Origin of the sequence: Pacificoceanicola algae, assembly GCF_049341065.1 — a bacterium.
In the GTDB taxonomy this organism is placed as follows: Bacteria; Pseudomonadota; Alphaproteobacteria; order Rhodobacterales; family Rhodobacteraceae; genus Pacificoceanicola.
Genome location: NZ_JBMPIX010000010.1, coordinates 112,066 through 168,852, shown reverse-complemented (window position 1 = coordinate 168,852; position 56,787 = coordinate 112,066). Strand labels below are relative to the sequence as shown.

Below are 56,787 nucleotides of genomic sequence, written 5' to 3'. Positions count from 1 at the left end.
CTCTGACTGGCATTCTTCGTTGCATATGCCACATTCATCCAACTGGTATGATCGACCGCCTGCGGGATTTAGCGCGTCTGAACCAACTGCTCGACAAGACCGCGAAGTTCCGCGATCTGCGCATCCTGCGCAGCAATCCTGTCCTGCTGTTCCAGCGTGTACAGCGTCAGTTCTTCGACCTTCTTGAGCAAGGTCATCTGCATGTCCGTCAGATCCAGACCGTCCTTCGCGATATCGGCGGCCGAGGGCACATCGGGCAGATGGCGGTTTGCGCTCACGAACTCAGCGACTTCGGACAGCGGGCGCAGAGGATATGCGTCGGCAAAGACATAGTCAGGCACGTTCAGCGTGGTGGCGCCAGAAATGAAATTTCCGGGAATGGTGATGTCGCCATCGGCGGTCAGGGTCATCTCGGGGCCATCCGCGACACCATCGGTGATAATGAACCGGTTGGGCGACGCATTCTCGTGCACGAAGTACCAAGTTGTCCCGCTATCGGTGTTGTCCAAGGTAAAGTAGGAGCCGCCGTTGTTCGTCATGTTGAACATTTCACGAACAGCCGTTGTGCCGCTTTGTTCGATCAGGATGCGCGGATCACTTCCGACAATGTGCATACTGGCCGTGGGCAGTGACGTGCCAAGCCCGAGGCCCGAACTGGCGAGCCAGAAGGCGTTGTCCGGCACGCCCGCAGCGATGGTAAACGGTGTTGTCCCTGACGTGTCATCCTCGATCGAAAACCGATCAATCCCCCCGGAGGCCCGAGAGTTGGGATCATTGACACGCAAAGTCCAGTCGTTGTTGGGCGAGGTGGAGCTGGAGGTGTCGTTGAACTGGATCGAAAGCTGAGTGTACTGGAACCGCATTGTTTCATCGTTGGCGAAGACTTCTCCACCGGGCGCATTGGAACAGCTGTTCCCAATGCAGATACTGCCATCGATGGTAGCATCATCGGCGACCCATAGGTCCCCGTTAGGTTCGACCCCGACAGCAAGGGTGCCTGCGATGTTGACATCGGCGGGGTGGTTGGTGGTCTGAGCCAAGGCCGGAGTGGCGCAGGCCGCGGCAATCAGCACGGCAGTGGTGCGAAAAACTGACAACATAACTGGTCTCCCACGCGTCAGCCTTTCAGGGGCCTGACGCCAAAAAATGTTTTCTAAAATTACGCCCTGCCGTCCCAGCAGGCCGCTGGAAAAGGTTAATGGCGTCTCGGGCCCTGTCAATGCAATGTTTCTAGCGACCTGCTGCCAGCGTTGCCAACTGCGCCTCGAGCCGGGCAATACGGGCCTCCTGCGCGGCGTTTTCCGCGTACAACTGGGCGATATAAAGATGCGCTTTTTCCAATTCGTTCAGCATACCGGTTGTCATGGTGGAGACGTTGAAGGGGCCGTCCTCGGGGGTGGGGCCGACGTTGGGCAGATGCTTGTTGGCCCGCATCATCGCGGCCTGTTCCGGGATCGTTGGCAAGGGGTAGTCTTCGTCGAAAACCCGGTCGCAGCCCGTCACGCAAGACCCAGCGGTGAACAGCTGGCCCTGAATTTCCAGATCGCCATCGGCGCTGACCGTCAACTCTGGTCCATCATTGACCCCGTCAGCGATGATGAAACGGTTGGGCGCGGCGTTTTCGTGCACAAAATACCAGGTCGTGCCGGACTGGGTGTTGTCGAGCGTGAAGTAGGACCCGCCATTGTTCGCCATCTTGAACATCTCGCGCGCCGCCGATGGGCTACCGCTGGCGTTCTCGACCAGAACCGACGCGGTGCCGTCGACGCGGCGCACATGCAGCGCAGCCGTTGGTGCCGAAAAACCCAGACCGACATTGCCGTTCTGGCGGACCCGCAGCGCGCTCGGGGGCGCGCCGTTTTCCAGAACCATCACTGCGGTGCCTTGGGCCAGATCGGTGAAGAACAGCCCTGTGCCGCCGACATCAAGCCTCCAGTCGGCATCGGGGAAGCCGCGCATTGGGTTGCGGTGTAGCCGCATGGCGGCCAACGACCCGTCTTCAATATGCAGTGTGGTTGTCGGCGTGCTTGTTCCCAGCCCCAGCCTTCCGGTGTCGCTGACGAACAGCGAATTGGTTGGCGCGCCAGCGTCGATCCGGAACGGGATTCGGCCGGTCTCGTCATCTGATACGGCGAAATAACTTTGGCCGAACTGGTCGGGATCATTGGTGAAGATCGACCAGTCGTTGGTCGGAAAGTCGCCGTTCGGGTTCGAACCGTCGACCATTTCGATCCGGACGCGGTTGTTAGAGATCCGCACGATCGATTCCTGCACCGGCTCGGCATAGGTCTCGGTCGAGGCGCATGCCGACCCCACGCAAAGATTGCTGAGTATCGTTGTGTTTTGATTGATGAGGTTCTGCGCCGCGACGGGCGCGGCGGCGCCAAGCGCGACTGCGCCCGTCGCGGCGCAGATACGCATTAGAATGCAAGACATTGAAATTTCCTCCCCCCTGAAGTTGAAAATGAAGAATTTCCAAGAACAAAAGCATTGTACAAATCACCGTGCCGCGCGCAGGCGGGTTTGGTCCTGGTGAATGACTGGCCCGCCTTGCAAATCGCGGGGTACCAAACGCGGCTAACAGACCGCCCTATACGCATGGGGGTTGACGCGACAATAATAGATCTCAATTTCCGCCTCCCCCGAAGGCGGGTGGGAAAAGTTAACAGGACAAAGTTCCGCTCTGTCAAATATTTGCGGGCTCAGCGCCCTGCCAGCGTTTCGACCAGCGCCTCGAGCCTTGCGATGCGCGCATCCTGCTGAGCGATATAAAGATAGGCCTTTTCAAGTTCGTTCAGCATACCGCCCGTCATGGCCGTCACATTGAACGGGCCGTCCTCCGGTGTCGGACCAACGTTGGGCAGATGGCCCAGCGCGCGGATCGCCCGCATCTGCTCGGTCAGGCTTGGCAGCGGGTAGTCCTCATCGAACACCCGGTCACAGCCTGCCGCACAAGACCCGGCGGTGTAAAGCTGGCCTTGGATAACCAGATCCCCCTCGGCGCTGACCGTCATCTCGGGACCATCGTTGACCCCGTCGGTGATGATGAAGCGGTTGGGGGCGGCGTTTTCATGGACGAAATACCAAGTCGTGTTCGCATCCGAGTTGTCGAGCGTGAAATAGGATCCGCCGTTGTTGGTCATGTTGAACATCTCGCGCGACACCCCGGCATCGCTGAGGTACGAGTTTTCGACCAGTACACGAGCGGTGCCATCGTCACGCTGCACATGCAGCGGCGCGGCGGCGGAGGAGGGGCCAATCCCGATATTGCCATCGTCGAAGACCGACAGGGCATAGCTCGGCGCCCCGGCGTTGATCCGGAACGGAAAGGTGTTGGCCAACTCGTCATGCACGACAAAGCCCCCTGCGGCGAGATAAAAATCAAAGATCCGCGGCGTGACCGCCGAAGCATCCAGCTCAAGCCGGATCGTAGGGATGTTGGTGCGAACGATATGCAGATCCGCCTGCGGCAGGCTGGTGCCAAACCCGATCTTGCCGTTGTAACCCACCCAAAGGGCACTCTCCGGTGCCCCTCCTTGCACCGTGAAGGGGATATTGCCGCTCTCTCCGTCCTTGATCGAAAACCGCTCAAGCCCGCCGCTCTCGGGATCATTGACGAGCAGTTTCCAGTCGCGGTCCGGAAAGGGCGGGCTGGAGGTGTCTACAAAGGTGACCGACGGGGTCGCATCGCTCAGCTTCAGGGTGACATCACTGCCAAAGGCCTCGGCGCTGGTGCAGCCATTGCCAATGCAGGTGTTCCCGTCCAGCACGCTGACGTCCGTAACAAAGAGATCCGCCTCGGCGCTGTTGCTGTCGGAGATCGTCACCCCGCTGGTGAAGGTGTCCTGTGCGGCGGCGGGCAGGGCAAGACCAAGCGCGCAGAGGCCGCAGGCGGCGAGTCGTGTCAAATCCATCAAATCAAATCTCCCGCCACCCGCGCGGGGTCGGGCGGCTAAAATCCCTTAACAAAAACGGCCAGCCCCCCGCTGCGCCGTGAGGACAAGGTTAGGGTCAGGGCCGGACCCTGTCAAAACGCATGGGATCAGCGGGCCTCAAGCGCCTCCAGCCGCGCCTCAAGCGCGCGCAGGCGGGTCAGCTCGACCTCCTGCGCCAGGGTGTAAAGCGTCAGCTCCTCGACCTTCTTCAAGAGCGCCATCTGCATCCGGGCCATATCCAGACCCTGATCCTCGACCTCCGCCGCCGAGGGCACGTCGGGCAGGTGCCCCTGTTCGGCGATGAAGGCCGACACTTCGGAGAGCGGTTTGAGATCGTACTCCGGCTCGAACACGTAATCGGGCACATTGAGCGCGGTGGACCCCACCACGAACCCGCCCGGCACGGTCAGCACACCGTCTGCGGTCAGGCTCATCTCCGGCCCGTCGGCCACCGCGTCGGCGATGATGAAACGGTTGGGGGCGCTGTTTTCATGGGTGAAGAACCAGGTCGTGCCGGACTGGGTGTTGTCGAGGGTGAAGTACGATCCGCCGTGGTTCCTCATCGCAAACATCTCCTGCACGCCGGGGCTGCTATCTTCCAGCAGGATGCGCGCGTTGCCGTTGCTGCGGATGATATGCAGAGGCGCAGACGGGGCGCTTGTGCCAAGTCCGATGTCGCCACCGCCGGCGATACGCAGCGCATTCCCGGGCGCTCCGGGATCGACAGCAAAAGGCAAGCCTGCGGTTTCGGAATTGCGAACGAAGAAACCGGCTTCGTTGCCAATCAGCTCCCAACCTTGGTTTCCAAACCCGCCGAGTTGCTGCAGCATGATCGCAGGGCTGTCGCCACTGACCACATGAAAATCAGCCTGCGGCAAGGTCGTGCCCAAACCGATCCTGCCGTCAGCGGCGATCCAGAGTGAATTTTCCGGAGCGCCGCTTTCGATCGTAAAGGGGGCCGTCGGAAAACTTCCAGACCCCTCGCGGATCGCAAAGGAATCGATTGACCCGGCGTTGATGGAGATGTCCCAGTCCGGACCGTTCCCGGAGAACTCGATTCCGGGGGTTGTATCTTTGACCAGCAAGGGCGCATCGGGCAAAGGCCCGAGGCTGTTGCAACCACTGCCGATACAGGCCCCGCCTTTCATGGCCGCGGCAAAGCTGCTGGTGGCTTCGAGCGTTCCGTTGATCTGGACTGGCCCGTCGAGCGTGGTCGTCGCATTCGCGGCAACGCTGAGCGGGCCTCGGACGTCGAGGCCACCTGAGGCCTGAACTGTTATTTGGCCCAATGCCGTCATGCCGCCAATAAATGTGCTTGACCCGGTTACGGTGAGTTCGAAACTGTTCAATTGGTTCTGGACCGACGAATTCAAGAGCGTGGCGTTACCAGTCACCGTTGCGTCGCCCGTGATTAACAGCCCTGTCCCTTGCAGCGTCTGCGCCGATACTACGGAAGGGGGCAGCAGCGGTGCGGCCAAAAGCAAGAACAGGCCTGTGGCGGTGTTTGCGCGTATCGAAATTGGCGACTGTATCATCGGGTCTTTCCTTATGTCTTGAAGTCCAGTGTCCAGAGCGGCGGCTCTGGTTTATGCCCAACAGCGCGCGGGGCTGCGCTTTGGTCGGGATCGAGTGGAATCGTCCATGGTTCAGGGGCGAGCAGGAGCTTGCTCAAGCAGCGCCTCAAGCGCAGCAAGGCGCGTTTCCATCGCTACGGTCCTGCCAAGTTGCGCAGCCAGTTGCCTGGTCTGGGCTTTCTGCTCGGCAAGTTCTTGGTGCAACCGGGCGATATATAGATGGGCCTTTTCCAGCTCGTTCAGCATCCCGCCTGTCATCGCGGTGATGTTGAACGGGCCGTTTTCAGGGGTGGGGCCCACGTTGGGCAGGTGTTTGAGGTCGCGCATCATGGCCGCCTGCTCGGCAATCGTCGGCAGCGGATAGTCGGCATCGAAGACCCGGTCGCAGCCCGCCGCGCAGGACCCAGCGGTGTAAAGCTGGCCTTGGATTTCCAGATCACCCTCGGCGCTGATCGTCATTTCGGGGCCGTCCGCGACACCGTCGGTGATAATGAAGCGATTCGGCGAGGCGTTTTCGTGCACGAAGAACCAGGTCGTGCCTGCACCGGTGTTGTCGAAGGTGAAGTAGGACCCGCCGTTGCTGGAGAGCTTGAACATCTCGCGCGCCACGCCCGGATCGCCACCGGTGTTTTCCACCAGAACGCTCGCACTGCCGTCGGCGCGGGTCACGTGCAGCGGGACGGCCGGTGTGGGGGTGCCGACCCCGACACTCCCCGCGTCGTCGATGTTGAGAGTGTTCGAAGGCGCACCACGTTCGATCCGGAACGGCGTGGTCCCGGCGGTCACGTCGGCCAAGCTGAACCCGGTCTGGCCGATCACCCGCCAGATCTGCGGCGGCACCAGTCCGTTGCCGGTCTGCTCGAACCGCAGGCTGGGACCGAAGGGGCCGACCATGTGCAGCCGGTCCTGCGGCAGCATGGTACCAAGGCCGATGCCGCCACCATTGTCGATCCACAAGGCGTTCTCGGGTGCGCCGCCCTCAACGCTGAAGGGGACGGTGTCGGCATCCAAGTCCTCGATGGAAAACCGCTCGAACCCGCCGTTGAAATTGTCATTGACCCGCAGCCGCCAGTCGCGCCCGGGTACAAAGCCGGTACCGGGCGGCTGATTGTTGCGAAATTCGGCCCAGGCCTCGGGGACACCATATACCAACAGTGGCACGGTCGTATTCAACGGCACATTCTTCCCGCATTGCAGACCAAGGCAGGCATTGCCGAAACTCGCGCTGTCCCGGACATAAAGGTCCGCAACACTGATGTTGCCATCTCGAATTTCGACGCCGTTGGAAAAGACATCCTGCGCCGAAGCGGGCGCGGCGGCAAGAAGAGCGGTCAGAATTGGAGCGCAAAACGCGGTCAGGCTTCGGTGCATGGGCAGGCTCCTGCAAACAGGGCGCCTGCAGGGAACCGGGGGGCTGGCGCGAAAATAAACTATCTCAAATCCCGCCTCCCCCGAAGGCGGCTGGCAAAAGTTAACAAGACAAAGTCCTGCTCTGTCAAATGATTGAGGCCTCAGCGCGCCGCTAGCGCTTCGACCAGCGCCTCGAGCCGCGCAATACGGGCGTTAAAGCGCGCCTCTTGGCGGGCGTTTTCTGCGTGCAGCTGCGCGATATAAAGATGTGCCTTTTCCAACTCGTTCAGCATACCGCCCGTCATGGCGGTAATGTTGAAAGGGCCGTCTTCGGGGGTCGGGCCAACATTCGGCAGATGGTGCAATGTGCGCATCATCGCCGCCTGCTCGGCAATCGTCGGCAGTGGATAGTCGGCATCAAACACCCGGTCACAGCCTGCCGAACAGGAGCCGGCCGAGAAAAGCTGGCCCTGAATGACCAGATCACCATCGGCGCTCACGGTCATCTCGGGGCCGTCGGCGACACCATCGGTGATGATAAAGCGGTTGGGCGCGCTGTTTTCATGCACGAAGAACCACGTTGTGCCGGACTGGGTGTTGTCCAAGGTAAAATATGCCCCCCCGTTGTTCTTCATCGCGAACATTTCACGCACCGCCGAGGGAGAGCCTGCGGTATTCTCGACCAGAACACTGGCGCTGCCATCGCCGCGCTGCACATGCAGGGCTGTTTGCGGCAGATCGGTGCCTAGACCGATGTTGTTGGTGCCTGCATCCACCGCGAAATTTACCCCGGCATCATCCCCCTTGATGACAAAATCCACGTCTTGATCGCCCCCGTTCACCACAACCCCTGCAGAGGTCAGCGCAAACCCCATAGCCAAAGCACCAGCCTGAATTTCAAACGGCACAAGGCCCGAGCCGATGTTCGACACATAAAGCCCAGTGTCATCCACCCCAAGGTCAAAGGTCTGCGCGGCATTCCCCCCAGATGTGTCCTGTTGCAGCCGGATCGTCGCCGCGCTGCCGTCCTGCACGTGGATATCCCCCTGCGGCAGCGATGTACCAAGCCCCATTTGCCCGGTTCCATCCACATAAAGCGCATTGGCGGGGGCATTTGCATCGACACGGAACACCTGCGTGTCGGTATCCACATTGCGAATGGCAAAGTAGTTTTCGCCGTTTTGAAAAATGTCGTTGATGGTCAGTTCCCAATCGGTCGTCGGAAACCCGGCATTGGTCGAGATATCCTCGAACAGCAGGCGAGTGTCGAACTGCTTGACCTTGAGACCGGTGGAATCGGGAAAGGCCTCACTGTTTGTGCAGCCGCTCCCAACGCAAAGACTGCCATCAACGCTGTAATCGCCGGTCAGAACGGTCTGCGCCGGGCACAAGGTCGCGCTCAGCAGGACCGGAACAAGCGCAAATACGAATGCGCGTGCAGGACACAAGGAAAGATATGACATAGTGACTGTCCTTGGTTAATGTTGGGTTGATGCGGCACACGATGCGCAGAAATGCCTCTAAGGTACAGCAGATTACCGGACAGGTTCGTGTGACGTTTCATGTGTTGATCACTCAACGCCCGGAGAAGCGGCAGCCGCAACTGGTTGTAGGGGCTTCGTTTGCCGGGAAAAACAATTGAAACTGCATCTGTCATGGCTTGCGTTTTGCTCCGGGACTGATACATATGCAATTAATAGAATATTAAATTCCTTACGGCTCAGCGAGGTCACCATGCGCCCATTCGGCCTTACCCTTGTTTTTTTGATTTCCGGGACCGCGCTGTTCAGCCCGCCCGCTTTTGCCGAAACCCTTACCGTGACCGCGCAAAGCATCACGGAATGGAAACCAGTCTACGCCGAGGTCGAGACCCGCGATCGTGTGCCGGCCCGGGCGCGGATCGGCGGAACCATTTCCGAACTGCTGGTCAGCGAAGGCGATACCGTCGAGGCCGGACAGCGCGTGGCGCTTGTCGAGGACAGCAAGCTGTTCCTCAGCATCGAAGGCATCGACGCGAACCTGAAGTCCCTCGGAACACAGATGGAACAGGCGCAAGCCGATCTGGAACGCGGCCAATCGCTTTCGGAACGCGGGGTGATTTCCAACCAGCGGCTGGAAACCCTGCAAACCGCCGTCAGCGTTCTGCAAGGTCAAATTTCAGGGCTTGAGGCCGAACGCCACATCGTCTCGCGCCAGATCGAAGAAGGCGGCGTGCTGGCGCCCGAGGCGGGCGTGGTGCTTTTGGTGCCCGTGGCCAAGGGGGCTGTGGTCATGCCCGGCGAACAGGTTGCCCTGATCGGCGCCGGGGGCGTTTTCCTGCGGCTCGCTGTCCCGGAACGCTATGCTGACGCGCTGCACGAAGGCGATCCTATCGAGATTGCCCAAGGCGGCACCAAGGCGATGGGCCGGTTGGCCAAGATCTACCCCCTGATCCAGGGCGGCCGCGTGCAGGCCGATGTCGAAGTCGAAGGCCTGGGACAAACCTTTGTCGGTCGCCGTGTTCAATTGCGCCTACCGGTTGGCGCGCGACAAGCGCTGCTTGTTCCGCCGGACGCGCTGCTACATCGCGGCGGGCTGGATTTTGTCTCAGTGGAAACCGAAGGCACAAGCATGGAGCGCGTCGTGGTTCCCGGCGACGAAGTAACCTTTGAAGGCGCGCCTTACATTGAAATACTCAGCGGCCTGTCCGCCGGTGACAAGGTGACGCTGAACCATGAGTGACGCACAAGAACCCTCGGGCGCACTGGGGATCGCCGGACGGCTGACCCGCGCCTTCATCCTTTCGCCTCTCAGCCCGCTTTTCCTGATGGCCGCGATTGCCATGGGGCTGATCGCGCTCATGTCCCTGCCGCGCGAGGAAGAACCGCAGATTTCCGTGCCTTTGGTGGATATCCACGTCGAGACAGCGGGCCTCAAGGCGCAGGATGGGCTCAAGCTGGTGACCGAACCGCTTGAGACCATCGTCAAGGGCATCGACAACGTCGAGCACGTCTATTCCGACAGCCGCGACGACCATGTGATGGTGACGGCGCGCTTTCAGGTGGGGATCCCCGCCGATACCGCTATCCTGCGCGTGCGCGACAAGATCATGGCCAATCTTGACCGCATTCCGGTTGGCATTCCCGAACCGCTGGTCGTCGGGCGCGGCATCAACGATGTGGCAATTGTCGCCCTGACCTTTGCCCCGGCGGAAGGCAATGACCAGATGACCGCCGCCGATCTGACCCGCATCGTGCGCGAGGTCGAGGCCCGATTAACCCGCATCGACGACGTTGGCCTGACCTATGTCATCGGCGCCACCGACGAGGCGCTTCGCATCGCGCCAGACCCCGACAAGCTGGCGCTTTACGGCATCACCTTGCAGCAGGTTGCGGGCAAGGTGCAGGGCGCGAACTCTGCCGCACCTGCGGGCCTGTTGCGTGACGGAGGCGAGCAGATCGGCCTTGTCATCGGCAAGACCCTGACCACCCCCGAAGAGATCGGCAACCTTGAACTGACCGCTCGTGACGGGCGCACCGTCTATCTGCGCGACGTGGCCAAAGTGGGCTTTGTCACTGATCTCGACGAAGAGCACGTCGCCACCCTGACCCGCGCCGGGGCCGGCGAAGAGGCAGCCATCGACCCCGAGGCCGAGGTCATCCGCCGCCCGGCCGTGACCCTTGCCATCGCCAAGCGCGCCGGCGCCAATGCGGTGATCGTGGCCGAGGAAATCCTGCACCGGACCGAAGCGCTGCGCGGCACGATCATCCCGGAAAGCGTCGATATCGAGGTCACCCGCGACTACGGTGAGACCGCCGATGAAAAGGCCAACGAACTGCTGTTCCACCTTGGCCTAGCCACGGTGTCGATCGTCGCGCTGGTGCTGTTCGCCATCGGCTGGCGCGAAGCCATCGTGGTTGCCATCGTCATCCCGGTGACCATCCTTCTGACGCTCTTTGCCTCGTATATCATGGGGTACACGCTGAACCGGGTATCGCTGTTCGCGCTGATCTTTTCCATTGGGATCCTTGTCGATGACGCCATCGTGGTGATCGAGAACATCGCCCGCCATTGGGGCATGAAACGCCCGGGCCGCGACCGCGTGCAGGGTGCCATCGAAGCCGTGGCCGAGGTCGGCAACCCCACCATCGTCGCCACGCTGACCGTCGTGGTCGCCCTTTTGCCGATGCTCTTTGTCTCGGGGCTGATGGGGCCGTATATGTCGCCGATCCCGGCGAATGCCTCGGCGGCGATGATCTTTTCCTTTTTCGTCGCGGTGATGATCACCCCTTGGCTGATGATCAAGATCGCTGGCCGCGCGGACCTGCATCACGAGGAAGAAGGCCACGGCGTGCCCGGTGGTCGTCTGGGCAGGATGTATGCGGCGCTCGCCCGTCCGCTCTTGAAAAGCAAGGCCGTTGCGTCGCTGTTCCTGATCGCCGTGGTCGTTTTGTCCTTTGGCTCGCTTGGCGCGCTTTATACCAAGGACGTGACGGTAAAACTTCTGCCCTTCGACAACAAATCGGAACTGGCGGTGATGCTGGACCTGCCCGAAGGCGCTTCGGTCGAGGCGACGGATGCCTTGGCCCAAGAGGCCGCGCGCTTGGCGATGCGGCTGCCCGAAGTCGTCTCGGCCCAGACCCACGCGGGCACGGCCGCCGCCTTCAATTTTAACGGACTGGTGCGGCACTACTATCTGCGCCAAAACCCGGAGATGGGCGAAGTGCAGTTGAAACTGTTGCCCAAGACGGATCGCGAACGCACCTCGCACCAGATCGCGCTGGAACTGCGCGCGATGCTGCGCGACCAGATCACCGTTCCGCCGGGCACCTCGATGAAAGTGGTCGAGCCGCCCCCCGGCCCACCGGTCATCGCCACGCTGCTAGCCGAGATTTACGGCCCTGATGCCCAGACCCGCCGCATGGTCGCCGGAAAGGTGCGCGAGGCTTACGAGAACGTCGATTTCATTGTCGACACCGACGACAACTTTGGCACGCAAGCGCGGCGCCTGAGGGCCGAGATGAAGACCTCGGACCTGAACTTTTACCGGGTAAACGAAGCAGATGCGGCGCAAACCCTGCAACTTTTGAACGGCTATACCACGGTCGGTTATTCGCATCGCGGCGAGGGCCGCCGCCCGATCCCGATCGTCATGGGGCGCGACCGTTCCGACCGGGTGATGGATGCCACTGCGTTGTCGACACCGGTTCCGGCCAACGCCCTGCCCGGTGGACGCGGCGTCGTCGAATTGGGTGACGTTGTGTCGATCAGTCAGGAGCTGACCTCCTACCCGATCTTCCGCCACAATGGTGCCGAGGCCGCGATGGTCATGGGCGAAATGGCTGGCGCTTATGAAGCCCCCCTGTATGGCATGCTCGCCGTGGCCGACGAGCTGGATCAGATGGATTGGCCCGAAGGCACCAAGCCCGAGATATCGCTACACGGCCAACCCGCCGAAACCGACCACCCCGTCCTGCTCTGGGATGGCGAGTGGGAGGTGACATGGGTCACATTCCGCGACATGGGCGCTGCCTTTGGCGTGGCCCTGATCGGGATATATATCCTTGTGGTGGCGCAGTTCGGATCGTTCCGCTTGCCGCTGGTAATCCTGACGCCGGTGCCGCTGACCTTCCTTGGGATCATGGCGGGGCATTGGCTGTTTCAAGCGCCCTTCTCGGCGACCTCGATGATCGGCTTTATCGCGCTGGCTGGGATCATTGTGCGAAACTCGATCCTGCTTGTGGATTTCATCCGCCACGCAGACCCGGACGGCAAGGTGACGCTCGACATCCTGATCGAGGCTGGCGCGACCCGCTTCAAACCGATCCTGCTGACAGCGGTGGCGGCGATGATCGGCGCGGTGGTGATCCTTGCCGACCCGATCTTTCAGGGGTTGGCGATCTCGCTGCTGTTCGGGCTGCTGTCGTCAACCGCGCTGACGGTTCTGGTGATCCCGGCGATCTACCGCATCTTCAAGATGTAACCTGCTCAGGGCGGTTCTGCGCAATCGCCCTGAGTTATACCCGAAACGCTTTAGGCGCTACCCGCGCGTCTTTCGCAATGCTATCCAAGGCTGGTCCGACTTTTCCTTCAAAGGACTGACCATGCCCAAACCGCTGAACACCATTCGAGTTCTGGACCTGACAAATGTGCTGGCTGGTCCCTTTTGCTGCCATCAACTGGCGCATATGGGCGCCGAGGTCATCAAGGTCGAAGCGACAGGACGCGGCGATCTGGCGAGGCAATTGGGCGCTGACCCGGAATTGAACGCCAAAGGCATGGGCGTTTCCTTCCTGGCGCAGAACGCCGGGAAAAAATCGGTCACGGTGAACCTGAAACACCCGGACGGCAAGGCGCTGTTCTTGCGTTTGGTGCAAACCGCAGATGTGCTTGTCGAAAATTTTCGCCCCGGTGTCATGACACGGCTGGGCTTGGCTTATGAGGTTCTGAAAGAGGTGAACCCGACGTTGGTGTACTGCGCCATTTCCGGATTTGGCCAAGACGGCCCGTGGGTCCATCACCCCGCCTATGACCAGATCGTGCAAGGCGCCTCGGGCGTGATGTCGATCACCGGGGATGAGGACAGCGCGCCTTTGCGCGTTGGTTATCCCATTGCGGATACGGTCGGGGGAATGACAGCCGCCTTTGCGATTGCCTCGGCGCTGAACGCCAATCCGCGCGGTACTTTCCTTGATGTTTCGATGTTGGAGTCGGTGCTGACGACCATGGGCTGGGTCGTCTCAAACCACTTGATCGCCAATGTCGCGCCTGCGGCCAACGGCAACGAAAACCCGACTTCGGCCCCGTCCGGGACTTTCAAGGCCCTGGGCGGCCCGATCAACATCGCCGCCAACAAGGACGAACAATGGGTGCTGCTGACCGATCATCTGGGGCTGGCCGCGCTGCGAGATCGCCCGGAATACGCCACCCGCGAGGATCGCAAGGCCAATCGCATTGCCCTGAGATCAGAGCTGGAGAAAGTTCTGCAAACCCGCAGCGCCCGTGAATGGGAGGCTGAGCTGAGCCGCATCGGCGTGCCTGCGGGCGCAGTCCTGAGCGTACCCGAAGTGCTCCGGGAGCCGCAGGTCGCGGAGCGCGGTTTTCTGCATACCTACGAAGATGTGCCGGGCGTGGGCCGCAATATTCAGGTCGCCACCACAGGCATCAAGCTGGACCACACAGCGCCCACCGTGGACACCCCGCCGCCCCTTCTGGGGCAGCACAACACCGAGATCTGGGGCGAATTGGGCCTGAGCGCAGACGATATAGCAACCCTGAAAGAAGGCGGCGCGATATGAGCAATGATGTTTCGGACTGGTGGAGCACCTCGATCATCGACATGGCGCCCGGCCAGATCCGGATGCGCGGGCGTCCGATCGAAGATCTGATCGGCAACGTCAGCTTTTCGCAGATGATCTGGCTGATGACGCGGGGCGATCTGCCGACCGAAGCGCAATCACGCCTGCTTGAGGCTGCCTTGGTTGCCGCTGTGGATCACGGCCCGCAAGCGCCTTCGATTGCCGCTGCGCGCATGGCGGTGACCTGCGGGCTTGGGTTGAACGGGGCCATGGCAAATGCGGTCAACATGCTGGACGATGTGCACGGCGGCGCGGGCGAACAGGCGGTCGAACTGTATGGCTGGATCGACGAGGCGGTGCAGAGGGGTCAGGATTTGGATGCCGCCACAGGCGAAAAGATCGACCGTTGGCAGTCCGAGCGCAGCAAGTTCATCCCGGGTTTTGGCCATAGATTTCACAAGCCTGAAGACCCCCGCGCACCGCGCCTGTTGGGGCTGGTGGATGAGGCTGCCGCCGAGGGCACGGTTTCGGGCCGGTTTGCGCATATCGGGCGGGCGATGCAGCGCACCCTGAACAGCCGAAAGGGCAAATCGGTGCCGATGAACATCGACGGCGCGACGGCGGTGATCTATGCGGAACTGGGCTTTCCCGGGCCATTGGCGCGCGGTTTGTTCTGCCTGTCACGATCAGTTGGCGCGATGGCGCACGCATGGGAACAGATGCAACAGGGCGGCCGCAACAAAGGCCCGACCCCGCCCGCCTATCGCTGGACCTATACCGGTGATAATCCGATCGACGGGTAACGGGGAGTTTCGGATCGCTTGTGCGATCCGATCCGCCGGGGGCTTTGCCCCCGGACCCCCAAGGTATTTTGGGCCCAAAGAAACCATGGGGGGATCGTATTTGGGGTCAACCTTTGCGTTGAAATGCGATCATTACAAGGGCCAGCAGGGACGATCCCAGCATGAGCAGCAGCGACACTGCGTTCAGCAGAGGCGTCGACCCTTCCTTGAGGCGGTCAAACATGGCGATGGTCAAGGGAGCGTCGGATCCGACCAACATCAGTGTTGTGTTGAAGTTTTCAAAGCTCATTAGGAAGGCCACGACAAAAGCGCCGATCAGAGCTGGAGCCAGGTAAGGCAGAGTCACCGTGCGCACCGCCGTCAGCCGCCCGGCGCCAAGGTTCATGGCAGCCTCTTCCAGTGTCCTGTCGAATTTCTGCAAGCGGGCGGCGATGACCAATGTGGCGATGGTTGCGATGAACGAGAATTGTCCGAGGATTACCAGCGTCAAACCGGGGCGCAGCGCCTCGACATCCCATTCGGCCATATCCCAAAGGCCGTTGGCCACCCGGGACGAAAAGACCAATATCGAGATGCCCAGTACGATCCCCGGTACCACCAGCGGCAGCAACATGAAGATGTACAGAATGCCTTGCCCACGGAAGGTGTAGCGGTTGAACAGAAAAGCGTTCGAGAGCCCTACGGCCACGGCGAGAACCGAAACCCCGACCGCAACCACACCCGAAGTGCCGATGGCTCTGAGAATACCGCGTTCGTGGAAGGCGCCGATCATCGGGCGTTCGGACCCAAAGAACCAACCCCATGTAAACCCCTCCCACGGCAGGGACGGAAACTGGCTGTCGTTGAAGGCAAAGGCGGCAACCACGACCAAGGGCAGCGCGAGAAAGACAAAGAAGACCGTGACATAGGCCGTATAGGCGGCCTGCAGGGCTTTGGGCTGGGGAATGGATGGGATCATGGTGCTTACCCCATTGTCCGTTCAAGTGTCTGCCTGGTCAGCCGCAGCATCCCCCAGACGATCAGCGACGACAGGGCCAGCAGCATAAAGCCAAAGGCCGCGCCCAGCTCCCAGTTAAAGCGGACGATGAACTGCGAATAGATCAGTTCGGTGAACCACAGGCTGTCCTTTCCGCCCAGCATCGTGGGGGTCAGGTAATTTCCAAGGCTCAGCATGAAGACGACGATGCTTCCGGACACGATGCCCGGCGCGGCGTGTGGGATCACGATTTCGCGCATAACCGACAAGTTGCTTCCGCCAAGGTCATAGCCTGCCTCGATCACCTCATCCGGCAGGCTTTCAAGCGTTGTCACCAGCGGCACCACCATAAACAGCATCGAGGTATAGACGAGCCCGACCATGATTGCCGCGTCGTTGTAGAGCATCTCCACCGGACCGCTGACCAAACCGGCCCATTGCAGCAAGTTCGAGATGATCCCGGTTTCGCGCAGCAGGATCATCCAGCCAAAGGTGCGCACCAGTTCGGAGACCCAGAACGGCACAAGGCACAGCAGGAACAGGGCGGAGCGTGTCCGCCCACGCGCGATCTTGGCGATGTAATAGCTGACCGGGAAAGCGATCAGCAAAGTGATCACCGTGGCGACAATGGACATCACCGCGGTGCGCAGAAAGGTCCAGAGGTACAGCGGTTCCTGAAAGAAGGTCCGGTAGTTGGCGAGCGAGATCTGGTATTTCCCGACGCCCACGCGTTCGCGCAGCGAGACAAGGAACATATCAATATGCGGGATCAGGATCAGCAGGCTCAGCCACAAAAGGATCGGCATAAGCAGCAGGATCAATCCAAGGCGGGCGCTGCTTTGCATCACAGCCCCCCAGCGGCGAAGCAGTTGCCTTGATCGCCTGCCCAGCCGATGTGCACGGCATCGCCGCGGGCGATATCGGCAAATTCGCCCGATTGCGGCAGGTTGACCTCGATCTCTTCGCTGCCGGCGGCGACAATGATCCGGCTGGCAGCGCCGTTGAACAAAAGGCTGGTGACTTGCCCTGACAGGCGGTTGTCGAAATGCGCCAGATCATCGGCTTTGCGGCTGATGCGGATTGCCTCGGGGCGGACAAAGACCTGCGCCTTGCTCCCTGCCACCAAAGGCCGGTCATGGGCGGCGGCGCGCATCGCCAGACCACTGTCAGTCTGCACCTGCATGACGTTGCCTTCGGCGCGTTCAACCACGCCGGACCAGCGGTTGGTTTCGCCCACGAACCCGGCAACAAAGGCTGTGGAGGGGCGGTAATAGAGATCGCGGGCGCTGCCCATCTGTTCGAACCGGCCTTCGTTCATCACGGCGATCTTGTCGGACATGACCAAGGCTTCGGACTGGTCGTGGGTGATGTAAACAAAGGTGGTGTCAAAGGCCGCCTGAAGCGCCTTGAGTTCCACTTTCATCCTCTCGCGCAGCTTCAGATCCAGCGCACCAAGCGGTTCGTCCAGCAACAGGACCTCTGGCTCGAGCACCATGCAGCGGGCAATAGCGACGCGCTGCTTTTGCCCGCCAGACAGTTCATCGACCTTGCGGGTGCCGATGCCCGGCAGGCCGATCTTGTCCAGCGCCTCATCGACCTTGCGGGCAATCTGCGCCTTGTCCATGCCGCGGCGGCGCAGGCCGTAGCCGATATTCTCGGCAATATTCATCATCGGGAACAGCGCCAGATGCTGGAACACCATGTTCACCGGGCGCTTGTTCGGCGGTACGTCCAGAACACTGCGGTCGCGGATCAGGATATCGCCCGAGGTCGGCTCGAGAAAACCGGCAATCATGCGCATGATTGTCGTCTTGCCACAGCCGGACGGGCCAAGGATGGAAAAGAACGACCCCTGCGGCACTTCGAAGGACACGTTGTCCACGGCGGTGGTCGCACCAAAGCGTTTCGTCAGATCGCGGCATTCAAGGTCGTTTGTCATGGTCTTCCCGTTCCGTAAGGCGGCCCCCGACCTGCGCCGGGGGCCGCCAAAATCACATCAGTTGGCGACTTTGACGCGGTCCAGCACGCCGCCCTCGATCACTTCGAGACCGGCGGGTACCGGCGGATACCACTTGATGTTGTCGATGGCTTCGGGCGGGAAGCTGGCCTGATACCGCGCCTTCAGATCAGCCGAGGCGAATTCATCCGCCCCCTTCGAGGCGGTAAAGTTGCCTGCCGCTTCGGTGATCTTGGCGGCGATTTCCGGTTGCATGACAAAGTTGATCCACTCATAGGCGACATCATCCGCCTTGCCCTTGGCAGGCAGCGCAAAGGTATCCACCCAGCCCAGCGCACCCGAGGCAGGCGCCACAAAGGTCACATCCGGGTTGTCGGCGTTCAGCTTCCAGCCGCCCGTGTCCCAAGCCATCGAGGCGACAACCTCGCCCGAGCGCACGAGGCCCATCAACTCATCGCCGCCGCCCCAATAGGTTTTGACGTTGGCCTTGCAGGCGATCAGCGCGTCTTCGACCTTGCCCATGATCTCTTCGTATTTGGCCTGATCGTTGTAGGCGGCAAAGGGATCTTCACCCAATGCAAAGGCGAAACCGATCAGCGTCGGACGCTTCAGGCGGTAAGAGACCTTGCCCGCCACGGCATCGCTGCACAGATCGGTATAGTCCTTGACCGCGCCAGCCTCGGCGGTGTTCAGCACCAGACCCGAAGTGCCCCAGACATGAGGCACGCCATAGACTTCGCCATCGACGGTGGTGTTGGCCTTGGTCGCCCCAAACATCGACGGGATGAAGAGATCGGCATTGATCTTGGACAGGTCCATCGGCTTGTAAATGCCAAACTCGGCCTGCGGTCCGGCGATGCGGTCCTGGCTGGGCTGGGCAAGGTCAAAACCGCCGCCGCCGGTTGCGCGCAGCTTGGCAATCATTTCCTCGTTGTTGGACTTGGTGACCTCGACGGTGTGGCCGGTCTGTTCTTCGAACATGGCGACAACGTCGTCGGGGGCGTAGCCGCCCCAGGTCAGTAGACGCAGGGTATCCGCCTGAGCGCTCGCGGCCAGCGCGACACTCATGGCCAAGGCCGATGCGGCCAATGTCAGATGCGTTTTCATGGTAACTCCCATAGCTTGTTTGTTTGTGTTCTGCGCAGTTGCCCTGCGTCTTTAGGTTTTCCGGATCACGGTTTGATGACAGTCAGATGACCGCTTCAAACAGCGCCCGGACGTTCTGCGATGTAAGTTCAACCGGGTTGCCGCCGCAGGACGGATCGGCCAGTGCCATGGGCACAAGATCGTCGATCCTGTCCGCCGTGGCGCCCAGTTCGGACAGCTTACGCGGAATCGCGAAGCTGTCGTTGAAATCCTGCACGAAGGCCCGGAACCCGTCAAAGCCCCCCTCCACCCCGATATAGCTGGCCGCCCGGTCGAAACGGTCGGCGATCATCGGCGCATTCAATTCAAGAACGGCGGGCATACAGACCGCATTCGTGGTGCCGTGGTGGGTGTTGAAGACGGCCCCGATGGGGTGCGACAGCGCGTGGATCGCCCCCAGCCCTTTTTGAAAGGCCGTGGCCCCCATGGCCGCCGCGCTCATCATCTGGGCGCGCGCCTCAAGGTCTGTCCCATCGGCATAGGCGCGCGGCAGGTAGTCAACCACCAGCCGCATCCCCTCCAGCGCGATCCCTTGGGACATCGGATGGTAGAACGGGCTGCTGAACGCCTCGACGCAATGGGCAAAGGCGTCAAGGCCGGTGCCTGCCGTGATGAACTTGGGCATGCCAACCGTCAGTTCAGGGTCGCAGATCACCACCGAGGGCAGCACTTTGGGGTGAAAGATGATCTTTTTCACATGGGTTTCGGAATTGGTGATGACACTCGCGCGCCCCACCTCGGACCCGGTCCCGGCCGTGGTCGGCACGGCAACGATGGGTGCAATTGCATCGGCATCCGCGCGGGTCCACCAATCGCCAATATCCTCGAAGTCCCAGATCGGGCGCGTCTGGCCCGCCATGAAGGCCACCATCTTGCCCAGATCAAGACCCGAGCCGCCGCCAAAGGCGATCACACCGTCATGACCGCCGTCCCGATAGGCGGTGACCCCGGCCTCAAGGTTCTTTTCGTCAGGGTTGGCATCAACCTCCGAGAACAGCGCGCGGCCAAGGCCCGCCGTGTCAAGGATGTCCAGCGCCTGCGCGGTGATCGGCAGATCCGCCAGCCCTTTGTCGGTGACCAGCAACGGCCGTTTGATGCCCGCCTGCGCACAGGCGCCGGGCAATTCCGCGATGCGGCCTGCACCAAATTTGACCGCGGTGGGGTAAGACCAGTTTCCGGTAAGGCTCATTTCGTGACCTTCTTGAGATGGTAGGATTTCGGACGGGTGAGGTTTTGGTAGCCAATCACCGAAAGGCCTCCGCCGCGCCCGGTGTTTTTGCAGCCGGTCCAGCACAGACCAGGATCAAGGTAATCAGCGCGGTTCATGAAGACCGTCCCGGTTTCGATCTGATCGCCGACGCTCTGCGCGCGCTCGACGTCCTGGGTCCACAGGCTGGCGGTCAAACCAAATTCGCTGTCGTTCATCAGGGCGATCGCTTCGGCGTCATCTCTCACGGGCATGATCCCGACCACCGGCCCAAAGCTTTCGTCGCGCATGACCCGCATGGTGTGATCGACCCCCGTCAGGATTTGCGGGGTCAGATAGGCGCCGCCGTCATCCTCCGGAAAGGTCTCGATATGGGCAGTGGCCCCGGCCTCGACGGCCTCGGCGATCTGGGCGCGTACCTCGGCGGCAAAGCGCACGTTGGCCATGGGGCCCAGCGTTGTCGCCTCATCCAAAGGATTGCCCAGCTTGTAGCCGCGCACCACCGCCAGTGCCTTTTCAAGGAAGGACTCGAACAGGCTCTCATGCACATATATCCGTTCGATCCCGCAGCAGCATTGCCCGGAGTTGAACATCGCCCCATCAATCAGCGTATCCACGGCGGCGTCCAGATCCGCGTCCTCCATGACATAGCCCGGATCTTTACCACCGAGCTCGGTCGCCACGCCGGTAAAGGTGCCCGCGGCAGCGCGCTCCATCTGTCGCCCGCCTTCAACTGACCCGGTGAAGTTCACAAAGTCAAAAGCCTGGTCCGCTATCAAGGCTGAGGTGGTGTCGTGATCCAGAAAGACGTTGTCAAAGACTTCAGCGGGCACTCCGACAGCGTGAAAGGCCTGTGCCATCCGCTCGCCGACCAGAAGCGTCTGGGTCGCATGTTTCAAGACAACCACATTGCCCGCGATCAATGCCGGAGCCACCGTGTTGATTGCCGTCATGTAGGGATAGTTCCACGGCGCGACGACAAAGACGACACCATGCGGCACACGTTTTATGTAACGCTTGAAAGTCTCGTCCTCGCCAACGTCGATATCCGCCAGCGCGCCTTTGGCGATCGCCGCCATATGGCTCGCCCGTTCGTTGAATCCGCCGAACTCCCCGCCATATCGCACAGGACGCCCCATCATCCGCGCCAGTTCCGGCACGATGTCATCGTTCATCGCGCCAACGGCGGCGACCCCGGCCATGACCAGATCGATCCGTTCCTGCAAAGGCAGCGCCGCCCATGCGGCCTGCGCCGTGCGCATGGCCTCGACCTTTGCGCGGGCGGCCTCAAAACCCAGCACCTCGCGTTCGGCGAACACCGATCCATCAATCGGCGAGATACATTTCAATGTCTGGCCCATCGCCAAACCTCCACTTGCGCAACAGGGCTCAGACCCTGCTTTTCATCTTGTCAAAAACACCCCGGGGAGCGTGAGGGGCTGGCCCCTCACTCCCCAGCCCTCAAGCCCGCTCGAACCCGCGGGCGATTTCCCAATCGGTCACCACGCGCGCGAATTCTTCGATCTCGACCTCGGCGGCGCGGCAGTAGTGTTCGACCACCTTGTCGCCAAAAGCCGCGCGCATCAGTGTCGAGTCGCGCAGCGCAGCGCGTGCTTCGCCCAGAGTTCCGGGGATAAAGCCCGTTTCGCCCTGATACACATCGCCCTTGGTCGGTGGCTGCAACTCCAACCCCTCTTCGATCCCCGCGATCCCGGCCGCCAGCATGCCAGCCATGGCCAGATAGGGGTTCAGGTCCGATCCCCCGATGCGGCACTCGATCCGGATCGCCTTGCTGCCATCGCCGCACAGTCGGAACCCGGCCGTGCGGTTGTCCACCGACCAGACGATCCGCGTCGGCGCGAAGGTGCCCTTCATGAAACGCTTGTAGCTGTTGATGTAGGGCGCAAGGAAATAGGTGTAATCCGGCGCATATTTCAGCAGCCCCGCGACGTAGTTTTTCATCAGATCGCTCATGCCCAGATCGGCATCCGGATCAAAGAACGCGGGCTTGCCGTCTTTCCACAAAGACTGGTGCACATGGCTGGAACTGCCCACCATGTCGTGGCTCCATTTCGGCAGAAAGCTGACAGCGTGCCCCTGCTGCCAGGCAATTTCCTTGACCGCATGCTTGGCGATACTGTGGTAATCTGCGGTGTCCAGCGCGGCGGCGTACTTGATGTTCAGCTCTTCCTGACCGGCCTCGGCCTCTCCTTTGGAATTCTCGATCGGAATTCCTGCGTTCCACAGATGATTGCGGACCGGGCGCATGACGTGTTCTTCCTTCGTGGTTTGGAAGATGTTGTAATCCTCATTGTACCCGCTGATTGGCGTCAGATCGCGGAAGCCACCCTTGCGGATCTCGTCAAAGCTCTTCTCGAACAGGAAGAACTCCAACTCGGTGGCCATCATGGCGTCAAAGCCCATCTCAGCCAGCCGCGCCACCTGAGACTTCAGCATCGCGCGCGGCGAATGCGGAACGGGTTCGTGCGTGTGGTGATCAAGCACGTCACAAAGCACCATTACGGTCCCCTCAAGCCAAGGCACCGGGCGCAGCGTGGTCAGGTCCGGCTTCATGACGTAATCGCCATAGCCCTTTTCCCAGCTGGTCGCTTCAAAGCCTTCGGGCGTGCTCATCTCCAGATCGGTGGCGAGCAGATAGTTGCAGCAATGGGTTTCTTCCCAAGCACCCGCAACAAAGTGCCCCGCGTGAAAGCGTTTGCCCATCAGGCGCCCCTGCATGTCGACCATGCAGACCAGAACGGTATCCGTTTCTCCCGAGGCAACCGCCGCCTTCAGCTGTTCAAAATTCATCCTGCGTTCCTCTGTCAGGCGTTCTTGATGGTGAGTTTCTCATAGGCGAATTCCACCGTTTCTACCGCCACTTCGTTTCCGTCCGATTTGAGGTCGGTTCCCGTGATCTTTACAGGAAAAGCATTGGTCAGTGTCCAGACCATCGTCGGCTTGGCCTCTTGATCCAAAAGCGAAATCGTCACCGTTTCGCGTTTGATCATGTTCAATTTCATCTGGCTGAACCAACCCCAGAACTTGTTGTCGGAAACGAAGACCCCCTTTTTCATCACGACGTTTCCCGTCTTGTGAATTCCCGGCATCTTGATCCGCGAAAAATCCTGGGAATTCCCCGCGCGGTATTCGAGCGGTTCGGCTTCGACATCCAGTCCCGATACCTCTTGAAACGAGATGTCGCCAATCCCGGCGATGCTCACCGAGAAATAGAACTTGGGTAAAGGCCAGGTAGCGCCCTGCTCTTTGTCGCCATCATCACTCATGTCAAACCTCCGCCTTGGGGAAACGGGGGCCGCGCGAACGGCCCCCGAACCAGTCAGCCATAGCGATACGGGCGCCCGGCCTTTTGCATGTCGGCATTGTACTTCTTGAAGATCTCGACGACCTTGGCCTTGGTCGGGCTTTCGGCGGCGATCTCGTCCCAGAACTTGACGGCGGCCTCTTCGACGGTGGCCCATTCCGCATCCGGGATTGAGGTCAGTTCCATCTTGGTACCGTTCACCCGCAGCGATGCTTCGCCGCCCCAGTACCACCACTGGCGATAGTAATGCGACTGGTCACAGCAGACCCGGAACAGGGTTTTCAGATCTTCCGGAAGCTCATTCCAACGCTCCATATTGGCAAAGAACGACCCGGCCCAGGCGCCAGAGATGTTGTTGGTCAGGAAGTAGTTGGTCACATCGGCCCAGCCAACGGTGTAGTCCTCGGTGATGCCCGACCATGCGATACCGTCCAGTTCGCCGGTCTGGACCGCCACCTCGATGTCTTCCCAAGGCAGGGTGACCGGCACCACGCCGAATTGCGCAAGGAAACGGCCCGCAGTGGGGAAGGTAAAGACGCGCTTGCCCTGAAGGTCCGCGAGGCTGCGGATCGGGTCCTTGGTGGCGAAATGGCACGGGTCCCACGATCCGGCGCTGATGTGTTTGACGCCGACCTTGGAATATTCCTCGTCCCAGATCTCGTTCAAGCCGTACTGGTTGAACAGAACCGGCACATCGAGGCTGTAGCGCGAACCAAAGGGGAAGTAGCCGCCAAAGACCGTGACTTCGGTCGGCGAAGCCATCGAGTCATCGTCCGATTGCACGGCGTCGATGGTGCCGCGCTGCATGGCCTGGAACAGCTCGCCCGTGGGCACCAGCTGATCCGCGTAGAACAGTTCGATCTGCATGCGGTCGCCTGCGATCTGGTTGAACATCTTGATCGCGGGGTCGATCACATGCTCGGCCAGTGCGGGACCGGCATAGGTCTGCATCCGCCACTTGATGGTGGATTGAGCAAGGGCGGGCGTCGCCAGCGCGGCCGCCGGGGCCACCGCGGCACTGGTCAGGAACTTGCGTCTCGTCGTCATTTCAAACACTCCTTGTCAGGTTTTCAGTTATGGTTAGGCCCGTTGCCCGGGTCTTCTGATTGTCAATTCTGATAGACGTAATGCGGCAGCCAAAGCGCAATCTGAGGCAGCAGCATGACCAGCGTCAGCGCGAGGATCATCACCAGCACGAACGGCAGGATCGACCCGTAGATATCCTTCAGCGTGATTTCCGGCGGGGCCATGGCCCGCATCAGGAACAGGTTATAGCCGAACGGCGGGGTCATATAGGCGATCTGCGTGGTGATCGTGTAAAGCACCCCGTACCAGATCAGATCGAACCCCAGCGCCTGAACCAGCGGCACATACAGCGGCGCCACGATCACCAGCATGGCGGTATCGTCCAGAAACGTCCCCATGATGATAAAGCTCAGCTGCATGAGGATCAGGATCACCCAAGGGTCCAGCCCCAGCTTTTCGGTAAACAGCGATTCAATTGCCTTGACCGCGCCCAAACCGTCGAACACCGCGCCAAAGGCCAGCGCCGCAAGGATGATCCACATGAACATGCAGGTGATGCCAAGAGTCATGCGAACACTGGTCTCAAAGACCTGTTTGGTCATCCGCCCCTTGAGCACGGCGGCGGCAAAGGCCGTCAGCGCGCCAATGGCCGAGCTTTCGACAAGGCTTGTCCAGCCGTTCACGAAAGGCACCATCATCGCGGCAAAGATCACCAGCGGCAGCAAGCCCGCGCGCAGCAGACGCAGCTTTTCCGCCATCGGAATATCGCGTTCTTCGGGGGGAAGGACCGGCCCCAGTTCCGGGTTCAACCGACAGCGGATGGCGATATAGGCGATGAACATCGCCGCCATCATCAGCCCCGGCACAACCCCCGCCAGCCACAGCTGGCCCACGGGTTGCCGCGCAATCATGGCATAGAGCACGAGCACGACCGAAGGCGGCACCAGGATCCCCAAACTGGAGCCCGCCTGAATGACCCCGGTCACCATCCGTTTGTCATAGTTGCGCTTCAGCAGTTCTGGCAGGGCGATCGTCGCACCAATCGCCATACCCGCCACGCTTAGCCCGTTCATCGCGGAAATCAGCACCATCAGGCCAATCGTGCCGATGGCAAGACCGCCGCGCAGGCCGCCCATCCAGACGTGAAACATCTTGTACAGATCGTCCGCGATCTTGGATTCCGACAGCACGTAGCCCATGAAAATGAACATCGGCAGGGTCAGCAGCGGGTACCATTTCATCAGCTTCATGGCGCTGGAAAACGCGAGGTCATAACCGCCCCGGTCGCCCCAAAGTGCCAGCGCCGCGATCACCGCGACAAAGCCGATCGCGCCAAAAACGCGCTGCCCGGTCAAAAGCATCGCCATCATCGTGGCGAACATGAAGATCGCGATCATCTCATACGACATCGGTTGCGATCTCCTCTCCGCGCAAGCGCAGGATGTCCTTGAACAGTTCTGACACCGCCTGAAGCAACATCAGGAAAATGCCGATGCACATCACCACTTTGATTGGCCACAGATAGGGGCGCCATGCGGTCGGACTGCGCTCGCCACCATATTTGAAGGCGTATTCGGTGCTGTCGATCCCACCCCACAGCAGCACAGCCAGATAGAAGATCAGGAAGCATACGGTCACGATATCGACGGCCGCTTTGCGCCGTGTCGACCATTCACCGTACAGCAGGTCCATCCGCACGTTCGAGCCCATCTGGATCGAATATGGCCCGCCAAGGATGTAGTAGCCCACCATAAAGAACTGGGCCATTTCCAGCGTCCAAAGCGATGGGTTGAAGAAGGTCTTGGAGATCGAAGACCAAAGCAGCACCGCCATCAGGGCAAAGATGCCGTACATGGTCACCCGCCCGATGGCGCGATTGATCCTGTCCACCACAGTGATGTAGCTGCGCAGCGCTTTCATGCGGCGCCCCCCGAGGTCGCCCGCGCGATCGCGGCGCTCAGCGTCTGGGCCAGATGATCCGCGACAACTTCGGCCTTTGCCTCGGTGTCGATCAAATCGTTGCGGACCTCAATCATGACCGCGTTCAATCCGCGCGCCTCTGCATGTTTCTGCAAGGTATATGTCACCCCATCGCTCGCGGAATAGGGCGCGTTGACCGCCGCCTTCATCACGCCCTGTTCCGTTTCGATATCGACTGCTGCCTCGGCAATTTCGCCGCGCGTATGGAAGAGGAAGCCAAGCTCGATCTCGCGCCGCTTGCCGAAATAGACAGGCGTAAAGCTGTGCACAGTGATCAAAGTAACTGACTGTTCCGAAGCGGCGGCGCGCGCGGTCATCACCCTTTCCACTGCAGCATGAAAGGGCGTGTGAATGCGGTCAAAACGTGCTTTCCGGTCCGCAAAGTTCAGATCCGCGTTCCCCGGCACATCATAAATCTCGCTTTTTGCCGGAATGCTGTCGGGGGCTTCAAGCGGGCGGTTGCAGTCATAGACCAACCGGGAAATCTGCCCTGCGACCAGCGGCGCGTTCAGCCGCACGCTCAGACGTTTGGCCAAATCCAATGCCCCAATGTCCCAGGCCACATGCGAATGGCGCGCCTCATCACTGATCCCTAGCCCTTTCAGGGCGGGCGGGATAAAGGCCGAGGCATGTTCACACACCAGCACCACAGGCGCGGTGCCGTCCTCGCCCAGAACCGCCGCCGCAGGCCAGTCCAGCGCATCCATTTCTTGTCCCCCATCGATCATTGTGTAAAGATCACTACAGGGCGACACTGAATGTCAACATCGTTTCTTTTGGCGTAAGGGCAGCGGGAGTCAAAATGACCAAGGCAACGGCAACTTCGGCAGGCACTCCGTTGATCCGGGACATGCTGAAGGACCAGCACGCAAACTTTACGGCCGCCGAACGCCGACTGGCTGCGACGCTTCTGGACGATTCTCTGGTGGGCGGTCTCCAGTCGATCACGCGCCTGGCCGAACGCGCCGAAGTCTCGACCGCGTCGGTGGTGCGTCTGGCGCGGAAACTGGGGTTTGACGGGTTTTCGGATTTCCAGAACGCCATCCGGGACGAAGTCGCCGCGCGAGTGAAGGAACCCCTCGCCAAGCTGGAAACATCGGAACTGTCCGGCCGCAGCGATCATATCATCAGCCGCTTTGCCCTTGCCATGTCGCGCAATATCAACGCCACGATTGACCGGCTGGATGTCGAGGAATTTGAAAAAGTCACCGACCTTCTGTCCGACCCAAAGCGGCACATTTATCTTATGGGCGGACGGATCACGCGTTCCAACGCCAACTACTTTTTCAACCACCTGCAAATCATCCGGCCCGCCGTCTCCTTGCTGGATTCCTCGCCCAGCGTCTGGCCGCAATCTCTGCTGGATATGGATGAAAACGCCACGCTGGTCGTCTTTGATATTCGCCGTTACGAGCGGCAACTGGAACGATTGGCCAAGCTGGTGGTCGATCAGGGCGGCAATATCGTCCTGTTCACCGACCAATGGGGCTCTCCGATCGAGACGCACGCCAGCTATTGCTTCCGCAGCATGGTCGAGGCGCCCTCAAGCTGGGATTCGACCCTTGCGATCAATTTTCTGATCGAAGCGCTGGTCGCTGGCATTCAGGCCCGGTCGTCCAGCACGGAACGGATCGCCGCCCTTGAAGAGATGATCGGCGCTGCCCGCATCTTTCGCGGCGTGTAACACCCGCGTTCCCGCAGGGTGAAGAAAGGCACGCCATTGGACCTGTGATCGCGGCAGGAGAGCCGATCGAGCGCCATTTTGGCAAAACCGCCGATCCAATATTTATTTAAGCGCCTTAAACAGAAAAAGGCGCAAACTTTTTAGGTCGCAATTGGCGGCAATCAGAGCCTCAAAGGCTGCCTTTGGAAAGTCGTACTCGTAAAAATAATTGATTGAATCGCAAAAACAACCCAGAATAGATTTATTGCAGCGGGGTACATTATGGATCGAAGGCAGTTCATCATCACGGCCAGCGTGGCCTCTGGCGCCTTGCCCGGTGTGCTTCCCGCAGGGTCTTGCGAAGGCCAACAATTCGCAAAGGCAACCCTGTCGCCAGAGTATCTGGGACAGGTTGCGAACGCGGTTCGGGTCAACTTTGGACCCGGCTTTCGCGTGATTTCCGCAAAGCCTCAAACCAGAAAACTGGCGGCGGTGATCGAAAATCGCGGCAACCGCTTTCTTGTGGTGTCAACCGACCTGAAACGCTGGGAGATCGTGACCTCCACGGATCTCTGACCATACGATTACCGCTGTTTTTTGCACTGTATTTCACCTGACTATTTCGCGCCGGGGGGCAAAAGGCATGTACGAAAACATCACACGGATCAGAGTGCATCCCGGTATCGGGATCGCGCGGCTGGGGGACAGCGATGAGTATTTCATCGGTCCCGAAGCCCCCGGCCAGATCGTCGATCCCGGCGCCCCTGCGGATGGCCCTCCCGGTCCGGGCCCTGACGGCGGCAGCTATCGAGACGATCAGATGCGTTTGAAACGGCAGGCTCAGCGGTTCCGCATCTATGCCTATGACGCCTCGGGCACCTGCGTTGGTGAGCTGACGCGAGACCAATGCGAATCAATCGAATGGCGCGTCCATGTGCGCAACATGAAGGCCGCAAATTATGCCTTTCAGGGGGCCTACCTTTTTGACCCCGACCAGCTTCGCAACCCGAACATTCAGGGCGATATCCCTGACCCGATCAACCGGACTGACCTGATCATCGACCCCGGCGTCCAGACCATCGCGCAGGATGCAGAGGGCGATGTGGTTCTGGCGGGCGATGTCTTTACCAATGTCACCGAAAGCCAATTGCCGGGCTATCTGGACTATGACGATCCGGACCTGTGCAACCGTGATCCAAGCGAGTTTGTCACCGTCACCTACACCCCTGCCACCAATGTTGAAATCGGGCGGATCAGGGTCGATGACGCAGGCAGGCTTGTGTTCATTGCCGGGCCCGGACAGGCCGATTGCGTCACCACGCCCAAGATCAAACTGTCCAACCCCAGCGAACACTACCAGCCGCCAAATGGCCCGGTGCTTGAGGACGCAGGCTATCAACCGCTGGTCAACCAGTTCGCCTATTTCAACGTGCCGGGCTGGTGGGACGACACCTGCGGCGGCGAGATCGACGCGACGGTGGTGCTGACAGACGGCCGGGTTCTGAGCACCCGTGACAATGTCGCGTCCCCCGGTGAAGATGGCACCCGCAACGCAAACAACGGCGGCTGGATCGTCACGGCCCCGCCGAAATACGCGCCCTACATGTACCATGTCGTTTCGATCAAGGACCGGGTGTTCGAGGCCTTCCCCGAGGCCGACCCCAACCACGGAACGATGACCAACTTTTACCGCGACATCTATCCGGTGCTCGCGCGCGCCGTGAACTACGGCTGGGTCAGCGCCGAGGCTGGGGGTGTCACACCGCAGAACCGCAATCTGGCACATGGGCCAAAGCAGGCCGGCAACCTGCTCAGCGAAAAGAACCTTGCGGTCTTTACCGATCCTTCGGACGCCAGCAAGTTCGCGCGCCAGCAGATTTACAAGCTTATGCGTCAGGCCGAGGGCGGCACGCTGCGTGACACCCTGCCGCCCGCGCCGCCAGCCAAGGCAGGGCCTCCGGTGAAAAGCGACCGGGTGGCGCGGGGCAACAAGATGCCCAAGCTTTGGGGATCAGGTGGCAAGCCCCTGCAGAACGCGCAACTGGGCAACGATCTGCCCAACCAATACCTGAGCCTGACGCGAAACGATCTGGACAGGCTGAAAGACTGGGCCGAGGGCAACTTTGAGGTGGGCACGCTGCAACAACCGCAGCCACTTGAGTCCTATCCGGTTGCCGAGCAGCCTTTGGCGATGGATTGCGCAGCGCTTGAGCCGACCATTGGGGGCGGCTTTCACCCGGGGATCGAATTCCCTTACCTGATTTGCTACCCCGAGCTTTTCGCCGAGGCGTTCCGCGTTGCCCAAGGCACCGAGCCGGGATCTGTGGCAGCCTATATGTCCAGCCCGTGGCATGGCGATTACTGGTCGTGCAACACCGCATGGTGGCCGGTCCAACGCCCCGAGATCGTTTTTCAATACGACGCCGAAACCGGTTCGCGTACGTACAAGGAATGGTTCCGGGGCTACGATGACTATGGCCAGCCACTGTCCGGAACCGACGGCTACGATCAGATGGTCTTTGCTTGGCCCAAGCTGGGAATGGTTTTGCCGGTAAAGGATGCGGGCGGCGGATTTGTCACCCAGAACGGCTCGGTCGTTTATTCGGAATTCCAGCGCGATCCATCCTTGAACGAGCCGCCCGAGAACCCCAAACCCGTCGCCTGCCCGACAAACCCTGACCAGAACGATGCCTGATCTGGACGCCATAATCGTCGGCGCTGGCCCCGCCGGATGCGCGGCGGCCATCCCGCTGGCCCGCGCCGGGCACCGGGTTTTGCTTTTGGAACATCGCCAGGTGCCAAGGTTCAACATCGGCGAGACGCTGCCCCCCATGGCCCTTGGGTGTGCCGAACGCCTGCTGGGACCGCTTGGCGCAGCCTTGGCCGATTGTTCTTACGAGACCCGGGGCAACATCTCGATCTGGGGCCACGAAAGCCCCGCAATCCAGGACTTCTTCTTTTCGCCGGACGGCTGCGGGCTGTGCCTTGATCGCGGCGGGTTCGACCATGCGCTGAGACAGGCCGCAGAAGGTGCCGGGGCGCATCTGCGATCCGGGGCCAAGGTGCTGGAGTGCCGTTGGGATGCGGAAAAGAACCAGTGGGCTGTCTCATACCAGATTGGCCAGCAGCACCACGAAGCCAATGGCAGCTTTTTGCTGGACGCGACGGGCCGCCGGGGCGAAATCGCCCGCGGCCTTGGGATGCACTACACAACAACCGACGCTCTGTTCGCCTTTGCCATGAGCTTTGGCACCACGGCGGATACCGATAACGACAGGTTCACACGGATCGAAGCCTGCCCTTTCGGGTGGTGGTACAGCAATGCCCTGCCCGGCCGCAGCGGTGAACGGATTGTGGTTCTGCACACCGACCGCGATCTGCCCGAGGCCGCCTTGGCGCGAACACCGGACGGTTTCCTGCGCCTGTTGGGGCAGTCAACGATGATCCGCGAACATCTGGCCGCAAATGGCTACGGCCCTATGACATCGAAACTGCGCGGCGCGGCGGCGGGCAGTGATTTTCTTGACGGCCCGCAACCCGAGGCTTTTTTCGCAGTGGGCGACGCCGCCCAAAGCCTTGATCCGCTGTCGTCGCAGGGGCTGTATCAGGCGCTGCAGTCCGGCTCGCTCGCAGCCAGCAATATCCGACTGGCACTGGCGCGGAACCAGTCCGAAGCGGCGACAACACATTTCCGGCAAATGCAAAGTCAGGTTCGCGCAAAGTACCTGCGCGAGTACTGCCATTTCTACGAAGCGGAACGGCGCTGGATTCAAGCGCCATTCTGGGCACGGCGCCACAGGCGAACCGCAAATATCTTTCAGGGCTCGGCAAGGGATGCATTGGTATGATCAAGATTTTCAGAACTTCCATCTTTCTCGTGCTGACAATCTTCGGCGCCTCGGCCGCACTTGCCAACGATGGGCTGACGGTGCCCCCTCCGGTCTTTCAAAACGGCGACACGCCAAGCCAGCCGCTGCCCGAAGGTGGCGCGCAGGCGCAGGGCTTTGTCGATTTCTTCAACCAGACCTATCTGAAGGGCGGCCCGCAGATCGACCTTTTGAGCAAGGGCAACGTGGTTTGGTTCCCGCCGCAAAGCGCCGGGGACACCTCGCTTGAGCTTGTGGTGCGCGAGACGCCCGGCAACCCGGCGAACTGCGAGCCCGGTGATCCGGACTATCCCCCGCAAGGGTATCCCATCGTCTGCCGCAATGATTTTTCCACCGGCGAATTCTGTCAGGCTTGCCATGACAGCGCGTTGTTCGTCGAAGGCGGTGGTCTGCCCGAGATGATGTATACCTCGAAAGAGGAGCACCAAGTCTGGCTGGCCAACTGGTCTCAGTACGGAGACTGGAGCGCCAATATCATGCGCCTCGCCACCCGTGATCCAATTTGGCAGGCACAGATCGAAACCGAGACAAACAAACATCCCTTTGCCGATCCGCATGTCATTCAGGACGTGTGCTTCAGCTGCCATGGCGAAATGGGCGAGCGCCAGCTTGAATTCGATCACGGCGCGGATACGCCGTTTTGCACAGACGTCTTTTATGCGACTTTGCCGGGAATTCTGTCAGGCAAAGAGCGCGGCAAGCCATTTCCGTTTTCCGCAGACTGCGCGCCGATTGAGGGCAAGCCCGTCGCCGATCATCCGGAACTCTATGCCAAATACGGCTCGCTTGCCCGCGACGGCGTGTCTTGCGAAACCTGCCACCGCATCGGGCCTTCGAATGGCGGCGGTCAGTGGTCACCCAGCACCGATCCGCAAAGCTATGACGTCTTCTACGGGCCGAACACCTTCAACGTGGACATGCGCCAACCCTCTGAACAGAAGGTGCCGCTTCAGCACGAATTCACGGCGACCTTCCAATATGACATGGACAACATCATGACGCCGGACCCGGTGCATGCGCTTGATCCCGCTCCGATGTGGAATGACGATGCGCTGGCAATTTCTCAGGCGCTGGATACGGACAGTGGTGTCAGCTATCTCAGCCAATCGGTTTTGTGTGGCGCTTGTCATGTGCTGATCGTCCCCGAGATCCCGACCTCGTTCAAACCCGGCGGTCCGTTGCCCGACAGCACGCCGGAACTCAAGAAAATGTACCCCTTCTATGACCGTCCGGAGGCCTGCGGCGACGCCACAACCTTTGCACCTGCGACGCGCGGGGAATACGGCAATCCATTGACGGATCAATGTGTAACGCTGGGCTATGAGCAGGCAACCTATCTGGAATGGATCAACAGCGATTTCGCCAGCGAAGGCGACAACGGCAATACCTGTCAGGGCTGCCACATGCCGCTGGTGACCGATCCCAATGACCCCACCAACCACACGGCCATCATGGCGCAATCAACCGAGGGGCTGACCCCCAAGACCTATCGCCGCCACCGCCTGATGGGGATCAACCTGCCGGTTTTCGAGATGTTCATGCAGTTCCCCGATGTGCTGGGAGTGTCGACCTATGACGACAACGTGCCCGACTACGCCACCACGCCGATGGGCGAGGAAATGGCCGTGATCCAGAACTATCTGCTGAATGGACAGATGGCGATTGTCCAACAGGCCACAAGTCAAGCCAATGGCAATGGTCTGGTGCCGGACACCACCACCCCCGACCCGCAGGCCGCCGTCGAGATCGAGATCGTCTCGCTTGCTACAACGGGCAATACGGTCAACGCACAGCTATCGCTGGTTAACAATGCCGGGCACAAGTTCCCTTCCGGGGCTGGCTTTCGGCGCGGTTTCATCAAGTTCGAGGTGCTGGACGCAGGCGGCAACATTCTTTGGGTTTCGGGTCAAACCAATCCCTATGGTGCGATCTGCAACGGCGTTTGCATGCAAAATCCCGACGGAACTTACAATCTGTTGCCGAGTGAAACACCAAATGGCAAGCCGGCCAATTTGCAACCGCATCGCGAGGTGATCACCGCGCAAGATCAGGTTCAGATCTATGAGGTGCAGGCCGTCGATGACACTGGCACACTGACCTCGCGGACACTGGCGCTTTTCCACGACGCCAAGGACAATCGCATCCTGCCCAAGGGCTTCCAATTGCCCAGCGTCCTTGGCTGTGATGCCAACCCCGGCGCCGGAACGACGATTTTCGGCATCGATCAGTGCACCGCCGCCTACGCCACCGAGCCACAGCGCGACCCCTTGGTGCCCGGTAGCGCCATCGACAAGGATCCCTACTACAACGATCCGGCGCTGGCCGGGGGGGATCTGATTTCCTATGAAATCACACTTGAGGAAGGCGCCAAGCCAGCCTCGGTCCGGGTGTCGATGGAGTATCAGACCATCCCGCCGGGCTTTCTGGCCGGAAGATTTCAGGACGGATTTGTCGAAGGCCACGGCCATCTTCCGGCGACCGAGCGCAGTATCTACCTGACCAGCCACCTGAACACCAACCTTGATCTGGTCAGTGAGCATCCGGACAACACCGATCTGCGCTTTTCCCAGAACTGGACGTCAACGATCTATCAGGCTCAGGCCGCGATCCCGGACTGAGCGGTTCGCCTGACGGCCCGATCTGAGAGGGGGCAGAGGCGAGTTAAGGGAAGCGCGCCACGATCTCGCGCGCGATCTGTTCTGACAGCTTTTGCCGTGTGTCGGGGCTGTCATTTCCTGTGGTCACGATGAACATCACCCGACCGCGTCGATACCAGACCGTCAGTTGCGCGATCTCAGCCACCCAAAGGGCCGCCTCGCCGATGTCGGGCAAGGTCACTTGAGGGGCAGATCCAAACGTCTGAGCCAGCTCGGCAATCATGATTTCGCGCTGCGCCAAGGCGGTTTGCGGGTCTGACTCTGAGATATTCTGGCGCAGCAACAGCGTGACGGCGGGCAGGCCATCGTCGCCCAGCGCTGAACACATGCTCATCAAGATGTCATTGCCTGAACGATCCTGCGTTGTCTTATAATCAAGGCTCTGCCCCGGCAGGGTATCGGCGGGCAACTCGCTCAGAATATCACAAGCCGATGGCAACGGTTCGGCCTCGGGCACCTTGCCCATTGCGCCGATCAGCAGCACGCTCAGAGCAAGGAACGCGATGCGCCGCGCCGCTCTCATCGCCGCACCAGTTCGACGCGCCGGTTCAGCGCCCGTCCTTCATCGGTTGAATTATCAGCCACCGGGGACAGCGGGCCGACACCGGCTGGTTGCAGACGCTCCCCCGCCACGCCAAACCGCTCGCTTAGCGCAGCGACGACGGCAGCTGCACGGCGCTGCGACAAATCCATGTTGTACTCAAAACTTCCGGTCATGTCGGTGTGGCCCACAACGAACAGCGTCAGTGACGGATCGCTGTCAGCCAGCGCTGCGATCTCGGCCAGTGTCGGATCAGAGGCCGCCGTCAGGCGATCACTGTCGTAGTCGAACAGAATGCCATAAAGCGATATCCGCCCCTCGGCCCCGAGGGCCACGGCCATCTGATCAGCAGTTACGGTTTCCATCCGCCGCTGCAACGGCGCGCCGTCGATCACGTCCAGAAGGACCAAAACCTTGCCTTCCGTCTCGGGGTGGAGGTCGAATGTCTCGAAGGCGACGTAAACCGACACGCTGCGCCCTGTCTCGGGGTTGCTGGCGGCATAGTACTGCTGATCGTCACGCGGCGACGAGAAGGCGTTGCGGGTGATCTGACCCATGTTGGTAAGGCGCCCGTCGCTTGGGTAGAAATGCCGGACCATGGCGGAAACCGGGCCGCAGTTCTGTTTGGCGCAGGCATAGTCTTTCTCAAAGCCCTGATCGTCCAACTCGGCCTGATAGTTTCGGATCACCTCCAGCGGGGATCGATCGCCCGGTACGGCATAAATGATCCGCGTCCGCGGACCTTCGACGCTGCGCACGAGTTCAGCCCCATCGTAGGTGACCGGACCCATTGGCATGTCGAGCGCGTCAAAACCCGACTGGTCGTAACCTATGATCACGGCCCCTTCGATTCGGGGCAAACCTTCGGGATCGAAGGCACCCGGAACATCCGCCAATTGCTGAGCTACCAGCGGTTGCGCCAGCACACCGATTGCACATAGGAAAAAGAGAAAGCGCTTCATGATGACCTCGCATTTGAACGAAGCCTAGATCACTCCAGTCGCGCGGGGATTGATCTGCGTCATCTGCAAACGCAGGCCATCCACACTGAAATCATGGTTCGCAGCTCAGTCCTTTTTGTCACCGCTCGAGGTCACAAAATCGTAGGCGACCAAGAGTATCGTCAACGCGATGACGATGACCAGATCCGGGCTGGGCACCTTGAACGCGAGAATTCCGAGGAAGCCTACAAAAATGACAAAGGCGAAAAGTGCAAGCATGCGATTCATGATTTATCCCCTGTCGTGGTATCGTCATTGAGCGGCGGCGTGGTCGCCCAGTCATACAACCACTGCCCCGTTCGCAATAGCCGCGTGTCGTTGCCACGCGGCCCGACAAGCTGCACGCCCATCGGCATGTCGTTTTCCGCAATCAGAAGCGGCAGGCTGAGGCAAGGCGTGCCGCAGAAAGTCCAGAGCCCGTTAAAGATTGGATCGCCGGTGGAATCCAGACCTTTTGGCGCCGGGCCAGTCGCAGAAGGACACAGGATCGCGTCACACCTTTCGAAAATCTCTTCCAGCGCGGCATTCAGAATTTGCGGAAAGTCGCAGGCAGACAGATAGTCACGGGCCATGGCCGCATTGCCTTTTTCGATGGCTTCTCGGGTTTCGTCGCCCAACTGCTCAGCACCATCACGCCAGTAGCGATAGTAGTGATACGCCATTTCCGAGAAGTTGATCAGCGCGCGTTGCGATGCCGCCGCTTTGAAGGCATCCGGCAATGCGACCTCAAAGACCTGATCGCCTAGCGCTGCGACCAATTCCTCGAATGCGGCATGCAAGTCCGGATCGGCGTTTTCCCAGCCGGGCGGCTTGACGAAGGCGAAGACCGGGGCCAGCGGGGGCTTTGATTGCGCCGCCTGCACCAGTGCTGGCGCGGGTTCCTCATGGGTCGCTGGATCGCCCGCGTCGTGGCCAAACAGAACTTCTGCCAACAAGGCGGCTCCGCCGGGATCGCTGGCAAAAACACCCACGGTATCCAGCGTAGGAGATTGGGTCAGAATGCCGGTTCGCGGTATTGCGCCGAATGTGGGCTTGTAGCCGGTGACACCGCAAAACGAGGCTGGACGAATGACAGACCCGCCGGTTTGCGTGCCAATGGCAAGTGGTACCATTCCGTCAGCCACAGCAGCTGCAGACCCCTGCGAGGATCCGCCCGGCGAATGTTCAAGATTGTGCGGGTTGGCCGTCTTGCCGGGATGCATGAAGGCCAGCTCGGTCGTCACGGTCTTGCCCATGATGATCGCGCCCTCGGCCTTGAGTCGCTTGACGACAAAGGCGTCGCTAATGGGAACGCGCCCGGCATCAAGGGCACAGCCGTTTTCCGTCGGGATCCGGGCCGTGTCGATGACATCCTTGATCCCGACCGGAAGCCCATGCAGGCGGCCCAATGGGCGACCGGCGCGGCGATGGGCGTCCAGCGTCCGGGCCTGCGCGCGGGCAAAGTCGGGATCGAACCACGCCCATGCTCCGACCTCGGGTTCACGCGCTTCGATCCGTGCGATGTAGCTTTCGACAAGCGTCAACGCATCAAGCGCACCCGATGCCAACCTGTCGCGCAACAGCAACGTGCCGGGAACGGCCGCAAACCGTTCCTCTGCTTTCCGCTTAGCGTCCATAGAACATATCCGGCAGGTAGAACACGATCTGTGGGAAGACATACATCAGCACCATGCTGATGATGACGCAGAGCAGGAACGGCATGACACCCTTGAAGATCTGCGTCAATCGCAGCTCGGGTGGGGCGATCCCTTTCAGGTAGTAGGCCGACATCGCCATTGGCGGCGTCAGAAAACTGGTTTGCAGGTTCAGCGCGACCAGAATGCCGAAGAACAGAGGATCAATGCCAAAGACTTCGAGCAGCGGCAGGAAGATCGGCACAAAGATGATGATGATCTCCGACCACTCCAGCGGCCAGCCCAGTACGAAGATGATCAATTGCGCGATGATCAGAAACTGGATCGGTGTCAGGTCAAGTCCGGCCACGAACTCGCCGATGACCTGCTCACCGCCAAGGTAAGAAAACACCGCCGAGAAGGTATAGGACCCGACGAACAACCAGCAGACCATCGCCGTGGTGCGGATCGTCAGGTAGACGCTTTCGCGCAGTCTTTGCCATGTCATCGCGCGGTAGAGGAACGCCAGAAGGATGCCGCCCAAAGCGCCAATCGAGGCGGCTTCAGTTGGTGTGGCAAGACCAAACAGAATGGACCCCAGAACCGCGAAGATCAGGAAGGCCAGCGGCACAAAAGACGTGACGATGAGCAATAGAAGTTTGCCGATCGGCATGTCAGGCACTTCGTCCTCCGTCGGACGGGGGGCGGACGACGGCTGCAGGACCGACCTGCCGATGATATAGATCAGGTACAGCCCGACCAGTGTCAGCCCCGGCAGGAGAGCCGCCGCATAGAGCCGCACAATCGAAACGTTGGTCGCGGCCGCATAGACGATCAACATGATCGACGGGGGGATCAGAATCCCGAGCGTTCCGCCGGCGCAGATAATACCGGCCGCAAAAGACGGATCATAGCGCGCTTTGAGCATGGCAGGCAGCGCCAGCAGGCCCATAAGAGTAACCACGGCGCCCACGATCCCCGTGGCCGTCGCGAACAACGCGCAGGTGATCAGGGCGGCAACGCCCATCGACCCCGGCAGGTTCTTTGACGCGATATTCAGTGTGGTGAACAGACGGTCGACGATATTCGACCGCTCCACGATATAGCCCATGAACAGGAACAGCGGGACGGCGGTCAGCACCTCGTTCGACATCACCGTGAATGTCTGGTTCACGAACAAGTCGAATATTCGGTTATTGAAGAACCCTTCGATCCATGTCGACCAACTGTCCCAAGAACTGGCTGTCTCGTCCAGTCGCTCGAAAGCCCGCCACATGCGACCGGGATCGAAGTAGGCGAAATAGCCAAAGCCGATCCCCATCGCCATCAGCGTAAAGGCAATCGGAAAGCCCAGGAACACGAAAACGATGAACAGGCCCAGCATCATCAGGGCAACTTGCGGGTCGGTCATGACAAATGGTCTTTCTCGGCTTTGTTGGCTTCACGCATCAACAGATCTTCGGTCTCAAAAACATCCTCAGGGGCTTCGACCCATTCATTGGTGCGCATGGCGATGATGCAGCGCATCAGTTGGGCGATCCCCTGAATGAACAAAAGCAGCCCCGCTGCAACGATGACGGCCTTGAATTGATAAATCGGAACGCCAGCCGGGCTGGCAGCCGAGACTTCGCCGTAGCCCCATGACCTCGAGGCGTATTTCCAACCCGCGAAGATCAGGGCGGTGACGCCCGGGAAGAAGAAGATCAGATAGAGGACGAAGTCGATCTTGGCCTGCGTGCGCGGTTGCAAGAGCCGATACAGGAAGTCGCCGCGAACATGGCCACCCCGCGACAGCGTGTAGGCCCCGCCCATCATGAACAAAGTGCCATACATGATAAAGGAAACGTCCAAAGCCCAGGCGGTCGGATTGTTCATGACGTACCGCACGAAAACCTCGTAGCCCGTGCCAACGGCCATCACGATGATGAGCCAAGCAAATGCCTTGCCGAACCATGCCGAAAGGTTATCGGCGAACCGAATGTAAGAAATCATGGTGTCCCCGCAGATCGTCCGAAAAACCTCGGCGCGATCCGCGCCGAGGTTCAATATGGTCGTCCAGACTGGATTAAAGCTTCACTTTGCCCGGGAAGTAGTGGTCATACGCCAAGCCGTAGTCCGGAGCGTTCATCAGCTCGTAGTAGGACACCCGCTCGACCCAGGCGCGCTGGCTGTCGAGGGTCTTTTTCATGAAGGGATCGGCTTCCAGTTCGGGGATCAGCTCATCCCAGGCTTTCAACTGTGCGTCCAGAATCTCTTTCGGGGTCCGGTGCACGGTAACGCCTGCTTCGTTCTGCAACCATTGCAGGTCGGCAGAATAGCGGTCCATCGCCTTGGCGGTGTTTGCTGTCGAAACGGCCTCGACGCCGTATTTCAGGATCGCTTGCAGATCCGGGTCCAGATCTTCGAGGAACGAGCGCGAGAACAGGAACTCGAAGCTTTCCGACGCCTGATGGTAGGACGACAGATAGTAGTTCTTTGCCACGTCCTGCGCGCCAAAGTCCTTGTCCGAGGATGGGTTGTTGAACTCGAAGGCATCGATCACGCCGCGCTCCATCGCGGGGACAATCTCGCCGCCGGGCAGCTGTGCGACGGACATGCCGATCTTGGCCATCAAGTCAGCAGCAAGGCCAACGGTGCGATATTTCAGGCCCTGAAGATCGGCAACCGTGTTGACCTCGCCTTTGAACCAACCGAACGGCTGCGCGAACATCGGGAAACCAAGGTGTCCAACGACATCCAGACCCATGATGTCTTGCGTCAGTTCGTTGTAAAGTTCCTGACCGCCGCCGGCATAGAACCAGGACAGCATGGTCGTGGCGGAACCACCGAAGACGGGGCCGGTGCCAAACAGCGACGCGGCTTTGTTTTTGCCATACCAGTAAACCGGCACAGAGTGGGCAGCGTCGATCAGACCGTCGTTCACGGCATCAAGCACCTGAAATGCGGCAACAACGGCACCGGCTGGCAGCACGTCGATCTTCATCCGTCCGCCCGACATTTCCTCGACCCGGGTGGCATAGTCGCGGGCGAAATCCTGCCAGATGTTTGCGTCGTTCCACGACGTCTGCATTTTCACGACAAGCGGTGCCTGCGCCAAGACGGCGGGGGCTGCCAACACGCCACCGGTTGCAACGCCGCCAGCAAGCGCCGACTTCGTCAAGAAAGACCGGCGGTTCAGATTTTGGTTCTTAGTCATGTTTCTCCTCCCAGAGAGATCGTCAAAGTTTTAGTGCTGCTCCAAGCAGAGCAGAATGACGCATCGTGCTTAAGCAGTTAACCCCGCGTCGGCAGTTGGCAAGTATGTTAGCGCCAGACAAGAATGACGGCTCACGCACTTTTACGCAACGTCACATTCCTTTTTCAGCATGCTGCGAACGGACCTGACAGCGATTCTTTGTTGACTCAAACCGAGCCGCACGCTCAGGTTGCGCCACTGATGTATAAATCAGGTTAGGGAGGAATTTCCATGAAAACCATGCTGACTGCAGTGGCTGCTATGTCCATAGCCGCCGGAACCCTGCATGCGCAAAGCGCTGAACTTCCGTCAAATATTGAACGCCTGCAAAGCATGCAGTCGACCGGAATAAAGGATTTCACGGTTGTCGATCAATCCGGAGATTACGCGGACGGGATCAAGAAGACCCTCGAGCGGATCAAGCTGCCTGACGGCTTCAAGATCGAGCTTTATGCCGTGGTGCCGGACGCGCGCCATATCGCTGTCGGGCCGCAAGGCGTCGCGGTGTTTGTCGGCACGCGCAAGGACAAGGTCTGGGTTGTCACCGACCGCAACAAGGATCGCGTTGCGGATGAAGTCAAAGATTTTGCCCCGTCGCTGACCTTTACCATTCCGAACGGCGTCTGTTTCAGCCCCGATGGTTTTCTTTACATCGCCGAACAAAACCGCGTTTTGGTCTTTCCGGCAGCCGAGTTCTTTTACGAGTCGCCCGATGTCGCGGTTGGACAGGTGGTGCCACAAGGCGAGTTGATCCCGGCCGACGAGGAAAGCTTCAATCACACGGCGCGCGTCTGCGATATCGGACCTGACGGCAAACTCTACATCTCGCTTGGGCAGCCGCATAACGTGACGCCTCCTGACAAGATCCAGAAATACATGGACACCGGGATTGGCGGGATCATCCGCATGAATCAAGACGGCACGGGACGCGAGATCATAGCCCGTGGCGTGCGGAATTCCGTTGGACAGGACTTTGACCCTACCACTGGCGATCTGTGGTTCACCGACAATCAGGTTGACGGCATGGGGGACGACATTCCCCCGGGCGAGATTAACCACATGACCCAAGTCGGCCTGAACTATGGCCACCCCTGGTACGGCGGAGGGGATGTCCGGACCAACGAGTACAAGGACGTGGAGGTGCCAGTCGACGTAACCATGCCTGTGTCTGAAACCATCGCCCATGCGGCCGATCTGGGCATGGTGTTCTACACCGGAAACCAATTCCCCGAAAAGTATCGCAATGCCATCTTCTCGGCGCAGCACGGATCCTGGAACCGCACGACGCCGGTCGGCGCCCGGGTCATGGTCAGCACTGTGGCCGAAGATGGCACGGTCACAACCGTGCCCTTTGCCGAAGGTTGGATTGACGAGAACGGCGAATATCTGGGCCGCCCTGTCGATGTTGCGAACTTGCGCGACGGGTCGATCCTTGTGTCTGACGATCTGGCGGGTGCGCTTTATCGCATCAGCTACGGCGAATAATGCGTAGCCTTGCAATGAGCCTCGGCGGGATTCTCCTCGCCGGGGCAGTGTTCGCAGACACTGCGGCAGGTGGCGACCCGGAAACGGGTCGCGCGCTGGCAAAGCAGTGCAGGACATGCCATGGCATCGACGGCTATGCCAAAATCCCGATCGCACCCCATATCGGCGGAGAACAGGCTGCCTATCTGGCTGCCCAACTGACCGCATTTCGCGATGGAACTCGCGTGCACGAAATGATGTCAGTTGTCGCCAAGTCGTTGAAAGATCAAGAGATCGCGGACCTGGCCGCCTGGTATTCAAGCCAGAAAGCGACGGCTACTGTAACGGGGGATGCCGCTGATGCTCCTGAAGCATGCGTCAGTTGTCATGGCGTTGACGGAATCGGTCAGATGGAGGGCGTGCCGAATTTGGCAGGCGAAACAAACATCTATATTGATACGCAGTTGCATGCTTTTCGAAGTGGAAAACGAACGCATGAAATCATGAGCGAAATCGCCAAAGACATGACGGATGAGCAAATCCGCGCCGCAGCTGATTGGTACGCCAGCATACAACTCGAAATATCGCCAGAATAGAATTGCCATCGTCTACCGCGACGAGTTTCGCTCTGCGGCATGTCTGGCCGCGGTGACAAACAATAGACCGCGAGATAGCTGGATTTATTGATGCGCCAGCCAGCTTGGCAACCTTGGCGTTCGGCCCTCGAAACCCGAAGGCGAAAAGGTTCAGCCGGAGCCGCTCCTAGTGATGCGCTTTCGCCGCGAAGAAGCTCTTGCGATCTAGTGAAACCGCATTTTGCCAAGAAGCCTTTCTCAGCGCGGCCAAGAATGACAAAAGCCGCCCACTTGGGCGGCATTCATCAAATTGATCTCGTTGGAGGATCAGTGGTGAGCCGTGCAGGATTCGAACCTGCGACCCACTGATTAAAAGTCAGTTGCTCTACCAACTGAGCTAACGGCCCACTAAGCGCGGTCTTTAAGAAGAACCCGAGACAGGGTCAACCCCATCCAGTGCTTTTTTCGAGCAAGTTAAAAACTTCCTGCCAAATCCGCTGCTTCTCAAATCGACAGACCCGGCATCATTGGGGTGCCGGGTCATTATTTTCTCAGGATCGCCCGATCAGACCGGCTCGCAATAATCCTCCAGGTCTTCTTCTGGCTCTTCAACCGCAGGCTCTTCCTCCTCGTCAGTGCAAAGCGAGGAAATCAGGTCAGTCAAATCGGCCTTGGGTGGCAGACCAGGTCCGTTCACGCCATCGGTACTATAGGCAATGTCGCGCGGCAGATCGTCCGGGCCATCCGGGTCGTCGGGATCAGGCATGATGATTTCGGAGACACCCTCAAAGTGGCCCAAAGCAACAGGAACGCCTTCGTCATCAAGATATTCAACCGAGCCAGAAAAGGTCCCGTCATCGGGGTTTTCTTCAAGGTTGATGACGCGGATCGCGCCTTCTTCGGTCAAATCCAGCACCAAACCGCCATCGCAGGTCGCGTCGTCGCCGGGGTCCTCGGGCGTGGGATCATCGGGGGTTTCCTCGCCCGCCGTCCCGGTCCCGTTCGTGCCACCGGATGCGCCATAGCTGCCCCCGTGGCTACCACCTTTGCTGCCGGTGCCGCCCGATGTTCCATCAGTGTTTTCGTCTGAGCAGTCGTCGAAGTGATCGGCGAGATGTTCATCATACCAATTCTTCAGGCCATCACCCTCCACACCGCCATTATGGTATGATGTGCCACAGCTGGCTTGGGATCCGCCCGAGGCTGCGCCCTGAGTACCCTGAGCCCCTTGCGATCCGGATGTGCCATTGGTGCCAGCAGAGGCGCCCTGCGCGCCGTCAGATCCGTTGCTGCCCCCGCCTGAGCCTTTTGAGCCCCCGCTCCCCTGGCCCGATGCGGCGTAGGACTTATCGCCGTGGCTTGCCTTGCCGACATGTTCGTCTTTGACGCCATGGCTTCCGCGCCCGCCATGACCATGGCCACCTCTCCAGCCGCCACGAGTGTCGCAACCGTCGAACTTTGGCATCTGCCATACTGAATGGAACATGGACGTGTATCCTCACTCGTCCGAGCGATTCACAATCAGCATTCCGCGTCTGAAGTGAACACCCCGGTGCGCCCCCACCCCGGTTGCCCTAGTGATACCGCCATCATCACAGTTTTGACAAATTCTGGTTCAAATTTTGTCCCAATTGCCCCCTGCTTTGGGAACGATCCCTTGCGACGCCGCGCATTGTAGACCGTCAGCAAAACAAAGCCCCGACGAATCGCCCTTCATTTGGCCGTAGGACACCACAATTTAGGCACTTTTCCCGGCCAAATTTGCCGCAAGACTTTGTGGAGCCTCAAATGAACAAACCGCTGCGCCTTCAGGATCAATTGAAAATCGCCGCCGAGGCCTATTTCCAATCACCTGTCCGCAAGATCACCTCGCCCGGTGGCTCTGGCCGGGCCAGTCAGCGGCTGCATTTCGATGATACGACGGTGATCGGCTCGCTACGGCCCAATTTCCGGCGCACCCATCTTGAGGCCTATATCCTTCAGCGACTCGATCCTTTTTGCGATGATATCCCTGTGTGCTTTGGCGTGGTTGAGAACATCATGTTTCAATCCGACGTCGGAGATCGACGCCTGAATCGCGAGATTGTCGATTATGACAGCGGCGATCAGGTCGCCATCGCAGAAGAGGCGGTTGCCGCCATTTTCCGCATTCAGGCCGCCGCCCGCAAAACCGAGCTTGCCGACACCCTCCCGCATCTGGGCAGTAACACCGACTGGATCAAGGAATTTGTGCAAGGTCCGCAGATGTTTCAGGACTTTCTCGAACAAGGGGTGCCTGACAGTTACCCTGTTCAGGAAATCGCCGCCCTTTTGGATTGCCCGGCGACTCAGTTCGTCAAATGGGATTGCAGATCAGGCAATGCAGCGTTGGATGACGACGACCGCCTGCGCTGGTTCGACTTTGAATACGCCGGAATGCGCCATGGTGCCGAAGATTTCGCTTGGTTGATCGGGGATGAAACCTGGCCGCTCGACGGCGAAACGATGCTGGATATCGTGGAAGACGGCTTTGACCCTGCCTGTGGGCACAGCCGCGCCGATTATCTGGACTATCTCCATGTCTACACGGTCTTGCATTGTATTCAACGGCTTAGGTTGATCGCCCGGGATGCGCCAAAACGCGGTTGGCTGGAGCAAGAGCGCATTCGGCAGAAAGACGATCTGGGCCTGCATCCGGCCTTTGCGGCCCATCTATGCGGTGTCGCGGCCTATTTCGCGGATCGCAACCCGCTAACGTATATGCTGGCGCCGCTGCTTGAAACCGCCGAAGCCGCCTTCCGCAACATCCTTGAAACTGGGCAAGCCTGACCTCTGGATTCGCCGCGCGCGCGGGCGTATATGCCCCCTATGACAGATTGGCGCGACACAGGACTGCCCTTCATGAAGATGCACGGGCTCGGGAACGACTTTGTCGTGATCGACAGCCGTGCGCGTGACGTGCAGGTGACTCCGGAACTGGCCATCGCGGTGGCTGATCGCCACATGGGCGTTGGCTTTGATCAGCTTGCGGTGATCGGGCCGTCCAAGGACGGCGACGCGCATCTGGTGTTCTATAACGCCGATGGCTCAACTGCGGGCGCTTGTGGCAACGCCACCCGTTGCATCGCGCGATTCCTGATGGAAGAGACCGGGCAGGACAGCCTTTCCCTGACCACCGAGCGCGGCACTCTCTATGCCAAGGACGCGGGCGACGGGCTGACCTCGGTCAACATGGGGCTTCCGCAGTTGCTCTGGGATGAAATCCCGCTGGCCGAGGAAATGGACACGCTGGAACTGCCCATCGAGGGCATGCCGACCGCGACCGGCATGGGCAATCCGCATTGTACGTTCTTCGTCGAGAATGCCGAGGCAATCCCGCTGGAACAATTCGGCCCCCGCTACGAACATCACCCGCTTTATCCCCAACGCACCAACGTGCAGGTGGCCAGTGTCATCGGCCCCGATCACCTGAGGATGCGGGTATGGGAACGCGGCGTTGGCGTGACCATGGCCTCGGGTTCGTCTTCTTGCGCCACAGCCGTCGCCGCCGCGCGCCGTGGTCTGACCGGTCGCAAGGTCCAGATCGATCTGGACGGCGGCACGCTTTGGATCGACTGGCGCGAAGATGGCGTCTGGATGACCGGCGCCACCATGCATGTCTTTGACGGCATCTTCACACCCGCCTTTCTGGCCGCGCTATGACTGCGCCCAAGTTCACCACGCTGGGCTGCCGCCTGAACGCCTACGAGACTGAGGCAATGAAAGCCCTCGCCGAGCAGGCCGGCGTCAGTGACGCGGTGATCGTGAACACCTGCGCGGTGACGAATGAAGCCGTCCGCAAGGCCCGGCAAGAGATTCGCCGCCTGCGCCGGGAAAACCCCAACGCCAAGGTGATCGTCACCGGCTGCGCGGCGCAGATTGACCCGGACAGCTTTGCCGCCATGGCAGAGGTCGATGCGGTCATCGGCAATACCGAAAAGATGGCGCCTGAAACATGGGCTGGTCTTTCGGCGAATTTCATCGGCGATACGGAAAAGGTTCAGGTCAACGACATCATGTCGGTGACAGAAACCGCTGGCCACCTGATCGACGGCTTTGGCACCCGCAGCCGCGCCTATGTGCAGGTCCAGAACGGTTGCGATCATCGCTGTACCTTCTGCATCATCCCCTATGGCCGGGGAAACTCCCGCTCGGTTCCGGCCGGGGTCGTGGTCGATCAAATCAAACGGCTTGGTCAGCAAGGCTACAACGAGGTGGTGCTGACCGGGGTCGACCTGACGTCATGGGGCGCGGATCTGCCCGGCACGCCGCGCCTTGGCGATCTGGTCATGCGGATCCTGCGCCTGATCCCCGATCTGCCGCGCCTGCGCATCTCATCCATCGATTCGATCGAAGCGGATGACAACCTGATGCTCGCCATCGCCTCCGAGCCGCGCCTGATGCCACACCTGCATCTGTCCCTGCAACATGGCGACGACCTGATCCTCAAGCGGATGAAGCGGCGGCACCTGCGCGACGACGCCATCCGTTTCTGCGAAGAGGCGCGCCGCCTGCGTCCGGACATGACCTTTGGCGCCGATATCATCGCCGGTTTCCCCACCGAGACCGACGCGCATTTCGAAAACTCGATGAAGCTGGTGACAGACTGCGATCTGACATGGCTGCACGTCTTCCCCTATTCCGCCCGCCCTGGCACGCCGGCCGCGCGCATCCCTACCCAGATTGACGGCACGACGATCAAAGCCCGCGCCGCCCGCCTGCGCGCCGCAGGGGACGCCCAGGTGACCCGACATCTTGCCGCACAAACCGGGCTGACCCATCAGGTACTGATGGAAGCGCCCGACATGGGGCGCACCGAACAATTCACCGAAGTCTCCTTTGCCGCCCCGCAACCGGTTGGCCAGATCGTGTCAGCACTCATCAAGGGTCAAAGCGGCTCGCAACTGGTGGCCTGATGCACCCCAATCCGATCTTCAGGCGGACGGGCACGCAAAATGCCCTGGATTTTGCAAAAGAGCGCGCATTTGGCATTCTGACGACGTCGAGCTCAGGCGCACCGCTGATCGCTCACCTGCCCTTTTTGTTGTCGCAGGACGGAAACGAGGCGGACTTGCACCTTATGCGGTCCAACCCGATCTGCCGCGCGGCCCAAGACGGGCAGACCGCCTCGCTGATCATTTCAGGCCCGGATGGCTATGTCTCTCCTGATTGGTATGAGATCGACGATCAGGTGCCCACATGGAACTACATCGCCGTGCACCTGACCGGCACGCTGGAACCGCTGCCTGTGGAAAGCCTTGACGCGCTGCTTGCCCGCCAGTCCGCCTTTTACGAAGCGCGCCTTGCGCCAAAGCCCCCTTGGACAATGGACAAGATGACGGCGGAGACACGCGCGCGATTCCTGCGCATGATCCTGCCTTTCCGGCTGCACATCGAAGATGTTCAGAGCACCTGGAAGTTGGGGCAAAACAAACCCAATTCGGTTCGCATGAACGCAGCCAGCAAGGTTCACAGCGGTTTCGGCTCCGACCTTAATGGTTTGGCTGAACAGATGATGCGGCCACCCAAATCGGAATGATGGTGCTGGCGCTCTTTTCTGTTGAAGAATTTGCAGTCCCCGGGCCGGACAAAGCCGCAGACGGTTTGCGCTTTTTCGCAGAATGGGCCATGACGCCTCCATGACAGATCAGCAACGCGCCCTCTTCGTCCATTTTCTGACCGCCACCGGTGCCGTCTTTGCCATTCTGGCCCTTCTGGCCGCGGCTCAGGAAAAGTGGTCAATCATGTTTCTCTGGTTGGTCGTCGCCTTCTTTGTCGACGGCATCGACGGACCACTGGCCCGCAAATTCGACGTCAAGACCAACGCGCCGCGCTTTGACGGCGTTCTTCTGGATCTGATCATCGACTATCTGACCTATGTCTTTATCCCGGCATTTGCGCTGTTCCAAAGTGGGCTTTTACCCGGCTGGACAGGCTGGTTCGCGATCATCGTGATCACCTTCGCCAGCGCCCTGTATTTCGCCGACAGTCGCATGAAGACCGAGGACAATTCCTTTCACGGCTTTCCCGGTTGCTGGAACATGCTGGTTCTGGTCATGTTCGCACTGTCGCCCAACTTCTGGATCATCCTTGCGCTGGTCGCCGTGCTGTCTGTCGCGATGTTTCTGCCGCTGAAATTCATTCACCCGGTGCGCACCGAGCGGTGGCGCAACCTGTCATTGCCGATCGCCCTTGCGTGGACTTTCTTTGCGGGTTGGGCGGCGTGGGTCGATTTTCATCCCCAAAGCTGGGCGCATTGGGGTCTGAGCGCGACATCGCTCTATTTGATCAGTGTCGGCATCGTGCAGCAAATTGTGCCGGCTCGGTCCTAGCCCAGGGATTTGATCGCCGGATAGCTGCCGCGAAAGGCCTGATACGCCTCTTCATAGGCAGGGCGCAGATCCTCGCGCGGCTCGATGGTATGCGCCACGGTTGGACGAGTCATGATTTCCTCGACCGCCCCCTCACCAGTGCCCACCATGGCCAGTCGCGCCGCGCCCAACGCCGCGCCAAAATCTCCGGCCTCGGGCAGGTCCAGTGGAAGTCCCAGCGTCGTCGCAATCGTTTCGACCCAAAAACGCGAGGCCGTGCCGCCACCAATGGCCAACAGTCCGCCCAGTTCCGCACCGGTCTGGCCAATCGCCTCGGCGCAATCTCGCAAGGCAAATGCGACGCCCTCCATCACCGCTTGGGTCATCGCTTTGCGGTCGCTTTCGACCCCAAGGTTCAGAAAGGCACCGCGAATGTGGCTGTCGTTATGCGGCGTTCGCTCGCCCGAAAGGTAGGGCAGGAACCGCAGCCTTTCCGGTCCCTGAATTGCGTCACCCAATTCCCCGGAAAGTTCGGCGGGCTTGGCGCCTGTGACCCGTGACAGCCAGTTCAGACTGTCCGTCGCAGCAAGGATCACACCCATCTGGTACCATTGACCCGGCACAGCATGGCAGAACGTGTGAACCGCCGAGGCCGGCAGCGGCGCATAGCCATCACGACCGGTCAAAAGCACACCGGATGTCCCAAGCGAGACAAACCCCTGACCCTCGCGCATCGCGCCAACACCGCAAGCGGCGGCGGCGTTGTCCCCGGCGCCGCCGACGACTTGAACATTCGCCGACATCCCCCAGGCTTGTGCCAGGTCAGAACGCAACAAGCCGCCAACTTCGCTCCCTTCCACCAGGCGCGGCATCTGCCCGGCGGTCATGCCACCCGCCGCCAACAGATCAGCAGACCACTCGCGCCCACCGACATCCAGCCAAGACGTCCCGGCGCTGTCAGACATGTCAGCGAAGTAGTCGCCGGTCAGATGATAGTTCAGATAGGCTGCGGGCAGCAAAACCTTGGCGATACGGGCAAAGGCCTCGGGCTCGTGTTTGGCCACCCAAAGCAGCTTGGGCGCCGTGAACCCCGGAAAAACAATGTTCCCGGACAGGTCACGTACACCTGAAAGGGCATCAAATTGGGCAGCCTCTTCAAAGCTGCGCGTATCATTCCAAAGGATACAGGGCCGGATGACTTTGCCGTCGTCATCCAAAAGTGTTGCACCATGCATATGGCCCGACACCCCAATCCCGCGCACAGCCGACAGTTCCGCCGCGTGGGACGCCTTGAGACGTGAAATCGCGTTGTCCAAGGCTTCGGTCCAATGACCGGGATCCTGCTCGCTCCACCCTGCGTGTGGATGCGAGACCTCATAGGATTCGGCTTCTGACGCTACCGGAGCGCCTGCGTCATTGACCAACAGAGCCCGCAGCCCCGAAGTCCCAAGGTCCAGTCCAAGAAACACGGCGATCCCTCCTTCGTTTGATTTGCATTTGTGCCTGAGGCAATACAAGTGTCAAACAGGATTGTTGGATCGCGGTCCGAAATCAGGGCTTAAGCACCGACGCCGACGGGACGGTGGGCGGGGCGATGTTCCGAAGGAACGAGCGGCGCTCAGCGCTCCCGCCGTTACTTCTTCTCAAGCGCCTCGATACGTGCCTTCAGCGCTTCATTCTCTTCGCGGGCCTTCTGCGCCATGGCGCGCACCGCGTCGAATTCTTCGCGTGTCACGAAATCGCGGTCCGCTAACCAACGGTCCATCATGCCCTTCATGGCATTCTCGGCCTCATCCTTCGCCCCCTGCGCCACGCCCATGGCGTTGGTCATCAGTTGCGAGATATCTTCGAAAACCTTGTTGCGCGTTTGCATTGGATCACTCCGGCGTTGCATTTCCCCTCATATATGGGCTCCAAAGACGACAGTCACAAGGTTGACTTCCCCTCGACACCAGAGGCAACAGGACGCATGCAGGCTGTTATCCCCTTCCCGAACCTTTCACCCGAGCTTTTCTCGATCTCGCTTTTCGGCACAGAGTTCGCTCTGCGATGGTACGCGCTGGCCTATATCGCGGGCATCCTGATCGGCTGGCGCATCGCGATCTGGGCGGTTCGCCGTCCAAGCCTTTGGCAAGCCAACACCGCCCCGATGACCTCGACGCAGGTAGAGGACCTTCTGACCTCTATTATCCTTGGCATCATCCTTGGCGGGCGGTTGGGCTATGTCCTGTTTTACCAGCCGGGATACTACCTCTCGCATCCGCTGGAAATTCCCATGGTCTGGACCGGTGGCATGTCCTTTCATGGCGGCCTGATCGGCGTGATGCTGGCGATCATCTATTTCTGCTGGCGGACGCGGGTCCCGCTTGCTTCCACCGCGGATCTCGCCGCTCTGGCGGCGCCCACCGGTCTGCTGCTTGGGCGTCTGGCCAACTTCATCAACGCCGAGCTGTGGGGTCGCCCCAGCGATCTGCCATGGGCCGTCATCTTTCCCGGGGTTTCCGCGCAAAACTGCGGCCAGCCTGTCGGCGAGCTTTGCGCCCGCCACCCATCGCAACTCTACGAAGCAGGGTTGGAGGGTCTGCTGCTTGGCCTGTTTGTGTTGGTTCTGGCCCGACGCGGCGCGCTGAAAAAGCCCGGCCTGATCGCGGGCACCTTTTTTGCCGGCTACGGCATCGCCCGGTTTCTGGTCGAATTTGTCCGCCAGCCCGACGCGCAATTCGTCACGGACGGCAACCCGCTTGGGCTTGCGCTGCATGTCGGCGGTTATGGTCTGACCATGGGCCAACTGTTGTCGCTGCCGATGATCCTGGCCGGGGCGATCGTAATCATCTTGGCCCGCAGGCGCGCGCAATGACCCCGCTGGCCAAGATCCTGAGGGCGCAGATCGCCGCCACCGGCCCAATGCCGCTGTCCGACTTCATGGCCGCCTGCCTGATGCACCCCGAACATGGCTACTACAGCACCCGCGACCCCCTTGGGACGGCGGGCGATTTCACCACGGCTCCGGAAATCAGCCAGATGTTTGGCGAATTGCTTGGGCTGGCCCTTGCCCAAAGCTGGATCGATCAGGGCAGCCCTGCGCGCATCACGCTCGCCGAACTTGGCCCTGGTCGCGGCACGTTGATGCAAGACGCATTGCGCGCCACCCAAGGCGTTCCGGGCTTTCATGACGCCCTTTCCCTGCATCTGGTCGAAGCCTCGCCGATCCTGCGCGCGGCACAGGCCCGGCGGCTTGGCAAATATTCCCCTCAGTGGCACGACACTGTCGCATCGTTGCCAGAGGCGCCGCTGTACCTGATCGCCAATGAGTTCTTTGATGCGCTGCCGATCCGCCAGTTCACCCGAGACGGCGACGGCTGGCGCGAATGCGTCGTCGGTGTGCAAGACGGCCTGCTGACGCCCGGCCTGACCGACTCTACACCGCAGCAAGCTCTGACAAACCGCCTGAGTGATACGCGTGACGGCGACATTGTGGAAACCTGCGCCCCTGCCAGCGCCATCGCCAGCGAGATTGGCAACCGTATTGCCGAACATGGCGGCGCTGCTTTGATCATCGATTACGGCGACTGGCATTCGCTGGGCGACACGCTGCAAGCGCTCAAGAACCACGCACAGGCCAATCCCTTTGAAACCGCGGGCGAGGCGGACCTGACCGCCCATGTCGATTTCGAGGCACTCGCCCAAGGCGCCGCTCCCGCCGCGCATTCGCGCCTGACAACGCAGGGTGTGTTTCTGGAGCGGCTGGGCATCACAGCACGGGCGCAAAGCTTGGCCAAGGGCATGGGCAAGGCAACGCTTGAGTCTCACGTTGCCGCACATCGACGGTTGACGCACCCGACGGAAATGGGTTCGCTGTTCAAAACGCTCGCGCTTTTCCCCAAGGGCGCGACTCCCCCGCCGGGACTGGACTCATGACGCTTGAAATTATCACTGCCGATAGCCTCTCTCCGTTTCGCCACGGGTTCTTCACGCGGCGCGGTGGCGCATCGTCCGGCGTGTTTTCGGGCCTGAACTGCGGACCGGGATCGTCAGACCAGTCAGAGATGGTTGCAATCAATCGTGCCCGGGTCGCAGCTGCGATGGAGGTCGACAGTAGCAGCCTTTTGACCGTGCATCAGGTGCATTCGCCCGATGTTGTCACAGTGACGGGCCCGCTGTCCGATCCGCGCCCCAAAGCCGATGCCCTGGTCACCGCAACCGAAGGGCTTGCCCTTGCCATACTGACCGCCGATTGCCAGCCGGTGCTGTTTGCCGACCACGAAAACGGCGTGATCGGGGCGGCGCATGCGGGCTGGCGCGGAGCTCGGGATGGGGTGCTTGAGGCGACGATCGACGCCATGGTCGATCTCGGCGCCGACCGAGATGAGATTCAGGCCGTGATCGGGCCCTCGATCTCTCAGCGCGCTTATGAGGTCGGGCCCGAATTCCTTGAAGATTTTCTGCTCGACGATCCGGCCAATGCCCGGTTTTTTGCGGGCGGTGCCGACGACCGGGTGCATTTTGACCTGCCGGCCTATGGCTTGCACCGTCTTCGCGAAGCCGGGGTGGAGGCCGAATGGACCCGCCATTGCACCTATTCCGACCCGGATCGCTTTTATTCTTTCCGTCGCACGACCCACGCAAAGGAAGCAGACTATGGCCGCTTGATCTCGGCCATCCGGATGTAAATCCGCTGCGACGAAACAGTGACGGCATTGTCGCCGTATTATCCCCGATCCGTCACAAGCGCGCCCCATTCCACCGCCAAAGTCCTATGCAGACAGTTTGATACAAAGGCGACAGGCAAGGACCCCAGGCATGAAACAACAAAGCCGCTTCATCAAATCCATCATCGCCGCCTCGAAAGAGCAGCAGCCACCCATGCCTTGGTTTCGCGGCAACTCGCGTGCGGCCTTTGTCCAAAAGCGCAGGCCTGCCGAGCCGCAGTTGAAGCGCGCCTGACGGACCTTGCGATTCGCCCCCCCTTTGGGGGAATGTGGCAAAGATGTTCTTCAATTCTTAACAATCCCGCTGATCTATGCCGGATTAGCTTTTGGATCATCGCCAAATTCAGTTCAATTTTGACCGACCGGGCAGATTGCGGCTAAATCTGATCAAGTTTTAGAAATCGCAACAGTCCATTTGGCGTTGTTGGTGGGGGCCAACACGGATGTGACGAACCTTACGAGGGGATCACATGACAAGCCTCCGCCATAATCTGTCAGGCGCCCAACGCGCCGAGTCCGTTCAGATTCCCCAAGACCGCGCCCTTCGCCAAGACGATCAACCGCGCCGCAACGTGACGCTGATGCGCAAGTACGAGGCGGCAGCGCTTTTGCCGGACCTGACGATCTCGTTCAAAAGCCATGTGGCCCCTGCGACGCCACTGTTCGAAGAAACCTCGACAGCCTTTGCACGCGGCACGCTGATCCCGACGGTTCGCGGACCCGTCGCCATCGAAGACCTTCTACCCGGCGACTATGTTGAAACCGCAGGCGGATCGGAACCCGTCATGTGGATCGGATCGACAACCTATGTGCCGGGGCGAAACGACGATGGCACCTCGCTGAATGCGTTGATGCGCGTCACTTCCGGATCCTACGGCCTTGGCCGCCCGGATTTCGATCTGCTGGTCGGACCGGCGGCCCGTATGGTCATCAAACACCAGAAGCTGGGCACATTGCTTGGGCAAGACTGCGTTCTGGCCCCGGTCTCGGACTACGCCGATGGCGACCGCCTGTTCGAAGTGACCCCCGCCGGAACCGTGCAGATGTATCATCTGATGACGCGTCGCCATACGATCCTGAAGATTGGTGGCATCGAGATGGAGACGTACCATCCCGGGAAATCTGCCGGGCAAGCGTTGGGCCAGAACCTGCGGTCATTGTTCCTGTCGATGTTCCCAAATATTTCCCAACTTGAGGATTTCGGGCAGGTCAGCATGACCCGCACCAGCCGCGAGGTGATCGACAGTCTGATCGACACCTGACAAGAAAAAGGCGGGTCCATCCCCGCCAACTCTCTCTCACTCTCCGAAAAGGTGCGGGCTGTCAGCGCGCACCTTTTTCTTATGCCGAACGGCTGAGGCGCTCTTCCAGTACTTCAAAGGGTACGCCCGGCTCGTCCTTGGCGCCACGGATCACCAGCGAAGTCTTGACACTTGCAACATTCAGCGCGGTCAGCAGATCGCCGGTCAGAAAGCTTTGGAAGGTTGACAGGTCCGGCGCGGCGCACTTGAGGATAAAATCAACTTCGCCATTCAACATGTGGCATTCGCGAACCAAAGGCCATTCCCGGCAACGTTCTTCAAAGGCACGCAGGTCGGTTTCAGCCTGGCTTTGCAGGCCGACCATCACAAAGACCTGAACTTCAAAGCCCAGTTCCCGCGCATCGACGTCGGCGTGGTAGCCTTTGATGAATCCCTGCTCCTCAAGAGCGCGCACCCGGCGCAGACAAGGCGGCGCGGATATGCCAACTCGCTTGGCCAATTCGACGTTGGTCATGCGGCCATCCGCCTGCAATTCTGCAAGAATCTTCCGATCAATCGGATCCAGCCGATGCCCTGCCATGTACGCCTCCTCGTTTCGCGATTGTTATAGCACGCATCGCCAAGCGCGCAATAATGTTTCACAAAAGCGCAATATTATTGTCAGATGAGGCAACTTTAGCGCTAATATTTTGTGCTGGGGGCCAAAGACAGATGCCGAGGGCTGCAAGGATGCCATCAAAACGGCGACAAGGCCCGTCAGGAGTGACGACGAAGGCGGACGTTAGCGCCGTTTCTTGGGCTCTTTTACCGGGCGGACAGAACCTCTATATGATGTTCGTCCCGACGCTGTAAGGAGCCCGTTCATGTCCGACACCCGCCACACCAAGGTACTGATCATCGGCTCTGGCCCTGCTGGTTATACAGCCGGGGTTTATGCGTCGCGCGCCATGTTGGAACCGCTGCTTGTCCAGGGGCTTGAACCCGGTGGCCAGTTGACCACCACCACCGAAGTCGAAAACTGGCCCGGCGACACCGAAGTCCAGGGCCCCGACCTGATGGTTCGGATGGAGGCGCACGCCCGCGCCATGGGCACCGAAATCATCGGCGATATCATCAACAAGCTTGACCTCGACAAGCGCCCCTTTGTGGCCCACGGCGACAGTGGGACCACCTACACGGCTGATGCTGTCATCCTTGCCACTGGCGCGCGCGCCAAATGGCTGGGTCTGCCCTCCGAAGAAGCATTCAAGGGCTTTGGCGTTTCGGCTTGCGCGACATGTGACGGTTTCTTTTAT

51 protein-coding genes and 1 tRNA gene (1 of these 52 only partly in view) are annotated in these 56,787 nt (G+C 60.2%); 22 read left to right on the top strand and 30 right to left on the bottom strand.

The window, feature by feature from the left end:
• Positions 1-68: 68 nt before the first annotated feature.
• The 6 genes from ACOYQJ_RS15970 to ACOYQJ_RS15945 all read right to left on the bottom strand — a co-directional run bounded on the left by ACOYQJ_RS15970 (position 69) and on the right by ACOYQJ_RS15945 (position 8,322).
• Positions 69-1,100, bottom strand: coding sequence for a hypothetical protein (locus tag ACOYQJ_RS15970; protein WP_422907038.1), 1,032 nt, complete (start codon positions 1,098-1,100; stop codon positions 69-71).
• Between the two features lie 130 nt (positions 1,101-1,230).
• Positions 1,231-2,436 carry a hypothetical protein gene (locus ACOYQJ_RS15965; RefSeq protein ID WP_422907037.1) on the bottom strand — a complete coding sequence of 402 codons (1,206 nt, stop codon included), beginning with the start codon at positions 2,434-2,436 and terminating at the stop codon, positions 1,231-1,233.
• Positions 2,437-2,702: 266 nt separating this feature from the next.
• Positions 2,703-3,914: a hypothetical protein gene (locus ACOYQJ_RS15960; RefSeq protein WP_422907036.1), complete on the bottom strand. Its 1,212-nt coding sequence runs from the start codon at positions 3,912-3,914 to the stop codon at positions 2,703-2,705.
• A gap of 128 nt (positions 3,915-4,042) precedes the next feature.
• Positions 4,043-5,470 carry a hypothetical protein gene (locus tag ACOYQJ_RS15955; RefSeq protein WP_422907035.1) on the bottom strand — a complete coding sequence of 476 codons (1,428 nt, stop codon included), beginning with the start codon at positions 5,468-5,470 and terminating at the stop codon, positions 4,043-4,045.
• A gap of 111 nt (positions 5,471-5,581) precedes the next feature.
• Positions 5,582-6,880, bottom strand: coding sequence for a hypothetical protein (locus ACOYQJ_RS15950; protein ID WP_422907034.1), 1,299 nt, complete (start codon positions 6,878-6,880; stop codon positions 5,582-5,584).
• A gap of 140 nt (positions 6,881-7,020) precedes the next feature.
• A complete protein-coding gene (locus tag ACOYQJ_RS15945; RefSeq protein WP_422907033.1) occupies positions 7,021-8,322 on the bottom strand; it encodes a hypothetical protein in 1,302 nt (433 codons plus the stop codon).
• 271 nt (positions 8,323-8,593) lie between these two features.
• Between ACOYQJ_RS15945 and ACOYQJ_RS15940 the strand changes: the two genes are divergently transcribed.
• From ACOYQJ_RS15940 to ACOYQJ_RS15925, 4 genes are all read left to right on the top strand, one after another.
• Positions 8,594-9,580 (top strand): efflux RND transporter periplasmic adaptor subunit, encoded by a 987-nt coding sequence (locus tag ACOYQJ_RS15940; RefSeq protein ID WP_422907032.1) that lies wholly within the window; start codon positions 8,594-8,596, stop codon positions 9,578-9,580.
• Entirely contained in the window at positions 9,573-12,821 is a 3,249-nt protein-coding gene (locus tag ACOYQJ_RS15935; RefSeq protein WP_422907031.1) for an efflux RND transporter permease subunit, read from the top strand. The genes ACOYQJ_RS15940 and ACOYQJ_RS15935 overlap by 8 nt, the downstream gene beginning before the upstream one ends.
• A gap of 121 nt (positions 12,822-12,942) precedes the next feature.
• Positions 12,943-14,136 carry a CaiB/BaiF CoA transferase family protein gene (locus tag ACOYQJ_RS15930; protein WP_422907030.1) on the top strand — a complete coding sequence of 398 codons (1,194 nt, stop codon included), beginning with the start codon at positions 12,943-12,945 and terminating at the stop codon, positions 14,134-14,136.
• Positions 14,133-14,939: a citryl-CoA lyase gene (locus ACOYQJ_RS15925; protein WP_422907029.1), complete on the top strand. Its 807-nt coding sequence runs from the start codon at positions 14,133-14,135 to the stop codon at positions 14,937-14,939. Before ACOYQJ_RS15930 ends, ACOYQJ_RS15925 begins: the two co-directional genes overlap by 4 nt.
• Positions 14,940-15,045: 106 nt before the next feature.
• On the opposite strand, the gene ACOYQJ_RS15920 is transcribed toward ACOYQJ_RS15925, so the two are convergent.
• The 12 genes from ACOYQJ_RS15920 to ACOYQJ_RS15865 form a co-directional block, all read right to left on the bottom strand.
• On the bottom strand, positions 15,046-15,897 hold the full coding sequence (locus ACOYQJ_RS15920; protein ID WP_422907028.1) for an ABC transporter permease: 852 nt from the start codon (positions 15,895-15,897) through the stop codon (positions 15,046-15,048).
• 5 nt (positions 15,898-15,902) lie between these two features.
• Positions 15,903-16,760 carry an ABC transporter permease gene (locus tag ACOYQJ_RS15915; protein ID WP_422907027.1) on the bottom strand — a complete coding sequence of 286 codons (858 nt, stop codon included), beginning with the start codon at positions 16,758-16,760 and terminating at the stop codon, positions 15,903-15,905.
• Entirely contained in the window at positions 16,760-17,854 is a 1,095-nt protein-coding gene (locus ACOYQJ_RS15910; protein WP_422907026.1) for an ABC transporter ATP-binding protein, read from the bottom strand. Before ACOYQJ_RS15910 ends, ACOYQJ_RS15915 begins: the two co-directional genes overlap by 1 nt.
• Positions 17,855-17,911: 57 nt before the next feature.
• Entirely contained in the window at positions 17,912-18,940 is a 1,029-nt protein-coding gene (locus ACOYQJ_RS15905; RefSeq protein ID WP_422907046.1) for an extracellular solute-binding protein, read from the bottom strand.
• A gap of 121 nt (positions 18,941-19,061) precedes the next feature.
• A complete protein-coding gene (locus ACOYQJ_RS15900; RefSeq protein ID WP_422907025.1) occupies positions 19,062-20,207 on the bottom strand; it encodes an iron-containing alcohol dehydrogenase in 1,146 nt (381 codons plus the stop codon).
• Positions 20,204-21,586, bottom strand: coding sequence for an aldehyde dehydrogenase family protein (locus ACOYQJ_RS15895; protein WP_422907024.1), 1,383 nt, complete (start codon positions 21,584-21,586; stop codon positions 20,204-20,206). Before ACOYQJ_RS15895 ends, ACOYQJ_RS15900 begins: the two co-directional genes overlap by 4 nt.
• Before the next feature lie 100 nt (positions 21,587-21,686).
• On the bottom strand, positions 21,687-23,036 hold the full coding sequence (locus ACOYQJ_RS15890; RefSeq protein ID WP_422907023.1) for a glutamine synthetase family protein: 1,350 nt from the start codon (positions 23,034-23,036) through the stop codon (positions 21,687-21,689).
• A 14-nt stretch (positions 23,037-23,050) separates the two neighbouring features.
• Positions 23,051-23,512, bottom strand: a complete 462-nt coding sequence (locus tag ACOYQJ_RS15885; protein ID WP_422907022.1) for a phage tail protein — start codon at positions 23,510-23,512, stop codon at positions 23,051-23,053.
• 53 nt (positions 23,513-23,565) lie between these two features.
• Entirely contained in the window at positions 23,566-24,597 is a 1,032-nt protein-coding gene (locus tag ACOYQJ_RS15880) for a TRAP transporter substrate-binding protein (protein ID WP_422907021.1), read from the bottom strand.
• A 62-nt stretch (positions 24,598-24,659) separates the two neighbouring features.
• Positions 24,660-25,985, bottom strand: coding sequence for a TRAP transporter large permease (locus ACOYQJ_RS15875; RefSeq protein WP_422907020.1), 1,326 nt, complete (start codon positions 25,983-25,985; stop codon positions 24,660-24,662).
• The gene (locus ACOYQJ_RS15870; protein ID WP_422907019.1) at positions 25,975-26,496 is read right to left on the bottom strand and encodes a TRAP transporter small permease subunit; all 522 of its coding nucleotides are present in this window, start codon (positions 26,494-26,496) and stop codon (positions 25,975-25,977) included. The genes ACOYQJ_RS15875 and ACOYQJ_RS15870 overlap by 11 nt, the downstream gene beginning before the upstream one ends.
• Positions 26,493-27,284, bottom strand: coding sequence for an N-formylglutamate amidohydrolase (locus ACOYQJ_RS15865; RefSeq protein WP_422907018.1), 792 nt, complete (start codon positions 27,282-27,284; stop codon positions 26,493-26,495). The genes ACOYQJ_RS15870 and ACOYQJ_RS15865 overlap by 4 nt, the downstream gene beginning before the upstream one ends.
• 74 nt (positions 27,285-27,358) lie before the next feature.
• On the opposite strand from ACOYQJ_RS15865, the gene ACOYQJ_RS15860 reads away from it, so the two are divergent.
• From ACOYQJ_RS15860 to ACOYQJ_RS15840, 5 genes are all read left to right on the top strand, one after another.
• Positions 27,359-28,240, top strand: coding sequence for a MurR/RpiR family transcriptional regulator (locus ACOYQJ_RS15860; RefSeq protein WP_422907017.1), 882 nt, complete (start codon positions 27,359-27,361; stop codon positions 28,238-28,240).
• A 261-nt stretch (positions 28,241-28,501) separates the two neighbouring features.
• Positions 28,502-28,795, top strand: coding sequence for a hypothetical protein (locus tag ACOYQJ_RS15855; protein ID WP_422907016.1), 294 nt, complete (start codon positions 28,502-28,504; stop codon positions 28,793-28,795).
• 67 nt (positions 28,796-28,862) lie between these two features.
• Positions 28,863-30,914, top strand: coding sequence for a LodA/GoxA family CTQ-dependent oxidase (locus ACOYQJ_RS15850; RefSeq protein ID WP_422907015.1), 2,052 nt, complete (start codon positions 28,863-28,865; stop codon positions 30,912-30,914).
• Entirely contained in the window at positions 30,907-32,067 is a 1,161-nt protein-coding gene (locus ACOYQJ_RS15845; protein WP_422907014.1) for a tryptophan 7-halogenase, read from the top strand. The genes ACOYQJ_RS15850 and ACOYQJ_RS15845 overlap by 8 nt, the downstream gene beginning before the upstream one ends.
• Positions 32,064-34,724, top strand: a complete 2,661-nt coding sequence (locus tag ACOYQJ_RS15840; RefSeq protein ID WP_422907013.1) for a hypothetical protein — start codon at positions 32,064-32,066, stop codon at positions 34,722-34,724. Before ACOYQJ_RS15845 ends, ACOYQJ_RS15840 begins: the two co-directional genes overlap by 4 nt.
• 43 nt (positions 34,725-34,767) lie before the next feature.
• Here ACOYQJ_RS15840 and ACOYQJ_RS15835 read toward each other — a convergent pair whose 3' ends face one another.
• From ACOYQJ_RS15835 to ACOYQJ_RS15805, 7 genes are all read right to left on the bottom strand, one after another.
• Positions 34,768-35,286 (bottom strand): hypothetical protein, encoded by a 519-nt coding sequence (locus ACOYQJ_RS15835; RefSeq protein WP_422907012.1) that lies wholly within the window; start codon positions 35,284-35,286, stop codon positions 34,768-34,770.
• Complete coding sequence (locus ACOYQJ_RS15830) at positions 35,283-36,266, bottom strand: OmpA family protein (RefSeq protein ID WP_422907011.1); 984 nt, start codon at positions 36,264-36,266, stop codon at positions 35,283-35,285. The genes ACOYQJ_RS15835 and ACOYQJ_RS15830 overlap by 4 nt, the downstream gene beginning before the upstream one ends.
• A 105-nt stretch (positions 36,267-36,371) precedes the next feature.
• Positions 36,372-36,533: a hypothetical protein gene (locus ACOYQJ_RS15825; RefSeq protein ID WP_422907010.1), complete on the bottom strand. Its 162-nt coding sequence runs from the start codon at positions 36,531-36,533 to the stop codon at positions 36,372-36,374.
• Complete coding sequence (locus tag ACOYQJ_RS15820) at positions 36,530-37,921, bottom strand: amidase (protein WP_422907009.1); 1,392 nt, start codon at positions 37,919-37,921, stop codon at positions 36,530-36,532. The genes ACOYQJ_RS15825 and ACOYQJ_RS15820 overlap by 4 nt, the downstream gene beginning before the upstream one ends.
• Positions 37,911-39,329, bottom strand: coding sequence for a TRAP transporter large permease (locus ACOYQJ_RS15815; protein WP_422907008.1), 1,419 nt, complete (start codon positions 39,327-39,329; stop codon positions 37,911-37,913). Before ACOYQJ_RS15815 ends, ACOYQJ_RS15820 begins: the two co-directional genes overlap by 11 nt.
• On the bottom strand, positions 39,326-39,910 hold the full coding sequence (locus ACOYQJ_RS15810) for a TRAP transporter small permease subunit (RefSeq protein ID WP_422907007.1): 585 nt from the start codon (positions 39,908-39,910) through the stop codon (positions 39,326-39,328). Before ACOYQJ_RS15810 ends, ACOYQJ_RS15815 begins: the two co-directional genes overlap by 4 nt.
• Positions 39,911-39,983: 73 nt before the next feature.
• Positions 39,984-41,114 (bottom strand): TRAP transporter substrate-binding protein, encoded by a 1,131-nt coding sequence (locus tag ACOYQJ_RS15805; protein WP_422907006.1) that lies wholly within the window; start codon positions 41,112-41,114, stop codon positions 39,984-39,986.
• Between the two features lie 270 nt (positions 41,115-41,384).
• On the opposite strand from ACOYQJ_RS15805, the gene ACOYQJ_RS15800 reads away from it, so the two are divergent.
• Positions 41,385-42,638 (top strand): PQQ-dependent sugar dehydrogenase, encoded by a 1,254-nt coding sequence (locus ACOYQJ_RS15800; RefSeq protein WP_422907005.1) that lies wholly within the window; start codon positions 41,385-41,387, stop codon positions 42,636-42,638.
• Entirely contained in the window at positions 42,638-43,213 is a 576-nt protein-coding gene (locus ACOYQJ_RS15795; RefSeq protein ID WP_422907004.1) for a c-type cytochrome, read from the top strand. Before ACOYQJ_RS15800 ends, ACOYQJ_RS15795 begins: the two co-directional genes overlap by 1 nt.
• A 310-nt stretch (positions 43,214-43,523) precedes the next feature.
• Here ACOYQJ_RS15795 and ACOYQJ_RS15790 read toward each other — a convergent pair.
• Positions 43,524-43,599, bottom strand: a tRNA-Lys gene (locus ACOYQJ_RS15790).
• 158 nt (positions 43,600-43,757) lie between these two features.
• Entirely contained in the window at positions 43,758-44,678 is a 921-nt protein-coding gene (locus ACOYQJ_RS15785; RefSeq protein ID WP_422907003.1) for a hypothetical protein, read from the bottom strand.
• A 302-nt stretch (positions 44,679-44,980) separates the two neighbouring features.
• On the opposite strand from ACOYQJ_RS15785, the gene ACOYQJ_RS15780 reads away from it, so the two are divergent.
• The 5 genes from ACOYQJ_RS15780 (at position 44,981) to ACOYQJ_RS15760 (ending at position 49,542) form a co-directional block, all read left to right on the top strand.
• Complete coding sequence (locus ACOYQJ_RS15780; RefSeq protein WP_422907002.1) at positions 44,981-46,000, top strand: hypothetical protein; 1,020 nt, start codon at positions 44,981-44,983, stop codon at positions 45,998-46,000.
• A gap of 30 nt (positions 46,001-46,030) precedes the next feature.
• Positions 46,031-46,873: a diaminopimelate epimerase gene (dapF, locus tag ACOYQJ_RS15775; protein WP_422907001.1), complete on the top strand. Its 843-nt coding sequence runs from the start codon at positions 46,031-46,033 to the stop codon at positions 46,871-46,873.
• Positions 46,870-48,126 (top strand): tRNA (N(6)-L-threonylcarbamoyladenosine(37)-C(2))-methylthiotransferase MtaB, encoded by a 1,257-nt coding sequence (gene mtaB / locus ACOYQJ_RS15770; RefSeq protein ID WP_422907000.1) that lies wholly within the window; start codon positions 46,870-46,872, stop codon positions 48,124-48,126. The genes dapF and mtaB overlap by 4 nt, the downstream gene beginning before the upstream one ends.
• The gene (locus tag ACOYQJ_RS15765; RefSeq protein WP_422906999.1) at positions 48,126-48,749 is read left to right on the top strand and encodes an FMN-binding negative transcriptional regulator; all 624 of its coding nucleotides are present in this window, start codon (positions 48,126-48,128) and stop codon (positions 48,747-48,749) included. Before mtaB ends, ACOYQJ_RS15765 begins: the two co-directional genes overlap by 1 nt.
• 100 nt (positions 48,750-48,849) lie before the next feature.
• Positions 48,850-49,542, top strand: coding sequence for a CDP-alcohol phosphatidyltransferase family protein (locus ACOYQJ_RS15760; protein ID WP_422906998.1), 693 nt, complete (start codon positions 48,850-48,852; stop codon positions 49,540-49,542).
• Here the strand turns inward: ACOYQJ_RS15760 and xylB are convergent.
• Both xylB and ACOYQJ_RS15750 read right to left on the bottom strand, forming a co-directional pair.
• A complete protein-coding gene (gene xylB, locus ACOYQJ_RS15755) occupies positions 49,539-50,990 on the bottom strand; it encodes a xylulokinase (RefSeq protein ID WP_422906997.1) in 1,452 nt (483 codons plus the stop codon). The genes ACOYQJ_RS15760 and xylB overlap by 4 nt on opposite strands.
• Positions 50,991-51,154: 164 nt before the next feature.
• A complete protein-coding gene (locus ACOYQJ_RS15750) occupies positions 51,155-51,394 on the bottom strand; it encodes an accessory factor UbiK family protein (RefSeq protein WP_422906996.1) in 240 nt (79 codons plus the stop codon).
• A gap of 96 nt (positions 51,395-51,490) precedes the next feature.
• Between ACOYQJ_RS15750 and lgt the strand changes: the two genes are divergently transcribed.
• From lgt to ACOYQJ_RS15725, 5 genes are all read left to right on the top strand, one after another.
• Positions 51,491-52,378, top strand: a complete 888-nt coding sequence (lgt, locus tag ACOYQJ_RS15745) for a prolipoprotein diacylglyceryl transferase (RefSeq protein WP_422906995.1) — start codon at positions 51,491-51,493, stop codon at positions 52,376-52,378.
• A complete protein-coding gene (locus ACOYQJ_RS15740) occupies positions 52,375-53,439 on the top strand; it encodes a class I SAM-dependent methyltransferase (RefSeq protein WP_422906994.1) in 1,065 nt (354 codons plus the stop codon). The genes lgt and ACOYQJ_RS15740 overlap by 4 nt, the downstream gene beginning before the upstream one ends.
• Complete coding sequence (gene pgeF, locus ACOYQJ_RS15735) at positions 53,436-54,191, top strand: peptidoglycan editing factor PgeF (protein ID WP_422906993.1); 756 nt, start codon at positions 53,436-53,438, stop codon at positions 54,189-54,191. Before ACOYQJ_RS15740 ends, pgeF begins: the two co-directional genes overlap by 4 nt.
• Before the next feature lie 130 nt (positions 54,192-54,321).
• Entirely contained in the window at positions 54,322-54,465 is a 144-nt protein-coding gene (locus tag ACOYQJ_RS15730) for a hypothetical protein (protein ID WP_422906992.1), read from the top strand.
• A gap of 235 nt (positions 54,466-54,700) precedes the next feature.
• Positions 54,701-55,492, top strand: coding sequence for a Hint domain-containing protein (locus ACOYQJ_RS15725; RefSeq protein WP_422906991.1), 792 nt, complete (start codon positions 54,701-54,703; stop codon positions 55,490-55,492).
• Between the two features lie 79 nt (positions 55,493-55,571).
• Here the strand turns inward: ACOYQJ_RS15725 and ACOYQJ_RS15720 are convergent, their stop codons facing one another.
• A complete protein-coding gene (locus tag ACOYQJ_RS15720) occupies positions 55,572-56,072 on the bottom strand; it encodes an Lrp/AsnC family transcriptional regulator (RefSeq protein ID WP_422906990.1) in 501 nt (166 codons plus the stop codon).
• Between the two features lie 283 nt (positions 56,073-56,355).
• Between ACOYQJ_RS15720 and trxB the strand changes: the two genes are divergently transcribed.
• On the top strand, positions 56,356-56,787 hold the start of the coding sequence (gene trxB / locus ACOYQJ_RS15715; RefSeq protein ID WP_422906989.1) for a thioredoxin-disulfide reductase. It continues 558 nt past the right edge of the window; 432 of the gene's 990 nt are visible here — the first part of the coding sequence; its start codon is at positions 56,356-56,358; the stop codon falls past the right edge of the window.

What these genes read in the sequence shown, in the direction of transcription:
- ACOYQJ_RS15970 (WP_422907038.1), bottom strand. Translation starts at nt 1,100, where the DNA reads ATGTTGTCAGTTTTTCGCACCACTGCCGTGCTGATTGCCGCGGCCTGC.
- ACOYQJ_RS15965 (WP_422907037.1), bottom strand. Translation starts at nt 2,436, where the DNA reads ATGTCTTGCATTCTAATGCGTATCTGCGCCGCGACGGGCGCAGTCGCG.
- ACOYQJ_RS15960 (WP_422907036.1), bottom strand. Translation starts at nt 3,914, where the DNA reads ATGGATTTGACACGACTCGCCGCCTGCGGCCTCTGCGCGCTTGGTCTT.
- ACOYQJ_RS15955 (WP_422907035.1), bottom strand. Translation starts at nt 5,470, where the DNA reads ATGATACAGTCGCCAATTTCGATACGCGCAAACACCGCCACAGGCCTG.
- ACOYQJ_RS15950 (WP_422907034.1), bottom strand. Translation starts at nt 6,880, where the DNA reads ATGCACCGAAGCCTGACCGCGTTTTGCGCTCCAATTCTGACCGCTCTT.
- ACOYQJ_RS15945 (WP_422907033.1), bottom strand. Translation starts at nt 8,322, where the DNA reads ATGTCATATCTTTCCTTGTGTCCTGCACGCGCATTCGTATTTGCGCTT.
- ACOYQJ_RS15940 (WP_422907032.1), top strand. Translation starts at nt 8,594, where the DNA reads ATGCGCCCATTCGGCCTTACCCTTGTTTTTTTGATTTCCGGGACCGCG.
- ACOYQJ_RS15935 (WP_422907031.1), top strand. Translation starts at nt 9,573, where the DNA reads ATGAGTGACGCACAAGAACCCTCGGGCGCACTGGGGATCGCCGGACGG.
- ACOYQJ_RS15930 (WP_422907030.1), top strand. Translation starts at nt 12,943, where the DNA reads ATGCCCAAACCGCTGAACACCATTCGAGTTCTGGACCTGACAAATGTG.
- ACOYQJ_RS15925 (WP_422907029.1), top strand. Translation starts at nt 14,133, where the DNA reads ATGAGCAATGATGTTTCGGACTGGTGGAGCACCTCGATCATCGACATG.
- ACOYQJ_RS15920 (WP_422907028.1), bottom strand. Translation starts at nt 15,897, where the DNA reads ATGATCCCATCCATTCCCCAGCCCAAAGCCCTGCAGGCCGCCTATACG.
- ACOYQJ_RS15915 (WP_422907027.1), bottom strand. Translation starts at nt 16,760, where the DNA reads ATGCAAAGCAGCGCCCGCCTTGGATTGATCCTGCTGCTTATGCCGATC.
- ACOYQJ_RS15910 (WP_422907026.1), bottom strand. Translation starts at nt 17,854, where the DNA reads ATGACAAACGACCTTGAATGCCGCGATCTGACGAAACGCTTTGGTGCG.
- ACOYQJ_RS15905 (WP_422907046.1), bottom strand. Translation starts at nt 18,940, where the DNA reads ATGAGTGTCGCGCTGGCCGCGAGCGCTCAGGCGGATACCCTGCGTCTA.
- ACOYQJ_RS15900 (WP_422907025.1), bottom strand. Translation starts at nt 20,207, where the DNA reads ATGAGCCTTACCGGAAACTGGTCTTACCCCACCGCGGTCAAATTTGGT.
- ACOYQJ_RS15895 (WP_422907024.1), bottom strand. Translation starts at nt 21,586, where the DNA reads ATGGGCCAGACATTGAAATGTATCTCGCCGATTGATGGATCGGTGTTC.
- ACOYQJ_RS15890 (WP_422907023.1), bottom strand. Translation starts at nt 23,036, where the DNA reads ATGAATTTTGAACAGCTGAAGGCGGCGGTTGCCTCGGGAGAAACGGAT.
- ACOYQJ_RS15885 (WP_422907022.1), bottom strand. Translation starts at nt 23,512, where the DNA reads ATGAGTGATGATGGCGACAAAGAGCAGGGCGCTACCTGGCCTTTACCC.
- ACOYQJ_RS15880 (WP_422907021.1), bottom strand. Translation starts at nt 24,597, where the DNA reads ATGACGACGAGACGCAAGTTCCTGACCAGTGCCGCGGTGGCCCCGGCG.
- ACOYQJ_RS15875 (WP_422907020.1), bottom strand. Translation starts at nt 25,985, where the DNA reads ATGTCGTATGAGATGATCGCGATCTTCATGTTCGCCACGATGATGGCG.
- ACOYQJ_RS15870 (WP_422907019.1), bottom strand. Translation starts at nt 26,496, where the DNA reads ATGAAAGCGCTGCGCAGCTACATCACTGTGGTGGACAGGATCAATCGC.
- ACOYQJ_RS15865 (WP_422907018.1), bottom strand. Translation starts at nt 27,284, where the DNA reads ATGATCGATGGGGGACAAGAAATGGATGCGCTGGACTGGCCTGCGGCG.
- ACOYQJ_RS15860 (WP_422907017.1), top strand. Translation starts at nt 27,359, where the DNA reads ATGACCAAGGCAACGGCAACTTCGGCAGGCACTCCGTTGATCCGGGAC.
- ACOYQJ_RS15855 (WP_422907016.1), top strand. Translation starts at nt 28,502, where the DNA reads ATGGATCGAAGGCAGTTCATCATCACGGCCAGCGTGGCCTCTGGCGCC.
- ACOYQJ_RS15850 (WP_422907015.1), top strand. Translation starts at nt 28,863, where the DNA reads ATGTACGAAAACATCACACGGATCAGAGTGCATCCCGGTATCGGGATC.
- ACOYQJ_RS15845 (WP_422907014.1), top strand. Translation starts at nt 30,907, where the DNA reads ATGCCTGATCTGGACGCCATAATCGTCGGCGCTGGCCCCGCCGGATGC.
- ACOYQJ_RS15840 (WP_422907013.1), top strand. Translation starts at nt 32,064, where the DNA reads ATGATCAAGATTTTCAGAACTTCCATCTTTCTCGTGCTGACAATCTTC.
- ACOYQJ_RS15835 (WP_422907012.1), bottom strand. Translation starts at nt 35,286, where the DNA reads ATGAGAGCGGCGCGGCGCATCGCGTTCCTTGCTCTGAGCGTGCTGCTG.
- ACOYQJ_RS15830 (WP_422907011.1), bottom strand. Translation starts at nt 36,266, where the DNA reads ATGAAGCGCTTTCTCTTTTTCCTATGTGCAATCGGTGTGCTGGCGCAA.
- ACOYQJ_RS15825 (WP_422907010.1), bottom strand. Translation starts at nt 36,533, where the DNA reads ATGAATCGCATGCTTGCACTTTTCGCCTTTGTCATTTTTGTAGGCTTC.
- ACOYQJ_RS15820 (WP_422907009.1), bottom strand. Translation starts at nt 37,921, where the DNA reads ATGGACGCTAAGCGGAAAGCAGAGGAACGGTTTGCGGCCGTTCCCGGC.
- ACOYQJ_RS15815 (WP_422907008.1), bottom strand. Translation starts at nt 39,329, where the DNA reads ATGACCGACCCGCAAGTTGCCCTGATGATGCTGGGCCTGTTCATCGTT.
- ACOYQJ_RS15810 (WP_422907007.1), bottom strand. Translation starts at nt 39,910, where the DNA reads ATGATTTCTTACATTCGGTTCGCCGATAACCTTTCGGCATGGTTCGGC.
- ACOYQJ_RS15805 (WP_422907006.1), bottom strand. Translation starts at nt 41,114, where the DNA reads ATGACTAAGAACCAAAATCTGAACCGCCGGTCTTTCTTGACGAAGTCG.
- ACOYQJ_RS15800 (WP_422907005.1), top strand. Translation starts at nt 41,385, where the DNA reads ATGAAAACCATGCTGACTGCAGTGGCTGCTATGTCCATAGCCGCCGGA.
- ACOYQJ_RS15795 (WP_422907004.1), top strand. Translation starts at nt 42,638, where the DNA reads ATGCGTAGCCTTGCAATGAGCCTCGGCGGGATTCTCCTCGCCGGGGCA.
- ACOYQJ_RS15785 (WP_422907003.1), bottom strand. Translation starts at nt 44,678, where the DNA reads ATGTTCCATTCAGTATGGCAGATGCCAAAGTTCGACGGTTGCGACACT.
- ACOYQJ_RS15780 (WP_422907002.1), top strand. Translation starts at nt 44,981, where the DNA reads ATGAACAAACCGCTGCGCCTTCAGGATCAATTGAAAATCGCCGCCGAG.
- dapF (WP_422907001.1), top strand. Translation starts at nt 46,031, where the DNA reads ATGCCCCCTATGACAGATTGGCGCGACACAGGACTGCCCTTCATGAAG.
- mtaB (WP_422907000.1), top strand. Translation starts at nt 46,870, where the DNA reads ATGACTGCGCCCAAGTTCACCACGCTGGGCTGCCGCCTGAACGCCTAC.
- ACOYQJ_RS15765 (WP_422906999.1), top strand. Translation starts at nt 48,126, where the DNA reads ATGCACCCCAATCCGATCTTCAGGCGGACGGGCACGCAAAATGCCCTG.
- ACOYQJ_RS15760 (WP_422906998.1), top strand. Translation starts at nt 48,850, where the DNA reads ATGACAGATCAGCAACGCGCCCTCTTCGTCCATTTTCTGACCGCCACC.
- ACOYQJ_RS15750 (WP_422906996.1), bottom strand. Translation starts at nt 51,394, where the DNA reads ATGCAAACGCGCAACAAGGTTTTCGAAGATATCTCGCAACTGATGACC.
- lgt (WP_422906995.1), top strand. Translation starts at nt 51,491, where the DNA reads ATGCAGGCTGTTATCCCCTTCCCGAACCTTTCACCCGAGCTTTTCTCG.
- ACOYQJ_RS15740 (WP_422906994.1), top strand. Translation starts at nt 52,375, where the DNA reads ATGACCCCGCTGGCCAAGATCCTGAGGGCGCAGATCGCCGCCACCGGC.
- pgeF (WP_422906993.1), top strand. Translation starts at nt 53,436, where the DNA reads ATGACGCTTGAAATTATCACTGCCGATAGCCTCTCTCCGTTTCGCCAC.
- ACOYQJ_RS15730 (WP_422906992.1), top strand. Translation starts at nt 54,322, where the DNA reads ATGAAACAACAAAGCCGCTTCATCAAATCCATCATCGCCGCCTCGAAA.
- ACOYQJ_RS15725 (WP_422906991.1), top strand. Translation starts at nt 54,701, where the DNA reads ATGACAAGCCTCCGCCATAATCTGTCAGGCGCCCAACGCGCCGAGTCC.
- ACOYQJ_RS15720 (WP_422906990.1), bottom strand. Translation starts at nt 56,072, where the DNA reads ATGGCAGGGCATCGGCTGGATCCGATTGATCGGAAGATTCTTGCAGAA.